The sequence below is a fragment of the Niveispirillum sp. FG148 genome (genome assembly GCF_057809655.1).
Map to the genome: position 1 here is coordinate 225471 of NZ_JBMDKJ010000006.1, position 57671 is coordinate 283141.

49 protein-coding genes (1 of these 49 only partly in view) are annotated in these 57671 nt (G+C 66.4%); 23 read left to right on the forward strand and 26 right to left on the reverse strand.

What is annotated here, in order from left to right; genetic code table 11:
* Positions 1–20: 20 nt before the first annotated feature.
* From ACODTW_RS09285 to ACODTW_RS09295, 3 genes are read left to right on the forward strand one after another with little or no spacing between them, the layout of a single operon-like run.
* Positions 21–986 (forward strand): PQQ-dependent catabolism-associated beta-propeller protein, encoded by a 966-nt coding sequence (locus ACODTW_RS09285; protein WP_488945693.1) that lies wholly within the window; start codon positions 21–23, stop codon positions 984–986.
* Positions 983–1723 carry an ABC transporter ATP-binding protein gene (locus ACODTW_RS09290; protein WP_488945694.1) on the forward strand — a complete coding sequence of 247 codons (741 nt, stop codon included), beginning with the start codon at positions 983–985 and terminating at the stop codon, positions 1721–1723. Before ACODTW_RS09285 ends, ACODTW_RS09290 begins: the two co-directional genes overlap by 4 nt.
* Positions 1720–2526 (forward strand): ABC transporter permease, encoded by an 807-nt coding sequence (locus ACODTW_RS09295; RefSeq protein ID WP_488945695.1) that lies wholly within the window; start codon positions 1720–1722, stop codon positions 2524–2526. The genes ACODTW_RS09290 and ACODTW_RS09295 overlap by 4 nt, the downstream gene beginning before the upstream one ends.
* A 10-nt stretch (positions 2527–2536) precedes the next feature.
* Here ACODTW_RS09295 and ACODTW_RS09300 read toward each other — a convergent pair whose 3' ends face one another.
* Complete coding sequence (locus ACODTW_RS09300) at positions 2537–4102, reverse strand: alpha-N-arabinofuranosidase (RefSeq protein WP_488945696.1); 1566 nt, start codon at positions 4100–4102, stop codon at positions 2537–2539.
* Positions 4103–4273: 171 nt separating this feature from the next.
* On the opposite strand from ACODTW_RS09300, the gene ACODTW_RS09305 reads away from it, so the two are divergent.
* Positions 4274–6037, forward strand: a complete 1764-nt coding sequence (locus tag ACODTW_RS09305; RefSeq protein WP_488945697.1) for a hypothetical protein — start codon at positions 4274–4276, stop codon at positions 6035–6037.
* A gap of 77 nt (positions 6038–6114) precedes the next feature.
* Here the strand turns inward: ACODTW_RS09305 and ACODTW_RS09310 are convergent, their stop codons facing one another.
* The 5 genes from ACODTW_RS09310 to ACODTW_RS09330 form a co-directional block, all read right to left on the reverse strand.
* On the reverse strand, positions 6115–7938 hold the full coding sequence (locus ACODTW_RS09310; RefSeq protein ID WP_488945698.1) for a PHA/PHB synthase family protein: 1824 nt from the start codon (positions 7936–7938) through the stop codon (positions 6115–6117).
* 97 nt (positions 7939–8035) lie between these two features.
* On the reverse strand, positions 8036–9379 hold the full coding sequence (locus ACODTW_RS09315; RefSeq protein ID WP_488945699.1) for a phytase: 1344 nt from the start codon (positions 9377–9379) through the stop codon (positions 8036–8038).
* 48 nt (positions 9380–9427) lie between these two features.
* Complete coding sequence (locus ACODTW_RS09320) at positions 9428–11950, reverse strand: TonB-dependent receptor domain-containing protein (RefSeq protein ID WP_488945700.1); 2523 nt, start codon at positions 11948–11950, stop codon at positions 9428–9430.
* A 232-nt stretch (positions 11951–12182) separates the two neighbouring features.
* Complete coding sequence (locus ACODTW_RS09325; RefSeq protein ID WP_488945701.1) at positions 12183–13133, reverse strand: FecR family protein; 951 nt, start codon at positions 13131–13133, stop codon at positions 12183–12185.
* Entirely contained in the window at positions 13130–13681 is a 552-nt protein-coding gene (locus tag ACODTW_RS09330) for an RNA polymerase sigma factor (RefSeq protein WP_488945702.1), read from the reverse strand. Before ACODTW_RS09330 ends, ACODTW_RS09325 begins: the two co-directional genes overlap by 4 nt.
* Before the next feature lie 375 nt (positions 13682–14056).
* On the opposite strand from ACODTW_RS09330, the gene ACODTW_RS09335 reads away from it, so the two are divergent.
* Together ACODTW_RS09335 and ACODTW_RS09340 are read left to right on the forward strand one after the other, a co-directional pair.
* Complete coding sequence (locus tag ACODTW_RS09335; protein ID WP_488945703.1) at positions 14057–16066, forward strand: HAMP domain-containing methyl-accepting chemotaxis protein; 2010 nt, start codon at positions 14057–14059, stop codon at positions 16064–16066.
* A gap of 124 nt (positions 16067–16190) precedes the next feature.
* Positions 16191–18884 carry a cation-translocating P-type ATPase gene (locus ACODTW_RS09340; protein WP_488945704.1) on the forward strand — a complete coding sequence of 898 codons (2694 nt, stop codon included), beginning with the start codon at positions 16191–16193 and terminating at the stop codon, positions 18882–18884.
* Positions 18885–18900: 16 nt separating this feature from the next.
* Here the strand turns inward: ACODTW_RS09340 and ACODTW_RS09345 are convergent, their stop codons facing one another.
* The gene (locus ACODTW_RS09345) at positions 18901–20130 is read right to left on the reverse strand and encodes an ABC transporter substrate-binding protein (RefSeq protein ID WP_488945705.1); all 1230 of its coding nucleotides are present in this window, start codon (positions 20128–20130) and stop codon (positions 18901–18903) included.
* A gap of 194 nt (positions 20131–20324) precedes the next feature.
* Between ACODTW_RS09345 and nosP the strand changes: the two genes are divergently transcribed.
* Positions 20325–21473 carry a nitric oxide-sensing protein NosP gene (nosP, locus tag ACODTW_RS09350; protein ID WP_488945706.1) on the forward strand — a complete coding sequence of 383 codons (1149 nt, stop codon included), beginning with the start codon at positions 20325–20327 and terminating at the stop codon, positions 21471–21473.
* The gene (locus ACODTW_RS09355) at positions 21470–23719 is read left to right on the forward strand and encodes a NahK/ErcS family hybrid sensor histidine kinase/response regulator (protein ID WP_488945707.1); all 2250 of its coding nucleotides are present in this window, start codon (positions 21470–21472) and stop codon (positions 23717–23719) included. Before nosP ends, ACODTW_RS09355 begins: the two co-directional genes overlap by 4 nt.
* 67 nt (positions 23720–23786) lie before the next feature.
* Here the strand turns inward: ACODTW_RS09355 and ACODTW_RS09360 are convergent, their stop codons facing one another.
* Positions 23787–24278: a hypothetical protein gene (locus tag ACODTW_RS09360; protein ID WP_488945708.1), complete on the reverse strand. Its 492-nt coding sequence runs from the start codon at positions 24276–24278 to the stop codon at positions 23787–23789.
* A 211-nt stretch (positions 24279–24489) separates the two neighbouring features.
* On the reverse strand, positions 24490–25482 hold the full coding sequence (locus ACODTW_RS09365) for a zinc-dependent alcohol dehydrogenase family protein (RefSeq protein ID WP_488945709.1): 993 nt from the start codon (positions 25480–25482) through the stop codon (positions 24490–24492).
* 121 nt (positions 25483–25603) lie between these two features.
* On the opposite strand from ACODTW_RS09365, the gene ACODTW_RS09370 reads away from it, so the two are divergent.
* A complete protein-coding gene (locus ACODTW_RS09370; RefSeq protein ID WP_488945710.1) occupies positions 25604–26500 on the forward strand; it encodes a LysR substrate-binding domain-containing protein in 897 nt (298 codons plus the stop codon).
* Here the strand turns inward: ACODTW_RS09370 and rraA are convergent, their stop codons facing one another.
* Positions 26501–26977: a ribonuclease E activity regulator RraA gene (gene rraA, locus ACODTW_RS09375; RefSeq protein ID WP_488945711.1), complete on the reverse strand. Its 477-nt coding sequence runs from the start codon at positions 26975–26977 to the stop codon at positions 26501–26503.
* A gap of 193 nt (positions 26978–27170) precedes the next feature.
* Between rraA and ACODTW_RS09380 the strand changes: the two genes are divergently transcribed.
* On the forward strand, positions 27171–28193 hold the full coding sequence (locus ACODTW_RS09380) for an NADP-dependent oxidoreductase (RefSeq protein WP_488945712.1): 1023 nt from the start codon (positions 27171–27173) through the stop codon (positions 28191–28193).
* 202 nt (positions 28194–28395) lie between these two features.
* Here the strand turns inward: ACODTW_RS09380 and maiA are convergent, their stop codons facing one another.
* Complete coding sequence (gene maiA / locus ACODTW_RS09385; RefSeq protein ID WP_488945713.1) at positions 28396–29031, reverse strand: maleylacetoacetate isomerase; 636 nt, start codon at positions 29029–29031, stop codon at positions 28396–28398.
* Positions 29032–29076: 45 nt separating this feature from the next.
* Between maiA and ACODTW_RS09390 the strand changes: the two genes are divergently transcribed.
* The gene (locus ACODTW_RS09390; protein ID WP_488945714.1) at positions 29077–29835 is read left to right on the forward strand and encodes an SDR family oxidoreductase; all 759 of its coding nucleotides are present in this window, start codon (positions 29077–29079) and stop codon (positions 29833–29835) included.
* Between the two features lie 244 nt (positions 29836–30079).
* Here ACODTW_RS09390 and ACODTW_RS09395 read toward each other — a convergent pair whose 3' ends face one another.
* A complete protein-coding gene (locus tag ACODTW_RS09395; protein WP_488945715.1) occupies positions 30080–31096 on the reverse strand; it encodes a fumarylacetoacetate hydrolase family protein in 1017 nt (338 codons plus the stop codon).
* A 178-nt stretch (positions 31097–31274) separates the two neighbouring features.
* The gene (locus ACODTW_RS09400; protein ID WP_488945716.1) at positions 31275–32417 is read right to left on the reverse strand and encodes a homogentisate 1,2-dioxygenase; all 1143 of its coding nucleotides are present in this window, start codon (positions 32415–32417) and stop codon (positions 31275–31277) included.
* Between the two features lie 102 nt (positions 32418–32519).
* On the opposite strand from ACODTW_RS09400, the gene ACODTW_RS09405 reads away from it, so the two are divergent.
* The 7 genes from ACODTW_RS09405 (at position 32520) to ACODTW_RS09435 (ending at position 37869) form a co-directional block, all read left to right on the forward strand.
* Positions 32520–32966: a MarR family winged helix-turn-helix transcriptional regulator gene (locus ACODTW_RS09405; protein WP_488945717.1), complete on the forward strand. Its 447-nt coding sequence runs from the start codon at positions 32520–32522 to the stop codon at positions 32964–32966.
* A 298-nt stretch (positions 32967–33264) separates the two neighbouring features.
* Positions 33265–34290, forward strand: a complete 1026-nt coding sequence (locus ACODTW_RS09410) for an amino acid ABC transporter substrate-binding protein (protein ID WP_488945718.1) — start codon at positions 33265–33267, stop codon at positions 34288–34290.
* A gap of 25 nt (positions 34291–34315) precedes the next feature.
* Complete coding sequence (locus ACODTW_RS09415; RefSeq protein ID WP_488945719.1) at positions 34316–35524, forward strand: amino acid ABC transporter permease; 1209 nt, start codon at positions 34316–34318, stop codon at positions 35522–35524.
* Position 35525: 1 nt separating this feature from the next.
* On the forward strand, positions 35526–36623 hold the full coding sequence (locus ACODTW_RS09420) for an amino acid ABC transporter permease (RefSeq protein WP_488945720.1): 1098 nt from the start codon (positions 35526–35528) through the stop codon (positions 36621–36623).
* A 43-nt stretch (positions 36624–36666) separates the two neighbouring features.
* Entirely contained in the window at positions 36667–36849 is a 183-nt protein-coding gene (locus ACODTW_RS09425) for a hypothetical protein (RefSeq protein ID WP_488945721.1), read from the forward strand.
* Positions 36836–37129 carry a type II toxin-antitoxin system RelE/ParE family toxin gene (locus ACODTW_RS09430; protein ID WP_488945722.1) on the forward strand — a complete coding sequence of 98 codons (294 nt, stop codon included), beginning with the start codon at positions 36836–36838 and terminating at the stop codon, positions 37127–37129. The genes ACODTW_RS09425 and ACODTW_RS09430 overlap by 14 nt, the downstream gene beginning before the upstream one ends.
* A complete protein-coding gene (locus ACODTW_RS09435; protein WP_488945723.1) occupies positions 37126–37869 on the forward strand; it encodes an amino acid ABC transporter ATP-binding protein in 744 nt (247 codons plus the stop codon). Before ACODTW_RS09430 ends, ACODTW_RS09435 begins: the two co-directional genes overlap by 4 nt.
* Positions 37870–37892: 23 nt before the next feature.
* On the opposite strand, the gene ACODTW_RS09440 is transcribed toward ACODTW_RS09435, so the two are convergent.
* A complete protein-coding gene (locus ACODTW_RS09440) occupies positions 37893–38327 on the reverse strand; it encodes an NUDIX hydrolase (RefSeq protein WP_488945724.1) in 435 nt (144 codons plus the stop codon).
* Positions 38328–38396: 69 nt separating this feature from the next.
* Between ACODTW_RS09440 and ACODTW_RS09445 the strand changes: the two genes are divergently transcribed.
* Positions 38397–39026: an NAD(P)H-dependent oxidoreductase gene (locus ACODTW_RS09445; RefSeq protein ID WP_488945725.1), complete on the forward strand. Its 630-nt coding sequence runs from the start codon at positions 38397–38399 to the stop codon at positions 39024–39026.
* 67 nt (positions 39027–39093) lie between these two features.
* Here ACODTW_RS09445 and phbB read toward each other — a convergent pair whose 3' ends face one another.
* From phbB to ACODTW_RS09475, 6 genes are all read right to left on the reverse strand, one after another.
* On the reverse strand, positions 39094–39816 hold the full coding sequence (gene phbB / locus ACODTW_RS09450; RefSeq protein ID WP_488945726.1) for an acetoacetyl-CoA reductase: 723 nt from the start codon (positions 39814–39816) through the stop codon (positions 39094–39096).
* A 91-nt stretch (positions 39817–39907) separates the two neighbouring features.
* Entirely contained in the window at positions 39908–41083 is a 1176-nt protein-coding gene (locus ACODTW_RS09455) for an acetyl-CoA C-acetyltransferase (protein WP_488945727.1), read from the reverse strand.
* A gap of 125 nt (positions 41084–41208) precedes the next feature.
* On the reverse strand, positions 41209–42732 hold the full coding sequence (locus tag ACODTW_RS09460) for a sensor histidine kinase (RefSeq protein ID WP_488945728.1): 1524 nt from the start codon (positions 42730–42732) through the stop codon (positions 41209–41211).
* Positions 42733–42886: 154 nt separating this feature from the next.
* Entirely contained in the window at positions 42887–44809 is a 1923-nt protein-coding gene (locus ACODTW_RS09465) for an adenylate/guanylate cyclase domain-containing protein (RefSeq protein ID WP_488945729.1), read from the reverse strand.
* Positions 44810–44861: 52 nt separating this feature from the next.
* Positions 44862–46316, reverse strand: a complete 1455-nt coding sequence (locus tag ACODTW_RS09470) for a M48 family metalloprotease (RefSeq protein ID WP_488945730.1) — start codon at positions 46314–46316, stop codon at positions 44862–44864.
* A gap of 106 nt (positions 46317–46422) precedes the next feature.
* The gene (locus ACODTW_RS09475) at positions 46423–46872 is read right to left on the reverse strand and encodes a cyclic nucleotide-binding domain-containing protein (protein WP_488945731.1); all 450 of its coding nucleotides are present in this window, start codon (positions 46870–46872) and stop codon (positions 46423–46425) included.
* Between the two features lie 117 nt (positions 46873–46989).
* On the opposite strand from ACODTW_RS09475, the gene ACODTW_RS09480 reads away from it, so the two are divergent.
* Positions 46990–47517: a hypothetical protein gene (locus ACODTW_RS09480; RefSeq protein WP_488945732.1), complete on the forward strand. Its 528-nt coding sequence runs from the start codon at positions 46990–46992 to the stop codon at positions 47515–47517.
* Here ACODTW_RS09480 and glgA read toward each other — a convergent pair.
* Positions 47466–48977 (reverse strand): glycogen synthase GlgA, encoded by a 1512-nt coding sequence (gene glgA, locus ACODTW_RS09485; RefSeq protein ID WP_488945733.1) that lies wholly within the window; start codon positions 48975–48977, stop codon positions 47466–47468. The two genes, ACODTW_RS09480 and glgA, sit on opposite strands and share 52 nt — an antisense overlap.
* Positions 48978–49019: 42 nt before the next feature.
* Positions 49020–49961: a LysR family transcriptional regulator gene (locus tag ACODTW_RS09490; protein ID WP_488945734.1), complete on the reverse strand. Its 942-nt coding sequence runs from the start codon at positions 49959–49961 to the stop codon at positions 49020–49022.
* A 115-nt stretch (positions 49962–50076) separates the two neighbouring features.
* Here ACODTW_RS09490 and ACODTW_RS09495 point away from each other — a divergent pair, with 115 nt between their 5' ends.
* The gene (locus tag ACODTW_RS09495; protein WP_488945735.1) at positions 50077–51534 is read left to right on the forward strand and encodes an MFS transporter; all 1458 of its coding nucleotides are present in this window, start codon (positions 50077–50079) and stop codon (positions 51532–51534) included.
* On the opposite strand, the gene map is transcribed toward ACODTW_RS09495, so the two are convergent.
* Entirely contained in the window at positions 51491–52315 is an 825-nt protein-coding gene (map, locus tag ACODTW_RS09500) for a type I methionyl aminopeptidase (protein ID WP_488945736.1), read from the reverse strand. The two genes, ACODTW_RS09495 and map, sit on opposite strands and share 44 nt — an antisense overlap.
* 163 nt (positions 52316–52478) lie before the next feature.
* Positions 52479–53768 (reverse strand): glucose-1-phosphate adenylyltransferase, encoded by a 1290-nt coding sequence (gene glgC / locus ACODTW_RS09505; protein WP_488945737.1) that lies wholly within the window; start codon positions 53766–53768, stop codon positions 52479–52481.
* Between the two features lie 505 nt (positions 53769–54273).
* On the opposite strand from glgC, the gene ACODTW_RS09510 reads away from it, so the two are divergent.
* Entirely contained in the window at positions 54274–55578 is a 1305-nt protein-coding gene (locus ACODTW_RS09510) for an ammonium transporter (RefSeq protein WP_488945738.1), read from the forward strand.
* Between the two features lie 144 nt (positions 55579–55722).
* Here ACODTW_RS09510 and ACODTW_RS09515 read toward each other — a convergent pair whose 3' ends face one another.
* Complete coding sequence (locus ACODTW_RS09515; RefSeq protein WP_488945739.1) at positions 55723–56700, reverse strand: NADPH:quinone oxidoreductase family protein; 978 nt, start codon at positions 56698–56700, stop codon at positions 55723–55725.
* A gap of 85 nt (positions 56701–56785) precedes the next feature.
* Complete coding sequence (locus ACODTW_RS09520) at positions 56786–56998, reverse strand: hypothetical protein (RefSeq protein WP_488945740.1); 213 nt, start codon at positions 56996–56998, stop codon at positions 56786–56788.
* Between the two features lie 538 nt (positions 56999–57536).
* On the opposite strand from ACODTW_RS09520, the gene ACODTW_RS09525 reads away from it, so the two are divergent.
* Positions 57537–57671: the start of a Re/Si-specific NAD(P)(+) transhydrogenase subunit alpha gene (locus ACODTW_RS09525; protein WP_488945741.1), read on the forward strand. 1023 nt of this gene lie beyond the right edge of the window; 135 of the gene's 1158 nt are visible here — the first part of the coding sequence; it begins with the start codon at positions 57537–57539; its stop codon lies beyond the right edge, outside the window.

Sequence of the window (57671 nt, forward strand, 5' to 3'; positions counted from 1 at the left end):
CCGCAGGGAAGGAATATGGGATGCGTGCGCGATGGCTTTTGCCCACCCTGGGTCTGCTGGCCGCTGCACCGGAGGTGCCGGCCGGCACGCTCTATGTCACCAACGAGCGGGATAACAGCCTGTCCGTCATCGATACCGACACGCTGACGGTCAAGCAGACCCTCAAGGTCGGCGCCCGGCCACGCGGCATCACGCTGAGCCGGGATGGCAAGCAGCTTTACATCTGCGCCAGCGATGATGACACGGTGCAGGTGCTGGACATTGCCAGCGGCAAGGTCATCCACAATCTGCCGTCGGGCGACGATCCCGAACAATTCGCCCTGGCGCCCGACGGCACGCACCTGTTCATCGCCAATGAAGACAATAATGTCGTGACCGTGGTGGATGTGCCCAGCCGCACCGTCGCCTATCAGATCGATGTGGGCGTGGAGCCGGAGGGCATGGCCGTCAGCCCCGATGGCAAATGGGCCGTCAACACATCCGAAACCACCAGCATGGTGCATTGGATCGATACGGCCACACGGCAGTTGGTCGACAGCACCTTGGTTGACGCCAGGCCGCGCCATGCCGAATTCACGGCCGATGGCAAGGCACTGTGGGTATCGTCGGAAATTGGCGGCACGGTGAAAATCATCGATGTCGCCAGCCGGCAGGTGACGCGCACCATTCCGTTTGCCATCAAGGGCGTGCAGGCCGACAAGATCCAGCCCGTGGGCATCAGGCTGTCGCGCGACGGCGCGCTGGCCTTTGTGGCGCTGGGCCCGGCCAACCATGTCGCCGTCATCGACACGGCCAGTTTCACGGTGAAGGCCTATCTGCTGGTCGGCCGCCGGGTCTGGCACATGGCCCTGTCGCCCGATGGCAAGACCCTGTTCACCACCAACGGGGTCAGCAACGATGTCTCCGTCATCGATGTGGAGGGGCTGAAGGTGGTGAAATCCATCCCGGTCGGGCGCTATCCCTGGGGCGCGGTGGTGGTGCCGTGACGGGGCCGGCGCTGGCGGTTGAGGGGCTGAGCTTCGCCTATGGCAAGGGTGGCTTCGCCCTGGACGGGGTGGGCTTTACCGTGGCGCCCGGCCGCTTCACGGCGCTGCTGGGCGCCAACGGGGCCGGCAAATCCACGCTGATGGGTCTGCTGACCCGGCTGTTCACCCCGGCATCGGGGGATATCCGGATCTGCGGCCATGATCTGCGCCGCCACCCTCGCGCCGGCCTGGCCGCCATGGGCGTGGTGTTCCAGCAGCCGACCCTGGATCTGGACCTGTCCGTGCGCCAGAACCTGACCTATGCCGCCGGACTGCGCGGGCTGTCGCGCGCCGAAACGGCCCCGCGCATCGCCGCCCTGCTGGAAAGGTTCGGCCTGTCGGCGCGGGCCGGCGACAAGGTGCGGCTGCTGAATGGCGGGCACCGGCGGCGGGTGGAACTGGCCCGCGCCCTGCTGCACCGGCCGCGCCTGCTGATCCTGGATGAACCGACCGTGGGGTTGGACGCGCCGTCGCGCCGCGATCTGGTGGAGCATGTGCATCGCCTGTGCGCGCAGGATGGGGTGGCCGTGCTGTGGGCCACGCATCTGTTCGACGAGGTGCGCGACGGCGACGATGTCGTGCTGCTGCACCGGGGTATCGTGCGGGCCACGGGGGGCGTGCCCGATCTGCTGGCCCGTACGGGGGCGGACAATCTGGCCGATGCCTTCCAGGCGCTGACGCAAGGGGGCGGGTCATGATGATCTATCTGCGCGCCCTGTCGGCCATCATCGGGCGGGAAATGCTGCGCTTCCTGCATCAGCGGGAACGGTTCATCTCCGCCCTGGTGCGGCCCCTGGTCTGGCTGTTCATTTTTGCGGCCGGGTTCCGGGCGGCGCTGGGCATCTCCGTGCAGCCGCCCTATGACACCTACATCACGTACGAGACCTATGTGCTGCCGGGGCTGGCCGCCATGGTGCTGCTGTTCAACGGCATGCAGAGCAGCCTGTCCATGGTCTATGACCGGGAGATGGGCAGCATGCGGCTGCTGCTGACCAGCCCGCTGCCGCGCGAATTCCTGCTGACGGCCAAGCTGCTGGCCGGGGCCGTGGTCGGGCTGGCGCAAGCGGCGGCGTTCCTGGGCATCGCGGCGATTGCCGGGCTGACGGTGCCGCCGCTGGGCTATCTGACCGTGCTGCCGGCGCTGCTGCTGGCGGGGTTGATGCTGGGGGCGGTGGGCATGCTGCTGTCCAGCACCATCCGGCAGCTGGAGAATTTCGCCGGGGTGATGAATTTCGTCATCTTCCCGGCCTTCTTCCTGTCATCGGCCCTCTATCCCCTGTGGAAGATGCGGGAGGGCAGCGAGCTTCTCTATCAGCTTGCCCGCTACAACCCCTTCACCCATGCCGTGGAGATGATCCGCTTCGCCCTTTACGGACAGGTGGCGTGGGCGGCGGCGGCCTGGGTGGCGGGGGCGACATTGCTGTTCCTGGGTCTGTCCTTCTGGGCCTACAACCCCGCCCGCGGGCTGATGCCGCGCAAGGCCGCGGGCGGAGAGGGGTAGGCGGGTAATATCACTCCACCGTCAGCACCGTGACCGAATGCGCGGGCAGGGTGGCCGACAGGGTACCGCCCGACAGCTTGGCGCCATTGAACGAAACCGGCTTGACCGCGTCGGGCTGGTCGAAGCTGTTATGGCTGTTCAGTGCCGGGGCCGTCAGGATGCGACCCGACACCCGCTTTGCCTTCACCCCATCCAGGCGGATGTCGGCCGGCAGCGCCCGGTCGGGATGGACATTGACCAGGGCCACCAGCAGCTTGCCATCCTTGGTCCTGGCCGCCGACACGCTGACCCCCGGCACGCGCCGGTCGCCCTGCACGTAATCAGGCGCCAGCACGGCGACGGGGAAGGACGTCGCCCCCTGGAAGCCCTGATACATGTCGAAGACATGATATGTCGGGGTCAGGATCATCTTCGGACCCTGGGTCAGGATCATGGCCTGCAGCACATTGATCATCTGGGCGATGTTGGCCATGCGCACGCGGTCGGCATGGTGGTGGAAGATGTTCAGGTTGATGGCGGCCGTTACGGCATCGCGCAGGGTGTTCTGCTGTTCCAGGAATCCCGGATTGGTGCCCGGTTCCGGATCGTGCCAGTTGCCCCATTCATCCACGGCCAGGGCCACGCGCTTCTGCGGATCATACTTGTTCATCACCGCAGCATGGCGGGTGATCAGATCATCCATCTTGTAGGCGCCGACCAGGCTGGCGAACCATTCCGGTTCCCCGAACTGGGTGGCCGATCCCTTCTTCTCCCAGGTGCCGGCCGGGATCATGTAGGCCGAGGTGACGTCGTAGAAATGCAGGCTGTAGGCGTCGATCATGTCGCCTGCCCCGGACATCACGGCTTCGGTCCATTTCACGTCGCCGGCATTGGCGCCGCTGGCCAGGATCTTGGTCGGCTGGCCCGGGGCCGGCTTCACGAAGGTGCGGATCTGACGCAATTGGTCTGTGTAATATTCGGGCCGCATATTGCCGCCGCAGCCCCAGGTCTCGTTTCCGATGGCAAACCAGTCCAGCGTCCAGGGCTTGTCCCGGCCATTGGTCCGGCGCATCTGGGCGAGCGTGGAGCGGGTGGTGCCGGTCATGTATTCGACCCATTCCGCCATCTCGCGCGCGGAGCCTGTGCCGATATTGCCGTTCACATAGGTCTTGGCGCCCACCAGCTCGCTGAACTCCATGAATTCATGGGTGCCGAATTCGTTGGTCTCATTCACCCCGCCCCAACTGGTATTGACCGTCACCGCGCGCTGATCGCGCGGGCCGATGCCGTCACGCCACTTATATTCATCGGCGAAACAGCCGCCGGGCCAGCGGATCAGCGGCACATGGATGGCCTTCAAGGCGTTCAGCACATCGGTGCGATAGCCCTTCACATTGGGGATGGGGGACCCTTCACCGACCCAGATCCCTTCATAGATCAGCCTTCCCAGATGTTCGGCGAACTGGCCCTGGATCTCCGGCGCGATCACGGCCCCCGGCCGGTCCGCACCCACGGTGACGACGGCGTCCTGTGCCGCTGCCGGTGCGGCGGTCAACAGGCCCAGGCAGATCAGCAGGTGGCGAAAATGTCCCTTCATACGCGCGCACTCCCCCATTTTGTGACCGGAAACGGTTGGGTCAGGAAATATCCGGCCGGTGGCCGAACCATACTTGGCATCGTCGCAATATTGTAGGAGTATACGATATTCTTTTTGGAGGGAAGGCCCCCAGGCCCCACCCGCCTGAAACGACGAACAGGAGGATATGCAGTGGTTCCCGCCCTTTCCCGGCGTGGCTTCGTCGCCGGCACCGCCGCCGGCGTGGCGCTGGCCGTGCCCGCCGCCGCGACCCTGGCCCAGACGGTCGCGTCCGCCGATCTGGTGCCCCTGACCTCGCGCACGGGTGTCTATACCCCGCCGCGCGGCGACGCCGTGATGCAGTTCAGCTTCGATTTTCCCGAAGCGTCGGTGAAGGTGGGGCCGCTGCTGGTGGGTTTCCGCGTCCTGACGTTCGAGAATACCTACGCCATCGACCCGGCCGCGACCCAGGTGCTGCGCGACGGGGACAAGGTGCGGCTGGTCTGTTCGGGCCTGCTGGGGGCCGGCGGTCAGGAAAAGGCCGCGGGCACCCTGTCGGCGGAATTCAGCATCGGTGCCGATGGCGTTGTGCAATGGCGGGCCACGGCCACCGCCCCGCAGAAGGTGAAGGCCATCACCAGCATCGTGCGCGGCCTGCCGCGTGGCGAACTGTCCATCTCCTGCGGGGCGTTCAGCGATCCCAAGGATGATGAGAAGCTGTACGAATATCCCCAGCTTTTCGGCGGCATGAGCACGCCGTTCGCCATGCTGAAGGCGGCCGACGGCCAGTTGTATGAGCTGTCGGCGCGTCAGCAGACGGTGCTGCCCGCCCGCTTCTTCTTCCAGCCGGGGCCCGATGGCTACCGGGTGGAACTGGTGCATGAGGCGCCGGGCTGGGACCGGCAGGAAAGCGTGACCACGGCCCTGTGGCGGGTGGGACCAGCCGCCAGTTACGCGGCGGCGGCCGGCGCACATTTCGCGCATCTGGAAAAGACCTATTCCATCCCACCCTTCGCCAGCCGGGTGGATGCGCCGCGCTGGATGCAGGATGTGGATCTGGTCCTGTCCATTCATGGGGCGCACTGGACGGGCTATATCTTCAACGATTACCGCCGCATGCTGGATATCCTGATGTGGGCGGCCAAGCGCATCGATCCCAAGCGGGTGATGGTGTTCCTGCCGGCCTGGGACGGGCGCTATTACTGGAACTATCCGCTGTATCAGCCCGACCCGCGCATGGGCGGTGCTGCCGGCTTCCAGAAGCTGGTCACATCGGCGCAGAAGCTGGGCTATCGCATGGTGCCCATGTTCGGCACCAATTCCGCCAATGCGACCCTGGCCGAATTCAAGCAGTTCGCCGATGCCACCACAGAACATGTCGACGGTGACCATTTCGACCTGAACTGGGTCGACTGGGACAATGACCGGGCCAATGATGGCTGGATGCCCTTCATGAATCTGGGCGTGGAAAGCTGGCGCAAATTCCTGACCGAACGCATCTCCGCCACGGTGAAGCAGTTCGGCGTCGACGGCTATTTCCTGGATATTGCCGGTGGCTGGGCCAACAATCAGAAGGCCGACATGAATGTCGGGACAAGGCTGATGGTGGAGGAACTGCGCCGCCGCCATCCCGGCATCCCGCCCGTGGGCGAGATGCTGTATGATGCGCAGATGGCCTATATCCCCCTGTCGCAGGTCACGCGCTATGCCCTGCACCCGGCCGGCCATGACCGCTATGTCCGCTCATATGAGCATCTGAGCCGGCCGGCCCCCGGACGCGGCAGCACCGGCGTGCATGAGGCCGGCTTCGGCCATTACAAGCCGGAGATTGCCGCCGATCAGCGCGCCATCCCCACCATCACCATCGTCGATGACACGTTCGACAAGGAACAGGCGACGATGGAAAGCTACATCGCCCAGGCCAAGGCCTGGGGCGATCGTCGGCGCAAGGGATAGCGATCGACCGCAACCGGACCGTCGCCCTTCCCTATCCGTCTGCGTCCGCATCCGGGTGGGGAAGGGTGGCGTCCGTCCTACTTCAGATGCACATACCGCCCCGGTGCCGGTTCCAGCGGGGGCAGGCCCGCCTTGGCGTTGCCCAGGGCGGGCGGCGGGACCGGCGCACCGGAATGCCGGTCCAGCCAGTCCACCCAGGACAGCCACCAGGAACCGGGACGCGGTTCATTGGCCGTGAACCAGCCTTCGGCATCCGTGAACGGCTCGTCGATGCCGATGGTGGCGATGCGGTGGCGGCGGTGGGGATGGTCGGCCTGGCTGACGATGCCGGCATTATGGCCGCCATTGGTCAGGCAGAAGGTCATCTCCGTATCCAGCAGCAGGCGCACGCGATAGACCGACCGCCAGGGGGCGACATGGTCCGTTTCCGTGCCCACGGCGAAGACGGGAACACGGATGTCCGACATGGCGACGGACCGGCCTTCCACGCGATAGCGGCCGGCCGCCAGTTCATTATGCTGGAACAGGCGGCGCAGATATTCGGAATGCATGCGATAGGGCATGCGCGTGGGATCGGCGTTCCAGGCCATCAGGTCGGACATGGCCTCGCGCTGGCCCATCAGATATTCGCGCACCATGCGCGACCAGATCAGGTCGTTGGAGCGCAGCAACTGGAAAGCGCCGGCCATCTGGGTCGTGTCCAGATAGCCCTGGCTCCACATCCCGTCCTCCAGAAAGCTCAGCTGGCTTTCATCAATGAACAGGGTCAGTTCACCTGCCTCGGTGAAATCGGTCTGGGCGGCCAGCAGGGTCAGGCTGGCCAGCCGGTCCTCCCCGTCGCGCGCCAGCGTGGCGGCGGCGATGGACAGCAGGGTGCCGCCCAGGCAATAGCCGACCGCATGCGCCTTGGCCCCCGGCACGATGGCGCCCACGGCGCGCAGCGCGTCCATGATGCCCAGGCGCTGGTAATCCTCCATCGACAGGTCGCGGTCTTCGGCGTCCGGGTTCTTCCAGGAGATGCAGAAGACCGTGTAGCCGCGTGAGACCAGATAACGGACCATGGAATTGTGCGGCGACAGGTCCAGGATATAATATTTCATGATCCAGGCGGGCACGATCAGCACCGGTTCGGGCTTCACCTCCCCCGTCGTCGGCGCATACTGGATCAGTTCGATCAGCCGGTTGCGGAAGACGACGCGGCCCGGCGTGATGGCCACATCCTCGCCAACCTTGAAATCCTCCACCCCCGCCGGGCCCTTGCCGCCCGTCTGGCGGCGCATGTCCTCCATCCAGTTGCGCCAGCCGCGCACCAGATTGGCGCCGGATTCGCTGACCGTCTGGCGCAGCAGTTCGGGATTGGTGAACAGGAAATTGGTGGGCGACACCATGTCCAGCAACTGGCGGGCGACGAAGGTCACCGCCTTTTCATGCCCCTGTTCCACGCCGCGCACGCCCGTGGTGGCGTTGTGCCACCATTGCTGCTGCAACAGGAACGCCTGATGGATCATGTTGAACGGCGGCAGACGCCAATCCGCGTGGTCGAACCGGTGATCCTGGGGCAATGGTTCGATGCAGCGGGGCGCGTCAGGCTGGTTGCCGCAGGTGGCGGCATATTCGGCCATGCGCGCCGTCTTGCGCAGGGCCTTGTTCACCAGTTCCACCTGCTTGCCCGGGGCAGCCGACAGATGGATGGCCCAGTCGGCCCAGGCCAGCGCCAGGGCCGCTGGCGACACCGATCCCGTCAAACGGCCCACGCTGGCATGGACCAGCCGGTCCAGGATGGACAGGGTCGCCGACACCTGCGGCAACGCCTCCGCCTCTTCCGAAAAGGTGAACGGTGCCGGCGGAGGGGGTGGAACCGGGGCGGGCAGGGTCTTGGGCAGGGTGACGATATCGGGCATCAGGGGTCTCCCGGATTGCTGCATTGCGGCAGTGTGCCCAGGAAATCGTGACGGCACCATGACGTGCGTCAAGGGTGCGGTGCGGCAATTGGCCCCCTTACCGCGGGGACCAGCCGCCGGCGGGGACGGCGGCCAGGGCCGGGATGGCGGCGACCACGTCGGCCCAGGATATGTATTTGAAATTGGTGGCCTTGGGCTCGCCCGACAGCCCGTTCAGATCATCATTATAGCCGTCCTGCACCATCAGCAGCCCCTGCGGAAAGCCGGGCAGGGGGATGGAGACCAGTTCGGCGCCATCGCATTCCTGGCCGGCATCGATGGGGCCGTTGGCGGTCAGGCGGAAGCTGCCGATATAGCGGTTCTGGCCGCCGCGTTCGAAAATGGCGAAACTGTCATCCAGGCCGCCATTGTCGGACTGTTTGCCATCATCGCCATGGGCGTCGCCCTGGCTGGAGGCGATCAGGAAGCCGGTGCCGTCCGCCCCGCGATAGAGCGCCAGCCCTTCGACATCGCGGGCGATCCGGCTGTCCTGGTTGTTGAAGGGGCTTTTCACCGATCCCCGCGTTTCATAGAAGGGCTGGTCGTCGGCCTTGCCCGTGCGCAGGTTCACGCGCCACAGGCCCACATCCTCCTGCCCCGCAAACAGGATACCGGCCTCTTCATCCACCACCAGCCCTTCGAACTGCGGCTGCCAGTCCTGTTCGGGGTCATCCTCACTCTCCACCCGCAGATCCTGGCCCTTGTGACTGGTGGGGAAATCCCAATGGCGGGTGCGTTCATGGCCCACGGTGCCATCGGCGCGCACCACCAGCCGTTCTTCGGCCAGGCGTGCTGCCTTGCGCTGGGCGACGACGGCCCGCACCTCCCCCGTCACCTTGTCCTGCCACAGGGTCAGGCCATAGGCGCTGATCTGGTCGTCGACGGGATTGGCGATCTCTTCCTTGCCGTCGGGCGACAGGCGGGTGGGGAAGACCTGGGGCTGGGCCGGGTCGGTAATGTCGGTCAGGGGGGCGTCGACATTGCTGGCGTCGATGGCCCAGACCATCAGCCGGTCGCGCCCCCGGTCGCTGGCCACCGCAATGTCGAGGGTGGAGCCATCGGGACGTTTCAGCCCATAGGCCACGTCGACATTGTTGTAACGCCCGTCGGGCACGGCATCGATGCGCTGCACCAGCCGGCCCGACAGGTCATAGACGCGCAGGCCCGCGCCCTTGGCCACCGTGATCACCAGGCTTTTGCCCGGATCGGACGGGTGCAGCCAGAAGGCGGGATCGTCGGCGTCGCCCTTCACCCCCCCGCCGGGTCCATTGTCGGGCAGGCCGGGGGCCGTTTCCGCCACCGGCTTGACCAGCGGCAGGGCGGCGGCGACCGGCGCGGCCGGTTCCTGGCCACAGGCGGTGAGCAGCAGCAGGGCTGCGGCGAGGGGGATCAGGCGGCGCATGGGGGCTCCGAAATGGCAGGGGGGCTGGACAGGGGAGAGGGTCGGGTATCAGAAGGTGGCGCGCAGGGTGATCTGGAACAGGCGGCCGGACTGTTCGCTTTCGCGCTCGCTCTCGTCCACCTTGCCCTTGGTGTGGTTGGCCTGGATCTCGGCCACGCTGTCGCCGTCGAAGGTGCGGAAATATTCCACCTTCTTGCGGTTCAGCAGGTTGGAGGCCGACAGACGCACCACGAACCGGTCATAAAGGCGCTTTTCGACAAAGGCCTCCAGATCCTTGCCATAGGACAGGTCCACCTCTTCGTCCAGCGACACTTCCTTGGCCTTGGACCGGCCCGACAGGGACGCGCCGACGCTGGCATCCAGGCTTTCCAGTGTCTGGATGAAGCCGACATTGTAGACATGGTGCGGCTGGTTGTTGAACCGGCGCTTGATGCCCAGGGCGGGGTCGCGCACCTCGCTGTCCAGCCAGGTGTAATTGGCGAACAGGCCCGTATCGGGCAGGCCGGCAAAGTCCAGCGGGGTGGAGAAGTCGATCTCCAGGCCCCAGCTCTTGCCCTTGCCGGCGTTGCGCGCCTCATAGACATTGCCGCCGGCCTCGGCCTCCTCGCCGGTATTGTACAGCTCGATCAGGTCGCTGACATCGCGGTAGAAGAAATTGGCGCCGACGATGCCGCGCCGGCCCAGTTGCCGTTCGTACCCGACATCAATGCCCCAGGCGCGTTCATTGGCCAGCAGCGGGTTGCCGATCAGTTCATCCTCGTCCGCCGGCTCCTCCTCCTGCCGATAGGGGGAGACCAGATCGTAATCGGGCCGGCGCACGGTGCGGGCCACCGACAGCAGGAAACGGTCGGCGCTGGTGGCCTGGAACTTCAGATGGGCGGACGGGTTGAAGGCTTCGGCATCGTAATCGGCCTTGCCATCGTCGCTTTCCACGTCGCGGCGCGTGATCTCATACCGCGCGCCGGCATCCAGCGACAGCCGCTCCGTCAGGTCCAGGGAAAAGCGCACATAGGGGTCGAAGCGCTTTTCCTTCAGGGTGAAGACGGCACCGGGGGCCGTCTGTTCCTCCCATTCATCATCGTCCAGTTCGAAGGAACGGTTGGCCGTGTCGCGCTTCTTGAACAGCACGTCGCCGCCGATCTTGGTCTTCACCCCATCGCCGAACTTGTAGAACAGGGTGCCGCTGAATTCATTGTCGGTGGTGTCCAGCGTCTCGCGCTCGGTCAGTTCCGTATCGCCGATATCGTCGCCTTCCTCATTCTCCGTCTTGCTGTCCTCGCGATAGCCGGACCAGCCGGCATCCAGGCCCAGCTCGCCCATCCCCAGCGGATGGGTGAAGGCGCCGGACAGGGCGTAGGTCTGCTGGCTGATGCGTTCACGCTGCACTTCCACCTCGTCCAGTTCCAGCGCCGACGGGTTGTCCCCTTCATAGGTCACGGACAGTTCATCCTCGTCACGGTCGGTGTCGACGATCAGGCCGGTCAGGCGCAGGGCGCCTTCACCAACCCTTGTCACCAGCTCGCCATTGGCGGAGATGTCGACGCCGTCACGGGTGTCATCCTGCAATTCCCGACCTGAATATTCGCTGAACGAACCATCATAGAAATCGGTGACCTTCTTTTTCGGATTGCGGCGGCCCTGATAATTCACCGCCGCCCAGTAGGAGGTCTCCTCCAGGCTGTCGGCATAGGCGGCGGCGAAGGAGGGGCGGACCTTGCCATCCTTGTTGATCAGGGCGCCGGCCTTGGCGAACCCACCCTCGAAGGCCTCGCTTTCCTTGGTGACGACATTCAGGGTGCCGGCCACGCCTTCGCTGGGCTGGTCGGCTCGGGGCGCGCGCACGATCTCCACCCGCTCCACCAGCTCGGCCGGGATGCGGTCGACGAAGAAGGAACGGTCAGCCTCGCCACCGGGCGGGCGGCGGCCATTGATCAGCACCTGGGTGTAGCCCGGCGGCAGGCCGCGCATCTGCACCGCGTCATATTCCAGCACGTCCGCGGCGAAGGTGACGCCCGGCACGCGCTTCATCATCTCGCCCACCGACACCGGTTCGAAGCGCTGGAAATATTCCAGATCGTAGGACAGGACGGGGTTGGGCTCGGCCGTGCGGTTGCGGAAGAAGATCTGGCCGGTGACGATGATCTCCTCGATCTTCACCGGCTCCGGCGCGGGGGCCGTTTCCGCCGGGGCGGCAGAAGCGGGGCGGACCGTCTGCGGGCGCGGCGAGGCCGGGGCGGCGGCGGCCTGACGCGCGACCAGGGTTACCGACCCGTCGGCGCCGATATCGGCCGACAGGCCCGTGCCGGCCAGCATCGCCTTCAACGCCAGATCGAAGCCGGCGGCATCCGCCACAGGGGCCGACCGCTTGCCCGCCACCTGGGCCGGGGTGAACAGCACATTGCGCCCGAAATGCCGGCCGACCGCCACCAGCGCATCGCCCAGATCGCCCGACGGCAGGGTGAATCGGGCCGTAGCCGCCGCGGCAGGCTGGGCCAGGGCGGGGGCGGACAGCGGGGCCAGCGACAGAAGGGCCAGGGCGGAAACGCCAAGGGCCAGGGAACGCAGCATCATGATCGGAACTCTCCCGTGGGCAGCCGTTGCGTGAACGGCATGGTCAGCGGGGTAGACGCAGCGCCCATCCGGTTTCCGGGCAGGATTAAAACTTTCATCCAGGCTTCACGGAACTGTCACGGGCTGTTGTGCCCGTTTGCCTTGAACAGAACCTGATGGTCCTGATCAAGGCCCTCAATTGCCGTCGCCGCCGGACCAGATCCCGATGAGTAGAACTTACCGGGATCTGGTATTACGTCCCCTTGCGTCCCGGCTTCACCGACAGCGCCAAGGCGCCGTCGGGGCTGCTGGTCAGGGACAGGCCGTGCAGTTTCGCGGCCAGGGCCACGAATTTCTCCACATCGCGGGTGCCGAACACGCCGCTGACCTCCAGCCCGGCCGTGCCCTCGCCCAGGCTGACCGGCGGGCCGCCATAGCGGGCAAAGCGGGCCAGGGCGTCGGTCAGGCTGGTGCGGCGGAAGACCAGATGCCCCTGGCGCCAGGCCGTCTCCGCCTCAAGATCGGCGGGGGTGATGCGGGGCGGGTGGATGGCGTCGGCCAGGGCCAGCTGGCCGGGCGTCAGCCGGGCGGTGGCGGCACCACTGGCCGGGTTCCGCAGTTCCACGCCACCTTCAATCAGTACCACGCGCGTGTCGGCCCCGTCCGCCACGATGAATTCTGTGCCGGTGGCGACCACGGTCGCATGGTCGGCAGCCACGGCGAAGGGACGCAGCCGGCTTTTCGCCACCTTGAAGGACGCCTGACCGCGGGTCAGGCGGATGTCACGGCGCAGAGGGCCGAAAGCGACATCAATGCCGGTACCGCTGTCCAGCCGCACCTCGCTGCCATCCTCCAGCAGGACCAGCCGCGTCTCCCCCACGGCGGTGTCGTAATGGGCGCGCGTCCAGACCAGCCAGTCGGGCGGGGTGGCGACCAGCAGCAGCAGACAGGCGGCCAGGGCCGCCAGACCAGCGACCACAGGCCGGCGCACCGGCGCCGGCAGGCGCAGCGGCGGGCGGCGGGTGGGGCCCGTGCCGTCCCAGACCTGCGCCACCCGGTCCATGGCATCGGCATGGGCGGGATCGGCCTGCAGCCAGCGACGGAAGGCGGCGCGGGTGGCGGCATCCTGGCCGGCGCTCAACCGCGCCATCCAGGCGGCGGCCCGCTCCTCCAACACCTGCCGGTCGGGGTCGGGCCGGGTCATGCGGCCCCCCGTCCGCCCATGCGGCGGGTCAGATGGATCAGGGCGCGTTCGACATGGCGGGTGACGGATGCCGTTTCGATGTCCAGCCGGGCGGCGATGTCGCGGTGGGACAGGCCGTCCACGCGGCAGAGCAGGAAGGCCTGACGGCAGATGGGGTCCAGTTCGTCCAGCGCCGTCTGGATATGGGCCAGTTGCTGGCGGGCGGCGACCACCCTTTCCGGCGTAGCCACATCCTGGCTGCCGGCGTCAATCCCGTCTTCCAGGGGGACATGCCGGCCGCCGGCGCGGGCCTGGTCGCGGCGAAAGCGGTCGGTCAGCAGGTTGGCGGCGGCGCGCAGCAGGAAGCCCTGCCAGTTGGCGATGCCGGTACGCGGCGCCGTGGCGGCGATGACGCGGGAATAGACCTCCTGCACATGGTCCTCCGCTTCCTGTGGACAGCGCAGGCGCGACAGGAAATAGGCACGCAGCATGTCGCGGTGGCGCGGCAATGCCGTTTCCAGCAGTTCTGCCCCCGCCGCCAGCGCTCCTTCCGCCTCGCTTCCCGCCATGTCCCTTGCCCGGTCTGTTCCTGGACAGGCCAGGGCTAACACGGGGATCAAGACAGTTTCGTGACGCCGGATCTTGCCGGCCGGGGCGGGTATGCGGTGCCCCTGTGGCAGTTGGCTTGCAAACGGAGATGCAAGTCAACTGCAATTGCAAGGTTTGTCTTTGCAGGTCCTCGGGCCAACCTCCCGGCGTTTGTCTTCATATCTGCAAATATACGTTTGAATACTTGTGGCCGGGTGATGGACATAGGATTGTGTGGAAATGAACGTCGATCGTCGAACGCCCGCCTTCCAGGTAATATCCTGGGGGAACGACCGGTGTTTGCCTGTCGGCCGGGTGGAACGCCCGTTGAGGTGCAGAATAGATAAAGGTGAGGCATGTCGCTGGATAAATTGAAGATCGGTCAACGCATCGCCGCGGGATCGGGCGTTCTGCTTCTGATCCTGGTGATCATGTCTGGCGTCGGAACCTATCTGCTGATGACTATTTCCAGCAACTTCGACGAATATCGGCGCGTCGCCCGTAATTCAAACATGGTCGGCGAAGTGGATATCGGTTTCGCCAAGGCCCGACTGGCGGTGAAGGATTTCCTGGTCCAGGGGGATGAGGCGCAGGTGCAGCGCTTCACCGAAGCGACCACGGAGATCGATGGGCTTCTGAAGCAGGCCGACGCCAATATCAAGCAAGAGCAGCGCCGTGCCTGGCTGGCCGAAGCGACGGCCGCCTATGGCAAGTACCGGGATGCCTTTACGGATGTCGTAAAAGGCTATCGCGAGAATAACCGCATCATGCGCGACGTGCTGGACAAGAACGGCCCCATCTTCGAGCAGGCCCTGGATCGCGTCGTCCGGACGGCCGCTGCCGACAATGATGTCCGGGCGTTCCAGGCCGCCAGCACGGTGCTGCAAGAGATGACGGGCGTCCGCATGCAGATGCAGCGGCTGCAGGCGCGCCGCGACAAGGACAGTGTGCAGAAGGTGGAGGCAGCCCTGGGTGATGTCGATCAGGGTCTGCGCACCCTGGTCCCGGCCATGCAGAACCCTGCCCGCAGGGCGCTGGCGGTGGAGGCCGTGAAGGCGGCGGAAGCCTATGTCGGGGGCGTGAAGCAGGCCGTCGCCGTGGTCGAGGCGGTGCAGGCCACCGTCAATGACCGTCTGAATCCCAGTGGCGCGCAGATCAGTGCGCTGACCGCCCAGATCCGGCAGTCGCAGCGCGCCCAGCAGGATGAGATCGGGCCGCGCGTCGTGGAGGAGATCTGGGAGTCGGAATTGATCTCCGTCGTGCTGGCCGTGGTGGGCCTGGTCATCGGACTGGTATCTTCCTGGATCATCACCCGCTCCATCACCCTGCCTGTGAAGGCCCTGACTGGCACCATGACCGAACTGGCCGCCGGCAACCTGTCGGTGACGGTGCCCATGGCCGCCAACCAGGACGAGATCGGCGACATGGCCCGCGCGGTGGAAGTGTTCAAGACCAATGGTCTGGAACGCCGCCGGCTGGAGGCCGAACAGGCCGCCGAGCAGGAGGTGCGTGATCGCCGCACGGCCAAGCTGGAACAGTTGATGGCCGGCTTCGACAGCGAGGTGCAGGCGCTGGTGTCACAGCTGTCATCGGCCAGCACGCAGATGCGGTCTTCCGCCCAGTCGCTGTCGGCCCTGTCGGAACAGACCAGCCACCAGTCCGTCAGCGTGGCGGGTGCTGCCGAGCAGGCATCGGCCAATGTGCAGGCCGTGGCCACAGCGACGGAGGAGCTTTCCGCCTCGCTGGAGGAAATCACCCGCCGTGTGGCCGAAAGCGCCACTGTCACCCGCCATGCGCATGAGGAGGCGGAGCGCACCAACGTGACCGTTGCCACCCTGGCCGACGCCGCCGACCGGATCGGCACGGTCGTGCAACTGATCCAGGATATTGCCGGGCAGACCAACCTGCTGGCGCTGAACGCCACCATCGAGGCGGCACGGGCCGGGGAAGCCGGCAAGGGCTTCGCCGTGGTGGCGTCGGAGGTGAAGAGCCTGGCCAACCAGACCGCCAAGGCCACGGAGGATATTGCCGGTCAGGTCCAGCAGGTGCAGACGGCCACCCGCGATGCCGTCGCCGCCATCCAGTCCATTACGGCCACCATTGCCAAGGTGAACGAGATTTCCGCCGCCATCGCGGCCGCTGTGGAAGAACAGGGTGCCGCAACGCAGGAGATCGCCCGCAACGTGCAGCAGGCCGCCATGGGCACACAGGATGTCAGCGAGACCATTACCTCCGTCCGCGCCGCCGCCGGGGAGACGGGTACCGCCGCATCCGAGGTTCTGTCCGTGGCATCGGGCGTGCAGTCGCAGTCCGATCGGCTGACCGGTGCCGTGGGCAGCTTCCTTGTCAATGTGAAGGCCGCCTGAGGCCGATACGGGTTGCAGGACAGACTCCTGCAACCCATTCGCCCGCCGAAGCGTTTGACCTGCATCATGGACCTGTCACAGCGACAGGCCATAGATAGGGTGAAACAGCGACCGGCGGGCGGATATGGATGAAGCGGAACGGACGGACTGGCACGGGCTGACGGCTGACGATGCCGTCACCCGGCTGGGCAGCGGGCCGTCGGGCCTGTCGCGGGAAGAGGTGGCGGCGCGGTTGGCCCGATATGGCAGCAACCGGCTGCCGGAACCGGTGGGCCGGTCCGCCCTGCGCCGTTTCATCGACCAGTTCAACAATCTGCTGATCGGGTTGCTGGCGGTGGCCGCCGGCATTGCCGGGGCCATGGGCCACGGGCTGGATGCCGGGGTGATCCTGGGCGTGGTCCTGATCAACGGCATTGTCGGCTTCATCCAGGAAGGGCGGGCCGAGCAGGCGCTGGCCGCCATCCGCACCATGCTGCAACCCACAGCCGCCGTTCTGCGCGGCGGGCACCGGCAGAGCATCGATGCGGCCGATCTGGTGCCGGGCGATCTGGTCCTGCTGGAAGCGGGCGACCGGGTGGGCGCCGACCTGCGCCTGACCCGCAGCCTGGGCCTGCGCATCGATGAAAGCGCCCTGACCGGGGAATCCGTGCCGGTGGAAAAGGACACGGGCGCCCTGCCGGCCGATACGGCCCTGGCCGACCGCACCTGTCTGGCCTTTTCCGGTACGCTGGTCACGGCGGGCCAGGGCTGGGGCGTGGTCACGGCCACGGGCACGGCCAGCGAGCTGGGCCGCATCAGCCGCCTGATCGAAAGCGTGGGCGACCAGCGCAGTCCGCTGCTGCGCCGCATGGATGATTTCGCCCGGCGCCTGTCCTGGGTCATCATCGGCATCTGCGCCCTGCTGCTGCCCTTTGCCCTGCTGGTGCAGAAGATGGAGCCGGCGGAGGGCTTCCTGCTGGTGGTCGGCATCGCCGTGGCCGCCATTCCCGAGGGGCTGCCGGCCGTGCTGACCATCACGCTGGCCATCGGTGTGCGGCGCATGGCGGCGCGCAATGCCATCATCCGCCATCTGGCGGCCGTGGAGACGCTGGGGTCGGTCGATGTCATCTGTTCGGACAAGACCGGCACCCTGACCCGCAACGAAATGATCGTGGATGGTGCCCGCACCGGCGATGGTACCCTCTGGTCCGTGGCCGGCGAGGGCTATGCCCCCCTGGGCGACATTACCGGTCCTGCCGGCCCGGCCTTGGCTGCCGACAATAAGGGGTTGGACGCGCTGGCCCGCGCGGCGCTGCTGTGCAACGACGCCAGCATCCAGCACCAGGACGGGGAATGGCGGCTGGCCGGCGACCCGATGGAAGGCGCGCTGGTGGCCTTTGCCATGAAGGCCGGGCTGGAACCCGCCGCCGAACAGGCGCAATGGCCCCGGCGCGATGCCATCCCCTTTGATGCCGGCCACCGTTTCATGGCCACCCTGCATGACAACCGCCAGGACCAGGCCCTGCTGCTGGTCAAGGGCGCGCCCGAACGGGTGCTGGCCCTGTGCGGGCAGGAAACCGACCGTGCCGCCTGGATCCGGGCCGTGGAGGATTTTGCCGCCAGGGGGCAGCGTGTGCTGGCCCTGGCGCACAAGGACATGCCCTATCCCCCGCCGGCCCTGTCTTTCCCCCTGGTGGAAAAGGGCGATCTGACCCTGCTGGGTCTGGTCGGCCTGATCGATCCGCCGCGGACCGAGGCGACGGAAGCCATCGCCGAATGCCATGCCGCCGGCATTGATGTGAAGATGATCACGGGCGACCATGCCGGCACGGCCGCCGCCATTGCCGCGCAGCTGGGCCTGCGCCGCACCGATCCCGTGGTGACGGGCCGCGACCTGGAAGGCCTGGACGCGGCCGCGCTGCGTGAGCGGGTGGCAGAGAGCGACGTGTTCGCCCGCACCACGCCGGAAGACAAGATGCGCCTGATCGCGGCGCTGCGCGACGATGGCCGCGTCATCGCCATGACCGGCGACGGGGTGAACGACGCCCCGGCCCTGAAATCGGCCGATGTCGGCATCGCCATGGGCAGGCGCGGCACGGAAGCGGCCAAGGAAGCGGCGCGCATGGTGCTGGCCGACGATAATTTCGCCTCCATCGTCGCCGCCGTGCGCGAGGGCCGTACCGTCGGCGACAATATCCGCAAGGTCATCGCCTGGACCCTCCCCACCAACGGGGCGGAGGTGCTGTGCATGATGGTTGCCCTGATGCTGGGCACGGCCCTGCCCATGAGTGCGGTGCAGATCCTTTGGGTCAATATGGTCACCGACATGACCCTGGGCCTGACGCTGGCCTTTGAAGGGACGGAGGACCGGGCCATGCGCCGTCCGCCGGCGGAACGGGGCGGTGCCATCCTGACCCGGTTCCTGGTCTGGCGCAGCGTGCTGACCTCGCTGATCTTCCTGGCGGCGGTGCAGGCATCGCTGCTCTATGTCCAGTATCGGGGCGGCAGCGCGGAGGAGGGGCGAACGCTGGCCGTGAACAGCGTCGTGCTGCTGGAACTGTTCTATCTGTTCTCCATCCGCTGGCTGGGCGTGACCCGCTGGAACGGGCCGGCTCTGCTGGGCGGTCGGGTGCTGTGGCTGGGCGTGGGCACGACGCTGGCGCTGCAGGCTGCTTTCACCTGGGCCGCGCCCTTCAACCATCTGTTCGGCACGGCCCCGCTGCCGCCGTCCGATCTGCTGCTGCCACTGGGCTTTGGGGCGGGGATGCTGCTGCTGTACGAGGGGGAGAAGTGGGTACGGAGACGCTGGCAGTGCCGGAGACAGGTGCGACCCCGGTGAAGGCCGCCGGCCATGGTCAATGTACCGGCCGTCCCCTTGCCGTGCAGCCGCTTTCCCCTTCATCGTCGCCCAGGCTGTCCAGCGGCGTGCGCTGGTGCAGGAAGCCGTCTTGGGGGGAGACGGAAACCAGAAGGCGGGGATTGGCGATCAGGATGGGCTGGCGCAACTGCCCGTCCCAGCCCCGGAAGCTGAGGGCCTGGCCCTTGAAAGCCGCCAGCGTGAAGCCCGGATCGCGCAAGGTGGCCAGCACGGAAGCCGCATCGCCGCCCGGCACCTTCACAGCGGCTTCCGTCACGGCGCGCACGGCGACCCAGGCGGCATAGTCACGTTCATTCATCACGCGGCCTGCCAGGGCCTGGAACCGGTTCTGCAGCTGGGTGCCACCCCATTGTTCAAAGACCCGCGACCAGGATGTGGGCACCAGTTCAGCCGTGCCGGCCACGGGGCGGGGGCGGGCCGTGCGGTGGCTGAGATAATCGCCGAACACCCCTTCCTCATCCGCGACGATCAGCACGTCATGGTCGGCCCCGCGCGTGAAGGTGGCGACGACATCGCGTTCATTGCTGAACCCGTCATCGGTGCGGGCATGGCCGACATCGAAGGTCCAGTCCTTCTCCTCCACGATCTTCGCCCCCAGCCGTTTGGCCGTGCGGCGGATGGCGTCGGCATAGGGCTTGTCGCCGAGCCCGGCGCCGGTGACCAGGAACCAGTCGGTCCAGCGCCGTGTCACCAGATACTGGCCCAGCGCATCGGCCAGCATGCGGCGGCTGGGGATGGTGTGGAACAGGTTGGCCCGGCATTGGGCGTTGCGCAGCCCATCGTCACGCGCCCGCGCGTTCAGCACCACGGCCCCCTGTGCCGCCGCCAGATCGGCCACGCGCAGCAGCGCATCGGCCGGCAGGTCGGCCACGATGACGCGCACACCCTGGGCCAGCAGGCCGGGCACATCCCCCTCCCGCCCTTCCGCCAGGATGAATTCCCGTTTCAGAAAGCGGCCTGTGCTGTTGCCATCCTGCACGCCCAGCCGCGCCCCCTGTCGCCCGCCATCGCGGATGACCGGGTCCAGGAAGGACAGCGGCGTCGCCGGCGGATCGTCGGTGCCGATGAAGCCGATGGTCAGGCGGTTCAGGGCCGGGACCGGCTTGGCGTCGATCCGGTCCGGAGCCTTACCCGGCGGGTCGGCGGCCAGGGCGGGGAAGAGAGGCAGCGACAGGGCGGCGGCCAGGGCAAGCGCGCGGAGCTTCATGGCATCTCCCGCAGGGGCCAAGGGTGCGGATGTGCAGGTCATCGCATAGACCCGCCCTGTGCCCCGCGACATTGCACTATCGTCTAAGCGTCGGGCGGGGCGGCAGGCTTGGCAAGCGGGTATGTGCGGACATACGATTGATATTCTTCAATCCCGGCCCCGGCCGGGGGTCCCGCTGCCGAGGTCCATGGCGAATGTCGCCCTTGCCCGCCCGGCCGCTGGTCCGGGCCTGCACCCATCTGGCGGACCCGGTCGCGGCCATCGATGACCTTCATGATACGCTGATCATGGCCGATCCGGCCCTGGTCGTGCTGTTCTGCTCCTCCCATTACGACCTGTCGGCCGTGGCGGACACCCTGCGCGACCGCTTCGCGGGCATCCCCGTCATCGGCTGCACCACGGCCGGCGAACTGACGCCGTTGGGCTATATGGATGGGGCGATCACGGGTGTGGCCTTCCCGCGCGGCGACTTCGCCACGGCCATCGCGCGCTTCGACAATGTCAGCCGGTTCGAAATCGGTGATGCCAAGCCCACCGTGCGCGATCTGGTGGTGCAGGCCGAGGATGCGGCCCTGGAACTGGGCCCCGACGCCCGCCATGTCGCCCTGTTCCTGGTCGACGGCATGTGCGTGAAGGAGGAGCTGATCATCAGCGCGCTGCATGACGCGCTGGGCGGCATCCCCCTTATCGGCGGGTCGGCCGGCGATGACATGCGCTTTGAAAAGACCTTCGTGCTGCATGATGGAGATTTCCATCATGATGCCGGCGTGCTGCTGATCCTGACCACGACGCGGCCCTTCAAGGTGTTCCGCAACCAGCATTTCGTGCATTCCGACCAGAAGATGGTCGTCACCCAGGCCGACCCCACCCGCCGCATTGTCACCGAGATCAATGCCGAGCCGGCGGCCCGCGAATATGCCCGCATGGTCGGGCTGGAAGGCGAGCCGCTGACGCCCATGATCTTCGCCTCCTACCCCGTCGTGGTGCGGGTGGGCGGGGAATATTATGTCCGCTCCATCCAGAAGGTGAACGAGGATGAAAGCCTGACCTTCTTCTGCGCCATCGATGAGGGCATCGTGCTGACCGTGGCGACGGGCGTCGATATCGTCCGCAATCTGGAGGACCTGTTCGACGGGTTGACGGCGGAACTGGGCAAGCCCGACCTGATCCTGGCCTTTGACTGCGTGTTCCGGTCACTGGAACTGGAACAGAAGCAGTTGAAGCATGCCGCGTCCCGCGTGCTGGCCAGCCAGAATGTCGTCGGCTTCTGCACCTATGGCGAACAGTATAATGCCATGCATGTGAACCAGACCTTCACCGGTCTGGCCATAGGTGCGCGATGAGTGCGCTGCCCGATCCCGCCAACGACCACCCCAGCCCCGAACAGGAACGCATCGCCGCCCTGGAACGGGAGAACTGGAAACTCAAGCGCATCAACAAGGCACTGATGGACCGGGTGGAACGGTCCATGGATTACCATGGCAACGCCTTCTCCCTGTTCCAGACAGCCATCGTCCTGGAAAGCCGGGTGCGGGAGCGGACCCAGCAGCTTCAGGACACGCTGCGCGAACTGGAAGCCTCCAACACCGAACTGGCCCGCGCCAAGGAAGCGGCGGAGACGGCCCAGACGCGGCTGGCGGAAGCCATCGAGAGCGTGAATGAGGGCTTTGCCCTGTTCGACGCCGATGATCGGCTGGTCCTGTGCAACAGGACCTATCTGTCGCTATGGCCGGCCATAGCCGATCTGATCCGCCCCGGCATCAGCTTTGGCGAGATTGCGAAGCTGGCGGCGGCGCGCGGGTCGGTGCTGCCGGACAGTGCCGGGCCCGACCGCTGGGTGCGCGAACGCGTGGCCCAGCATGCCGGTGCCGATGGCACCCATGTCCATGCCCTGGCCGACGGGCGCTGGATCCAGATCAATGAACGGCGCACCCGCGATGGCGGCATTGTCGGCATCTATACCGACATCACCGATGTCAAGGAACGCGACGCCCGCGACGGGCAGGAACGCATCCGCCTGATCACCGATGCCATGCCGGCCCTGATCGCCTATGTCGATGCCGACGAGACCTATCGGTTCGTGAACCGCCGCTATGGGGAGATGTTCCGCCGACCCCGGCATGAGATCGTGGGATCAAGCATGCGCGAACTGCTGGGGGCGGAGGCTTACGCCATCCGCCAGCCCCATATCGGCACGGTCATGGCGGGCCACGAGACGCAGTTCGACCTGGAGTACGAGGGAAGGTCGGGCAAGCGTTATTCCCAGGCCACATACGTTCCGCATTTCGCACCCGATGGCACGGTGCTGGGCTTCTTCTCCCTGATCCAGGACGTGACCGAACGGCGCTGCGCGGCCGAGGCCCTGCGCGAGGCGAATGAGGGGCTGGAGCGTCGCGTGGCCGAGCGCACGGCGGCGCTGAAGCAGGAAATCACCGAACGCCAGCAGATCGAGGAAAAGCTGCGCGAGGCGAAGACGGCGGCCGAACAGGCCAACCTGTCCAAGACCAAGTTCCTGGCCGCCGCCAGCCACGACCTGTTGCAGCCGCTGAACGCCGCCCGCCTGTTCGTTTCCGCCCTGACGGAGACGGAGCATGAGGCCGGTGCCCGCGTGCTAGTGGAAAAGACCGATGCGGCCCTGTTGTCAGTGGAAGATCTGCTGGAAGCGCTGCTGGACATTTCCAAGCTGGATGCGGGCGTGGTGCAGCCGCAGCCCGATGATTTCCCGCTGGCCCTGCTGCTTTCTTCCATGCAGGCCGAATATGCGCCGGTGGCGAAGGAGCGGGGGCTGGATCTGCGCGTCCTGCCCTGCCGGGCCATCGTCCATACCGACATGCGCCTGCTGCGCCGCATCCTGCAGAATTTCGTGTCGAACGCCCTGCGCTATACAAGGACCGGTCGCGTGCTGGTCGGCTGCCGGCGGGTGGGCGACGGGGTGCGGATCGAGGTGCTGGACACCGGCCCCGGCATTCCGCCCGATAAGCTGGACGCCGTGTTCGAGGAATTCCGTCGGCTGGAAGGCGACCGCCCTAATGGCCGCGACCGCGGCATGGGGTTGGGTCTGGCCATCGTGCAGCGGGCGGGGCGCATGCTGAACCACCCGATCGGCCTGCGATCGATCCCGGGCAAGGGCTCCGCCTTCACCGTCACGGTGCCCCTGGGCAGCCGCACCCTGCCCGGGCTGCCGGCCCAGCCGCGGGTGACCCAGCCGGCCAGCCCCCTGACGGGCGCGCGTATCCTGGTCATCGATAATGAACAGGCCATTCTGGACGGGATGGGTGCCCTGCTGCGCGGCTGGGGCTGTCAGGTGCAGGTGGCCCCCAGCGCCGACAGCGCCATGGGCGTGCTGCCGGCGCTGGGCGGCTGGCCCGACGTCATCATCGCCGATTACCATCTGGAAGACGGGGCGCTGGGCATCGACGCCGTCGCCCGCATTATCGACGCGCGCGGCCACGACATCCCGGCCATGGTCATCACTGCCAACCGCACGGCCGACGTGCATGAACGCGTGCAGGCCTGCGGCTATGCCCTGCTGACCAAGCCGGTGAAGCCGGCGCAGTTGCGCGCCCTGGTCACGCAGTTGATGGGGTGAATGAAAAACGCGGAGCCGGTAAGGAACCGGCCCCGCGTTCAAACCTTCTCGTCGAAGATCGAACGGCTTACTTCCCCGGCTGCCCCTGCTGCTGCGGGATCATGGCCAGGCAGTTCTCCACGATGCGATAGCACTGGCCCAGGCGGGCCGACTGGCCGTCGGTGGCGCTGTTATAGACGATGCGCGACACGATGCCGTCCTTCAGGGTGAAGGTGGCCTGACAGTCGCGCGTTTCCGTTTCCGGATAATCGTCAAAACCCATGCCCCAGCCATACCAGGGCGACCAGGGGCGGCCATAGCCATAGGCGGCGGAGAAGCGCGGCGCGCCGGGCGTCGTCACCAGCCGTTCGCTGGTATAGGTGTAATATTCGACATTATCGACCGTGGCGCTGCGCGTCGGCACACCGGCGCAGGACAGCAGGAACTGCTTGGGCATGCCGATGAAGGCCTGCTGCGCATACATTGCCTGATCGGCCTGCGGATTGGCGCAGGCGGCAAGCCCCAGCAGCGCGCCCGCGGCGATCAGGCCCCGGATGGTCGTGGAACGATTGAACTTCATGACCTACGCTCCTTGCTTCGCATTGCCGGCATCCGACCCCGTCGGGGACACCGGCCGCACCGCCCCTTCAAGTTCCACGGTGGCGACGTCCATGTCCTGTCGCTACCTTGTCCTTAAACTGACATTAGAAAATGGCGGATGCTTGGCAAGGATGCAATCGTCAGGTCCCATGCGACGAAATTGCCGCATGGGAAACGCGGACGCATTGGTATCAGCCCACATCGATCACCAGCTTGCCGACCGCCTGTCCCGATTCCAGCCGGCGGTGGGCGTCGGCCACGGTTTCCAGGGTGAATCGGGCGGGGTCGATCAGCGGCCGCAGCTTGCCCGACAACTCGGCCAGCACCCGGCCCTGATGGGCGCGGTCAATGGCAAAGCCGTGGTCGTACAGCATGGGCAGCAGCATGAACACGACATGCAGGCTCAACCCCTTGCCATGCATGGGGGCCAGATCGGCCGTATAGCCGGCGACGATGGTCACCACCTGCCCGTTGAAGCGCGCGGCGGCGAAGCTGGTGCCAATGTCGCTGCCGCCCGTGGCGTCCAGCACGATGTCGAAGCCCTTGCCGCCCGTCAGCCGGGCCACATAGGCCTCCACACTTTCCTGGCGGTAATTGACGATCTCATCCGCGCCGAAATCACGGGCAAGGGCTGCCTTTTGGTCGGACGAGACGGTCGCCGTGACATGGGCGCCCTTCATCTTGGCGATCTGGATGGCGACATGGCCCACGCCGCCGGCCCCGCCATGGATCAGCACCTTGTCGCCCGGTTGCACGCGCGCCCGGTCGACCAAAGCCTCCCACGCCGTCAGACTGACCAGCGGCAGGGCGGCGGCGTCATGCAGCGACAGGGTGGAAGGCGCCGGGGCCAGCAGGCGGGCATCGGCCGCCACATGGTCGGCGTAGGTGCCCTGAAGCCCCGCAACACCGCCGACGCAACCATAGACGGCATCGCCAACCTTGAAGCCCGTTGCCCCATCGCCCAGGGCCACCACCGTGCCGGCCATGTCGCAGCCCAGAATGGCGGGCAGGGCGGGGGCCACACCGCGCCCGGTATTGCGGATCTTCACATCCACCGGGTTCACGCTGGCCGCCGCGATCTTCACCAGTACCTGGCCGGGACCGGCCAAGGGTGTGGGCACCTCTGCCAGGGTCAGGTTGTCGGCAGGACCGAAAGCATGCAGCAGGACGGCCTTCATCATCATCTCCATCATCTTCATTCGGGGGTGGCGCCGCGCGGCGCCCGTTTTCATGAACGGAAGATGGGCTTGACGGGATGATAATGGAAACGAATTATATTGATGGTTAAGATCAAGGATGTTGATGATGTCGCCGCGCACCCTGGACCTGGATATCGACGCGTTGCGGGCCTTTGTCGCCATTGTCGACCATGATGGTTTCACGGCCGCGGCCGATCGTCTGGCCCGCACGCAATCGGCCATCAGCATGAAGATCAAGCGGCTGGAAAGCCAGCTGGGCCGCACCCTGTTCGACCGTACGGGCCGGGCCATGACCTTGACCGCGGACGGGGAATTGCTGCTGGGCTATGCGCGCCGCCTGCTGGCCTTGAATGATGAGACGGTGGCGCATCTGAGCGCGCCGGACACGGCAGGGCTGATCCGCTTCGGCGTGGCCGAATATTTTGCGCCGGAACATCTGCCGGTGCTGCTGGCCCGGTTCCGCCGCGCCCATCCGCGCGTGCGCCTGGAAGTGTCCGTAGGCATGAGCAGCGATATGGTCCGCGATCTGGAGGCGGGCCTGCTGGATGTCGTGGTCGGCAAGCGGGATGAAGGCGGGCCGCAGGGCCGGCTGTTATGGCGGGAACCGTCCTTCTGGGTGGCATCCCATGACTGGATGCCCGATCCCGAAGGCGGGCCGGTGCCGCTGTGCCAGATTCCGGCCCCCTGCATCTATCGCACCCGCGCTGTCACTGCCCTGGACCGGATCGGCCGGCCCTGGCAGACGGTCTATACCAGCGGATCGATCTTCGCCGTGCGCGCCGCCGCCCTGGCCGGGCTGGGGGTGACGACGCTGGGGGCGGGGTCGCTGGTGCCGGGGTTGCGCGTGCTGGGCGCCGACGAGGGCTTCCCCGACCTGGACCCGGTGGAAACGGCCGTGTTCGGGGAGGACCGGGCCAAATCCGGCCCCATTCGCCCCCTGATTGATTTCCTGGTGCGGGAGGTGCAGGCCATCAGCCTGCCACCCCCGCGGGCCGTGGCGTGATCACCCCTCAAACGGCAGGATAACGATCCCGTCTTCGTCGCTATAGACCCAATGGCCGGGCTGGAAGGTGCAGTCACCGAAGCTGACCGCGATGCCGGCATCGCCCGCACCTGTCTTGCCGCTTTTCAGCGGATTGGTGCCCAGCGCTTTGACGCCCAGCGGCAATTCGCCGATGGCGACGCTGTCACGGATGACGCCATTGACGATGATCCCGGCCCAGCCATTCTTCACGGCCAGCCCGGCGATGACATCGCCGACCAGGGCAGAGGCCAGCGAGCCGCCGCCATCCACCACCAGCACGGCGCCGTCGCCCGGTGTGGACAGGATGGATTTCAGCAGCGCATTGTCGCGGTGGCAGCGCACCGTGCGGATCGGCCCCTTGAACCGGGGATGGCCGCCATAATTGCGCAGTTGCAGCCAGCAGCTTGCGATGATGCCTTCATGGGCGTCGACCAGATCGGCGGTGGCGAATGTCATGTGCAGGGGACTCCTTCCAGCGGGAGACAAGGACGCCTAGACTGACCTGCGCCCGCCCGCCTGTCTATCGCGACCAATTTCCGAACGATCGGACTTTTTTTGATTGAGTCGAACGGGCGTTTGAACCATGCTGCGCCCATGATCCAAGGCGGACCGCCTCCGCGGCCGTCCAACCAACCTTACCGGGGGAAACATGTCCGACGCCATCAATCGCCACTGGCTGCTGCTGGACCGTCCCAAGGGCGGCAATTTCAGCGAAGTCCTGTCCCTGCGCGAGGCCCCGGCCCCGGATGCGGGCGAGGGCCAGATTCGTGTGCGCACCATCTATCTGTCGCTGGACCCGACCAACGCGGTGTGGATGCAGTATGACAGCTATCTGCCGGCCGTGCCGCTGAACAGCACCATGCGCGGGCTGGTGCTGGGCGTGGTGGATCAGTCCAACCATGCCAAGTTCAAGGTCGGCGACATCGTCACCGGCATGGGCACCTGGGCCGACTATACGGTCGGCGACGGGTCCAGCTTCGGCCGCGTGCCCAACATTCCGGGCCTGCCGCTGACGGCCTATATGGGACCGCTGGGCATGACGGGGGCCACCGCCTATTTCGGCCTGCTGGATATCGGCCGGCCCAAGGAAGGGGAGACGGTGGTCGTTTCCGCCGCGGCCGGGGCCGTCGGTTCGCTGGTCGGGCAGATCGCCAAGCTGAAGGGCTGCCGCGCCGTGGGCATCGCCGGGTCGGCGGACAAGTGCGCCTGGCTGACGGGCGAGCTGGGCTATGACGCGGCCGTGAACTATAAGGAAAAGGGCTGGCAGAAGGCGTTGAAGAATGCCGTGCCCGACGGCATCGACATCTATTTCGAGAATGTCGGCGGGGAGATTACGGAAGTGGCCCTGAGCCTGCTGAATGTGAAGGGCCGCATTCCCTTCTGCGGCGCCATCAGTCAGTACAATTCCACCGAACCGGCTCCCGGCCCGCGCAACCTGTCCGTCCTGGTCAGCCGCCGCGCCCGCATGGAGGGCTTCCTGGTCCTCGACTATGCCCCCCGCATGGCGGAAATGTATGCCGAGATGGGCCCCTGGCTGGCCGCCGGTCAGATCAAGTGGAAGGTGGAGGTGGACCAGGGCCTGGAAAACACCCTGACCTCCTTCAACAAGCTGTTCACCGGCGGCAATACGGGCAAGCTGGCCGTGCAGGTGGCGGCAGAGCCGGCGCGGTAAGTTTTCGGCTACAGCAGGGCGTGGGGGAGACTGCTGCCCACACCAAACTGCCTCCCCCGCGAAAGCGGGGGTCCAGGGGCCAAGGGCACTGAATCGACGTTCCAAGTGGCCCCTGGATCCCCGCTTTCGCGGGGAAAGCAGCTTAGTTCAAAGGGTTAGCTAAGCCCCCCACTATCGCCACCAACTGGCCGACGTCCTCCCCTTACTCCGCATCCGGCTGGTTGCCCGGCGCCGCTGCCTTGAAGGCGTCCAGCGTCTGGCAATGCGCGTCGATGGCGGACAGCTTCGGGAAGGCGGACAGGTCCACGCCGAAACGCCGCGCGTTGAACATCTGTGGCACCAGGCAGATATCGGCGAAGCTGGGCGCATCGCCCCAGCAGAAACGCCCGCCGTCCGCCACCATTTTTTCCAGCGCCGTGAAGCCCTCAATGATCCAGTGGACGATCCAGGCTTTCACCGCCTCTTCCCCCTGGCCCAGGGTCCCGCGCAGGTAATTCAGCACCCGCAGATTGTTCAGCGGGTGGATGTCGCAGGCCACCGTCAGGGCCATGGCCCGTACCTGCGCGCGTCCCGCCGCATCGGCTGGCAGCAGCGCCGGGCTGGGGTGGGTTTCTTCCAGATATTCCAGAATGGCCAGCGACTGCGGCACCACCGCTTCGCCATCGACCAGAGTGGGGATCAGGCCCAGCGGGTTCAGCGCCTTGTAGGTCGGCGCCCTCTGCTGCCCGCCATCCTTCAGCAGATGCACGAAGGCCGGTTCGTAATCGATGCCCTTCAGCGCCAGGGCGATGCGGGCGCGATAGGCGGCGGACGATCGGTAATAGGTGTGAAGCTGCATGGCTGTGGTATCTCACCGGTCTGGCATGGAAGGGGGAGGTGGGCGATGGCCCGTCCGTTGGAAGGCAGGATAGCACTGGTCACGGGGGCCTCGCGCGGCATCGGGGCGGCGATCGCCGAACGGCTGGCCCGCGACGGGGCGGATGTCGCCCTGCATTACGGGTCGAACCGTGTGTCGGCGGAGGAGCTGGCTGAACGGTGTCGCATCGCCCATGGCGTGCGCGCGGACGTATTCCAGGCCGATCTGGCCGACCTGTCGGATGCGGGTGGGGCCGTTTCCCTGTTCCGGGCTGTGACGGCCGTGCTGGGTGTGCCCGACATCGTCGTCAACAATGCCGGCACGGGCCGGTTCGCGCCCGTCACCGACATCACGGCCGAACAATTGGCCAATCTTCTGGCCGTCAATGCGGCCGCCCCCCTGCTGATGGCGCGCGAAGCGGCCAGGGCCATGAAGCGCGGCGGCCGCATCATCAATATCGGCAGCGTCATCACCGACATGCCCGTGGCACAGCGTGCGGCCTATGCCGCGTCCAAGGGGGCCGTGCATGCCATGACCGGCGTGCTGGCCCAGGAACTGGGGCCGCTGGGGATTAATGTGAACACCATCGCGCCCGGCGTGACGGCCACCGACCGGTTCCGTGCCGGTGACCGGTCGCGCGCGGCGGAGATCGTGTCCCGCACGGCACTCGGCCGCATCGGGGAGCCGGAGGATATCGCCGCCATCGCCGCCTTCCTGGCCGGCCCCGACGCCGCCTGGATCACGGGTGAGGTGATCCGGGCCAGCGGGGGCTTGCGGGGGTTGTGACGGGGCGGAGGCGGCAAAAGGCGTTTCGCCTTTCCGGCCTTCCCCCATAGGCGCCACCTGCGCCCCTTGGAATAAGCTGCCTTCCCCGCGAAAGCGGGGATCCAGGGGCCATTTGGAACGACACTTCAGTGCCCCTGGCCCCTGGACCCCCGCTTTCGCGGGGGAGGCAGGGCACGCGCGATGAACGACGTCAGCACCCCCGCGCCAAAGTCGGGAGGGTGATGTTAGGGGGTAGGAGAAGCCCTCACGCCCCCTCATATTTCCGCACCACCTGATCGATGGCGCCGAAGAGGCTGTTGCCGTCCTTGTCCTGCATTTCGATGCGCACCCGGTCGCCGAAGTGCAGGAAGGGCGTGGTGGGCTTGCCGTCGCGGATGGTTTCGATGGTGCGGATCTCCGCGATGCAGCTATAGCCCAGCCCGCCTTCCGACACGGGCCGGCCGGGACCGCCATCGGGGTCCTTGTTGGACACGGTTCCAGACCCGATGATGGTGCCGGCCGACAAGGGCCTTGTCTTGGCCGCATGCGCGATCAGGGTGGGGAAATCGAAGGTCATGTCCACGCCGGCATCGGGCTTGCCGAAGGGCTGACCATTGATGAAGGACAAGAGCGGCAGATGCAGCCGGCCGCCATCCCAGGCATCGCCCAGGCTGTCGGGCGTGACGGCCACGGGGCTGAAGGCGCTGCTGGGCTTGGACTGGAAGAAGCCGAAGCCCTTGGCCAGCTCGTTCGGGATCAGGCCGCGCAGGCTGACATCGTTGACCAGCATGATCAGGCGGATATGGGCCCTGGCCTGTTCCGGCGTCACGCCCATGGGCACGTCGCCTGTGACCACGGCCACTTCGCCTTCCAGGTCGATGCCATAGGCTTCATCGGCCATCAGGATCGGGTCATGCGGGGACAGGAAACTGTCGGACCCACCCTGATACATCAGCGGATCGGTCCAGAAGCTGGGCGGCATCTCGGCATTGCGCGCCTTCCGCACCAGTTCGACATGATTCACATAGGCCGACCCGTCCGCCCACTGATAGGCGCGCGGCAGGGGGCTGGCGCAGTCGGCCTCCTCAAAGGGCTGGCCGTCGATCTCGTTGCTGTTCAGCTTGGCGGCAACGGCGGCCAGGGCCGGGGCGACGCTGTCCCAATGGTCCAGCGCCTGTTGCAGGGTCAGCGCGATGTCCGGCACGGGCACGCAGCGGGACAGGTCGTCGGACACCACGACCAGACGGCCGTCACGGCCCTGCTGCTGGGAAGCGAGTTTCATGGGGGGACTCCGGAAGACAAGGGTCGTGGATGGGTAGTTCAAGTGCCGCATGCTTACCGTCACCCCGGCGAAGGCCGGGGTCCAGAATCAAAGGCACTTCACTCGACAAATGGACGCTGGTCTGCGTCGGGGTGACGGTGGTGAAGGCGACGCTGACGCCGCCTAAACCGGATGGGCCTTACGGCTTCACCCGCCAGCTGTCGGCATAGGCGGGGTTTTCCACGCCGTCGGGCAGGGATGCCACCTCCAGCGCGTCACGCGTATCCACCATCACGGCATATTCATCCGTGGCTGGCTTGTTCTGCACCAGCATGCGCGACAGGGCCTTGGGGTGCGGGCCATGGGTGAAGCCCGACGGGTGGAAGGTCATCATCCCGGCCTTGATATTGTCGCGGCTGAAGAAATCGCCGGCATGGTAGAACAGCACCTCGTCATAATCGTCGTTATTGTGGAAGAACGGGATCTTGATCGCGCCCTCGTCCGTTTCGAACGGGCGCGGGGCGAAGGTGCAGATGACGAATCGGTTGGCGACGAAGGTGGTGTGGGCGCTGGGCGGCAGGTGATAGCGGTGGCTCATCAGCGGCCGCACATCTTTCACATTCAGGCGCACGGGCGCCAGATCGCCCTTCCAGCCTACGGCATCCAGCGGGTTGAAGGGATATGTCACCGTGCTGATCGCACCGCGCCGCTTCACCAGCACGCGCCAGGACCCGTCCGGCCCCTTGTCCGACTGCTGGGACAGGAATGCCTCGTCAATGGCCGGCACGTCCAGGATGGCCGGATCGAACACGGCATGCGGGCCGATCATGCCCCGGTCGGGCAATTGATAGATCGATCCCGTCGCTTCGATCAGCAGGGCGGTGACGGGCTGGGTCGGCGACAGGCGCCACATGGTCCCGCGCGGCAGCACGACATAGTCGCCCGCCGTGATGGTCAGGTGACCATAGTCGCAGTAAAGCTCGCCCTCACCCTCATGCACGAAGATCAGGTCATCGCCGTCGCCATTGCGGGCCAGATGGTCCATGGGCCGGTCACAGCGCCACATGCGCATGCGGCAATGGGCGTTGAACAGCACCTCCTTCGCGGCCCAGGGCCCGTCCGACAGCCCCTCCACCAACTGGTTCAGGTCGAAGGCGCGCGGGCGCAGCGGGCCTTCCCAACTGGTCCAGCCTGTGGGCGCGTTGCGGTGATACATGTGCGTGGCGGGCCCGAAGAAGCCTTCGCGACCCAATTCCCGTTCGAACGTGCCGGGCGGCAGGTCGGCATGGGCCTGACGGGACGTCGTCCCCTCAATCCGGGGGAAGGAAATATACTGGCGCATGGACGCTCTCCCGCACGGTGTCGAATATCGTTTCACATGAAACGAATATGGCGGATCAAGACGGGCCTTGCAAGTCCGCTTTGCTCACGCCACCCTTGCGGCATGCTCGACCTTGACGATTTCCTGCCCTATCGCCTGAACGTCCTGGCCAAGCGCGTCAGCCGCGAGCTGGCGCGCCGGTATGAGGCGCAATTCGGCATCACCATCCCCGAATGGCGCGTCATGGCCATCCTGGGGCGCGAACAGCCTTTGTCTTCCAATGACATTGTTGAACGCTCGGCCATGGACAAGGCCAAGGTCAGCCGGGCCGTCACTTCCCTGGTGGAGGCGGGGTGGCTGTCACGCGACACGCATCCGTCGGATCAGCGGCTGCTGCGCCTGTCCTTCACCCCGGCCGGCAAGGCGCTTTACGAGCGTATCGCGCCCTTGGCCCTGGAATGGCAGCGGCGCTGGCTGTCCTGCCTGGATGATGGCGAACTGGACCAGTTCAAGGCCTTGTCCGCCAAGCTGGAGGAGCGGCTGGAACAGCTGGCGCGTGACGTGTCATAATCTCAATCTTACCTCAGGCGCCGCTTGCGGCCATCCGGCGGCTTGGCTCACGCCGCATGTGCGGCGGGCCGGCGGTCGCCGGCCTCCCAGCCACCAGGGTACATGCCCTTGGTGGCTGGGGTTAAGGCAAGCCCGCGTGCAGATGCCTATTCTTGCCGCACCGTGAAATCGGGCATAAAAATTGTCGCGATTGTGCCCCTTGCGGGGTTGTTTCAGCGCGGTAATGAATGCTTAACTGCTTGACATGCAAGGGGCCGGAAAACGGACATCCGGAACCGTTGAACAGGGGACTGAAAAGATGAGCCTTCGCCTTCGGGGTGCGGCCGCCATTGCCGCGGCTTGCGTTGCCTTCGTCGCCGGGCCCGCCATGGCCGGGCCGACGCTTGACGCGGTCAAGAGCAAGGGGCAGTTGGCCTGTGGCGTGAATTCCGGCCTGCCGGGCTTCAGCAATCCTGACAGCCAGGGCAAGTGGACGGGCCTGGATGTCGATATCTGCAAGGCCGTGGCCGCCGCCATCCTGAACGACACGACCAAGATCCGGTATACCCCCCTGTCGGCGCAGCAGCGCCTGACCGCCTTGCAATCGGGCGAGATCGACATTCTGACCCGCAATACCACCTGGTCGCTGACCCGTGATGCCCAGGGCCTGGATTTCGCGCCCGTCGTCTATTATGACGGCCAGGGCCTGATGGTGCCGAAAAGCCTGGGGGTGACCAGCGCCAAGCAACTGGACGGCGCCACCGTCTGCGTGCAGCCGGGCACCACCACCGAACTGAATCTGGCCGACTGGTTCCGCGCCCACAACCTGTCCTTCAAGCCCGTGGTGATCGAGGCGCTGGACGAGGTGAATGCCGCCTTCTTCGCGGGCCGCTGTGACGTGCTGACCACCGACATTTCCGGTCTGGCCGGTGTGCGCGCCTCTGTGGCGCCCAAGCCCGACGATTTCATCATCCTGCCGGAAATCATGTCGAAGGAGCCGCTGGCCCCCGTGGTGCGCCATGGTGACAACCAGTGGCGCGACATTGTCAGCTGGACCGTCTACGCCCTGATCGAGGCGGAGGAGAAGGGCATCACCCAGGCCAATGTCGATGCCAAGCTGAAGGACACGGATCCGTCGGTGCAGCGCCTGCTGGGCGTGCAGGGCGACCTGGGCAACGGGCTGGGTCTGGACAAGTCCTGGGCCTATCGCGCCATCAAGGCCGTGGGCAATTATGGTGAGATCTTCGAGCGCAATGTCGGCAAGGCGACGCCGCTGAAGCTGGACCGCGGCCTGAACGCGCTGTGGACCAATGGCGGGCTGATGTACGCCCCGCCCGTGCGCTGATCCCGGACCGGATATTCAGACCCCGATGACGGATCGCCCGGCGTCCACCCAGACCAAGGCAGCCCCCCCGCCCGGGAGCGCTGCCTTTCACCTGTCCATCAACAATCCCGTCGTGCGCGCCGTGCTGTGGCAGGTGGCGGCGGCGCTGGCCGTGGTGCTGATCGCCTGGTATCTGGTGGACAATACCATGTCCAACCTGGCCCGGCTGTCCATCGCCTCGGGTTTCGGCTTTCTGGATCGGGAAGCCGGGTTTCAGATCGGTGAGGGGCTGATCGAATCGGGCCCCCAGGACAGCTATGCCCATGCCTTCCTGGTCGGCCTGCTGAACACGCTGAAAGTGTCCGCGATCGGCATTGTGCTGGCCACGGTGCTGGGCGTGGTGCTGGGCATTGCGCGGCTGTCATCCAACTGGCTGGTGGCGCGCATCGCCGCCTTCTATGTGGAGACGGTGCGCAATGTGCCGCTGCTGTTGCAGCTTTTCCTCTGGTACGGGCTGCTGACCGAAGGGTTGCCGGGACCGCGGCAGGCGTTGCAGCCCCTGCCGGGCGTGTTCCTGTCCAACCGCGGGCTGAAACTGCCGGCCCCGGCCGACGACCCTATCTGGTCCTGGATTGCCGTGCTGTTCGCGCTGGGCATCCTGGCCACGCTGGCCGCGTCCGCCTGGAACCGCAAGCGGCAGATGGAAACAGGCAAACGCCTGCCCATGCTGCCCGTCGGGCTGGGCCTGATCGTCGGGCTGCCGGCCTTGGTGCTTCTGGCAGGTGGTGGCGGGGCCATCGATGTGCCGGTGCTGCAAGGCTTCAATTTCAAGGGCGGCATGACGCTGACCCCGGAATTCGCGGCCCTGCTGTTCGGTCTGGTCGTCTATACCGCGACCTTCATCGGCGAGATCGTGCGCAGCGGCATTCTGGCTGTGCCCAAGGGGCAGACGGAGGCGGCGACGGCGCTGGGCCTGACGCGTGGGCAGTTGCTGCGGCTGGTGGTGCTGCCGCAGGCGCTGCGCGTCATCATCCCGCCCACGACCAGCCAATATCTGAACCTGACCAAGAACAGCTCGCTGGCGGTCGCCATCGGCTTCCCGGACTTCGTCTCCATCGCCAATACCACCATCAACCAGACGGGCCAGGCGGTGGAGGGCGTGTTGTCGATCATGGCGGCCTATCTGCTGATCAGCCTCAGCCTGTCCTTCTTCATGAACTGGTATAATCGCCGCGTGGCGCTGGTGGAGCGGTGAGATGACGGCGACCGATACCCAAGGCACGGCACGCACCGCCCCCATCCGCCCCAACCAGGGGCCGGTGGCCTGGATGCGCGCCAACCTGTTTTCCACCTGGTACAACAGCCTGCTGACCGCCCTGATCTTCTATCTGCTGGTCCGGATGATCCCCGGCATCATCGACTGGGCGCTGGTCAAGGCCAGCTGGTCGGGTGATGCCGCTGCCTGCCGTACGGCGGGCGGCGCCTGCTGGGCCTTCCTGGCGGAGAAATGGCGCTTCATCCTGTTCGGCACCTTCCCGGACGATCAGCATTGGCGGCCGACGCTGGCCATGCTGGCCATCATCGCCATGCTGGTCGTGTCCGCCGACCGGCGTTTCTGGAGCCGGGCGCTGCTCTATATCTGGGGGGCGGGGCTGGGCTTTGCCGCCCTGATGATGTTCGGCGGCATCCTGGGCCTGGATTTCGTGCCCACAGGTTTGTGGGGCGGCCTGCCGCTGACCTTGGCCTTGTCCGTCGTGGGGCTGGTGGCCAGCTTCCCGCTGGGCGTGCTGCTGGCGCTGGGCCGCACGTCGGAACTGCCGGTGATGCGCTCCCTCTCGGTTGTCTATATCGAGCTGGTGCGCGGCGTGCCGCTGATTTCCATCCTGTTCATGGCCTCGGTCATGCTGCCGCTGTTCCTGCCGGCGGATGTGTCCATTGACAAGCTGCTGCGTGCCCAGATCGGCATCATCCTGTTCTCCGCCGCCTATGTGGCAGAGGTGGTGCGCGCCGGCCTGCAGGCCATCCCCAAGGGGCAGGTGGAGGCGGCCAAGGCCCTGGGTCTGGGTTACTGGCAGCGCCAGCGCCTGATCATCCTGCCCCAGGCTCTGGCCCTGGTGATCCCGCCGCTGGTGAATTCCTTCATCTCCACCTTCAAGGATACCAGTCTGGTCATCGTCATCGGCCTGCTGGACCTGCTGTCCACGGCCAAGTCGGCCCTGACCGATCCGGCGTGGCGCGGCTTCTACAAGGAAGCCTATCTGTTCGTGGGCGTGATCTATCTGGTCTTCTGCTACGCGCTGTCCCGCTACAGCCGCTATCTGGAGACCGTCCTTGGGCAGGGGAGGCGGCGGTGATAGGCTGTAAGCCCCCATCTGCTTCACGCCCTGGAGGGACGCCATGACCCGGCCAGTCGAAACCTTGACGGACGAAGAGCGCACAGAGGCGGCACGCCGCCGCCAGGAAAAGCTGGAAGCCCTGCGCCGGGATATCCAGAAGGGCATCGACAGCGGCAGCGTCGGGCACATCCCTTTGGAGAAAATGCTGGCGGACGCCCGAAAGCGGCTTTATGGCGAATTATGAGTTCAGTGCGCTTGCCGAGGCCGATGCGCTGGACATCTGGTGCCATATCGCGGCCGACCGCCCCCTTGCCGCTGACAGGATGCTCGCCCGTATCCATCAGGCAGCTGCCCGTTGCGTTGGCTTTCCGGGGCTTGGGCGCCGGCGGCGGGAATTGGGGGAAGAGACCCGCGTCCTGCCCGTTGACGCTTATCTCCTGATCTACCGCCCCATCCCCACCGGCATCATCATCGACCGTATTCTTCACGCCGCGCGCGATATCGACACGGAGTTTAGCGAATGACCACGGAACCCATTATCGAACTGCGTGGCGTCAATAAATGGTATGGCGCCTTCCATGTGCTGCGCGATGTGAACCTGTCTGTGAAGAAGGGGGAGCGGATCGTCATCTGCGGCCCGTCGGGTTCGGGCAAGTCCACCACGATCCGCTGCATCAACCGGCTGGAGGAGCATCAGGCGGGGGAGATCATCGTCAAGGGTGTGCCGCTGGACGATGACGTTCACCATGTGGAAGCCATCCGCCGCGATGTCGGCATGGTGTTCCAGCAGTTCAATCTGTTCCCGCACCTGACCGTGCTGGAAAACTGCATCCTGGCACCCATGTGGGTGAAGAAGCAGCCGCGCGCGGAAGCCGAAGCCAAGGCCCGCCAGCTGCTGGAACGCGTACGCATTCCCGATCAGGCGCTGAAATATCCGGGCCAGCTTTCGGGTGGGCAGCAGCAGCGCGTGGCCATTGCCCGCGCGCTGTGCATGGACCCGTCCATCATGCTGTTTGACGAGCCGACCAGCGCCCTGGACCCCGAGATGGTCAAGGAAGTGCTGGACGTGATGACCGATCTGGCGGCGTCGGGCATGACCATGCTGGTGGTGACGCATGAGATGGGCTTTGCCCGCCGAATGGCCGACCGCGTTGTGTTCATGGACAAGGGCGAGGTGGTGGAGATGGCCCCGCCCGACCAGTTCTTCGACAACCCGCAGAATGAACGCACCCGCGCCTTCCTAGGGCAGGTGCTGAGCCATTGAGGCTGTGGCGGGCGCGGGGTTGTTCACCCCGCCCGTTGCTTGTCGAAGGCCATCCGCAGCACCTGTTTCAGCGGGGCCCAGGCCACCAGCGCCTCGGCCTCCCCCTGCGTGGCCCAGCGTGCGTCGAGCGCGTCGTCGCCGGGCATCGGCTCACCGGACACCCAATCCGCCTCCACATCCACGATCGTGTAGTGGAACAGCAAGCTACCGTCGGCATCGCGGGTGATGCCGTCCACGGCCGTCAGCACGGAGCGGGCCCGTGCCGTGACGCCCGTTTCTTCCCGCACCTCCCGCTCCGCCGCCTCAAACAGCGTCTCCCCCAGCTCCTGGGACCCGCCGGGTAGGGACCATTCGCCAAGGCCCGGCGGCTTGCCCCGCCGGATCAGCAGCACCTGATCGCCTTTCCAGACCAGACAGCCGACGCCGACGCGGGGATGGGTCAGGGGGACAGGGGGCATGGTGTTTCCGGCCAAAGGGGAGGATGATGAAAGCCGCCGGTTGACCCGCATCAAGGAAGCCGGCGCTGCGTGATCCTATCCTGGGACCATCTGGGGACGGAGGGGATTTCCAACATGGCGACCATCACCCTGATCCACGGCCATCCCGACGCGGGCAATGGCCATCTTCTGGACGATCTGGCCGACGCCTATCTGGATGGGGCGGCGGCGGGCGGGCACAATGCCGAACTGCTGCGGCTGAACGCGCTCAATTTCACCCTGATCCGCTCCAAGAAGCAGTGGGAGGAGGAGGAGCCGCCGCCCGACATCCAGGCCGCCCAGGCCGCCATCGAAAGCGCCAGCCATCTGGTCTTCCTGTTTCCGCTCTGGCTGGGCGATGTGCCGGCGCTGATGAAGGGATTCCTGGAACAGGTGGCGCGGCCATCCTTCCTGCTGACCGATCCGGCCAGGGGCTTTGCCAGCCCCCGCCGGCTGGCCGGGCGCAGCACGCGCTGCATCGTCACCATGGGCATGCCGGCCATCATGTACCGGCTGTTCTACTTCTCCCACGGGGTGCGCGCCTTCAAGCGCAACGTCCTGGGTTTCGCCGGCCTGGGCCCCAATGCCGACACGCTGATCGGCATGGTGGAGAACATGCCGGCAGACCGGCGCGATCGGCTGCTGAAGCGGATGGAGGAATTGGGGAAGGCGGGGGCGTAGGGCCCGATAAAGCAAAGGGCGGGCGCCGTTGTCGGCGCCCGCCCCAGCATGTCCGCACAGGTGCGGATCAATACATGTGCTGACCGCCATTGATGGACAGGGTCGAACCGGTGATGAAGCCGGCTTCGTCACCCACCAGGAACAGCACGCCGCGCGCGATCTCGCTGGCCTTGCCCAAACGGCCGACCGGCACCTTGGCGACGATCTTTTCCAGCACGTTGGGCGGCACGGCGCGGACCATGTCCGTGTCGATATAGCCGGGCGCGATGGCGTTCACGGTGATGCCCTTGGCGGCCCCTTCCTGGGCCAGGGCCTTGGTGAAGCCATGGATGCCCGACTTGGCGGCGGCATAGTTCACCTGGCCATACTGGCCGGCCTGACCATTGATCGAGCCGATATTGACGATGCGGCCGAAATTGCGCTCCCGCATGCTGTCGATGACGGCACGGCAGGTGTTGAAGCAGCTGGCCAGGTTGGTCTGGATGACGGCGTTCCACTGTTCGAAATTCATGCGGTGCATGACGCCGTCACGGGTGATGCCGGCATTGTTGACCAGCACTTCAATCGGGCCCAGATCGGCCGTGATCTGGGCGACGGCCGCCTTCACCGCCTCGAAGTCCGACACGTCGAACTTGTAGGCCTTGATGCCCGTGCGTTCGGTGAATTCGCGGGCGGCTTCGTCATTGCCACCGTAATTGGCGGCGACGATATAGCCGGCATCCTTCAGCGCGACGGAAATCGCCTCGCCGATGCCGCGGGTGCCACCAGTGACCAATGCAACGCGTGCCATAGTTTCCCCCATTGTTGCGGCCATAGGGCCTTTGAAATACATGCGTAAAATGCGAACGGGGGTGACTGGCACCCCCGTTCGGTCTTCGGCGTCAGTCGCGTTCGACGCAGAGAGCGACGCCCATGCCGCCGCCGATGCACAGCGTCGCCAGACCCTTCTTGGCGTCGCGGCGCACCATTTCGTGCAGCAGGGTGACCAGCACGCGCGCACCCGACGCGCCGATCGGATGGCCCAGCGCGATGGCGCCGCCATTGACATTGACCTTGGCCGTGTCCCAGCCCAGATCGCGGTTGACGGCGATGGCCTGGGCGGCGAAGGCCTCGTTGGCTTCGATCAGGTCCAGCTGGTCGATGGACCAGCCGGCCTTGCGCAGCGCTTCGCGCGTGGCCGGGATCGGGCCGGAGCCCATGATGGCCGGATCGACGCCGGCCGTCGCCCAGGCGGCGATGCGGGCCAGCGGGGCCACGCCGCGCTTGGCGGCATTGTCGGCGGACATCAGGACCAGGGCGGCGGCACCATCATTGATACCCGACGCATTGCCGGCCGTGACCGTGCCATCCTTCTTGAAGGCTGGGCGCAGCTTGGCCAGGGTGTCGATGGTGGTGCCATGCTTGGGATATTCGTCGGTGTCGACGATGACGTCACCCTTGCGGCCGGCCACGGTGACGGCGGCGATCTCCGCGGCGAACCGGCCTTCCTTCTGGGCGGCTTCGGCCTTGTTCTGCGAACCGGCGGCGAACGCGTCCTGCTCCTCGCGGGTGATACCCCACTTGGCGGCCACATTCTCGGCCGTCTGGCCCATATGGTAGTTGTTGAAGGCGTCCCAGAGACCGTCCTTGATCATGGTGTCGATCATGGCGGCATCGCCCATCTTCGTGCCGCCACGCAGATACATGGCGTGGGACGACAGGCTCATGCTTTCCTGGCCGCCGGCGACGATGATGTCGGCATCGCCCAGCTTGATGCCCTGATAGCCCAGGGCCACGGCGCGCAGGCCCGAACCGCAGATCTGATTGATGGAATAGGCGGTGCGGCCGGCGGGGATGCCGGCATTGACGGCGGCCTGACGGGCCGGGCCCTGGCCCTGCGCGGCGGCCAGCACATGGCCCAGCACCACCTCGTTCACTTCGGCCGCGTCGGTCTTGGCGCGTTCCAGCGCGGCGCGGATGGCGACCTCACCCAGCTTGTGGGCGGGCACGCTGCCCAACGCGCCGTTGAAGGCGCCGATGGGGGTGCGGGCCGCACCGGCAATTACCACTTCGACCATGCTTCCTCTCCTCAAACGTGCTGCCCGGCACTCTTCTCCGGACTATGGCGTTCCGACATAGAGATTAGGCGGAACGGATGGCGGGGCGCAAGCAACGGGTCTATGACAGCCGCCGCATCCCGGTATTATTGCCCTGCGTCAATATCGCCCGTGCCGTCATCGGCCGGGCCATCGGGTTCGCGCACGCGCGCGGGGCTGACGCGCGGGAACTCCAGGACGAACTGGGCCCCGCCCCCGTCCGCGGCAGCAACCCGCACTGTCCCCCCCATGCGTACGGTGACGATATTGTAGAGAAGATGCAGCCCCAGCCCCGATCCGCCCATCCCTCTTTTGGTCGTGAAGAACGGTTCGAAGATGCGGGGCCATAGCGCGCGGGGGATGCCAGCGCCATCGTCGCTGTAGGTCATCTCCACCCGGTCTCCCGGCAGCAGCCGGACCGACAGGCGCAGGGTGCCATGACGGTCGTCGGGATAGCCATGCATGATGGAATTGATGATCAGGTTGGTGACAACCTGGGCCATGGCCCCTGGATAGCCATCCACCTCGACCCTGTCGGGGATGTCCAGTTCCACCTTGTGTCCGGCATGGCGGATTCGGGGCGACAGGCTGGACACAATCTCCGCGACATAGGGGCCCAGTTCGAAGGGGCGACGGGCGTCGGAGGACTGGTCGACGGCCACTTCCTTGAAGGACTGGATCAACTGGGCGGCGCGCGTGGCGTTCTTTTCGATCAGCGTCGCCAGTTCGTCCACCAGCGTCAGATAATCGTCAAAGGTGCTGCGCCGCAGCCGGCCGGCCGCAGCGTCTGCCAGAACCTGCGCCGTCTCTGTCCGCAACTGCGAGGCGCCGGTGACAGTCAGCCCCACGGGGGTCGCCACCTCATGCGCGACGCCGGCCACCAAGCTGCCCAGGCTGGCCATCTTTTCCTGCAAGATCATCTGGGCCTGCGCCTCGCGCAGGTCGACCAGCGCCTTCTCCGCCGCGGCCTGCGCCTGTTCGGCCCGGCGCTGGCCGTCAATGGCGGCATCGCGCGCCTTTTGCAGCATGCGGCGTGTCTTGCTGCGGGCCGACTGCGCCGACAGATTGGCCAGCACCAGCAACAGCAGGGCCGTCAGCAGGAAGCCGAATCGGCTGTGGATGTCGGGGCCATGGTCACCGGTATAGATCTGCCAGGCATAGGTGGAACCGACCACGCCCAGAAAGCCGGAAAAGAAGATCAGGATGGCCTTGTTGCCACCGAAATTCCCCGTCGTGGCCAGCCCGGTGAAGAACAGCACCAGCAGGGGAGAGGCGATGCCGCCGGTATAATGCAGCAGGGTGCCGATCATCAGCAGCCCGCCCAGATTGTTGGCGATCGTCACCTCATGGAACCGGCCGGTCTGGCGCACCAGCAGCAGATTGCCCGTCATCAGCGCCGCATAGGCGGCCCAGGCCAGGCTGGGCGGAGCGAAGGGACCGTGATCGATGCTCCAGATGACATAAAGGACCAGGATGCCGGCCAGAATCAGTTCGGTGATGCGGATGAAGGCGCGGGCGCGCAGCAATTCCTTCTCGTCCACGCCGGGCTGGCGCAGCGATGCCGGCAGGAACAGGTCGATGACCGTCCGCAAAGCCTCTGCCGGCCATAACCGCCAGCCCCCAGCGCCCATGCGCCACCCTCCGCAGCCGGTTCACACACCGGAAGGCTGGATGAATTTGCGCTAAAACTCAATGGCTTAAGCGGCACCTGCCACAGAATTTACACGTTTGTCATGTGCGGGCCGAAACCGGTTCGGCGCCCCCCATCCGGTCACGCCCGCCCGGTCATCCGGGGATGACCAGCCGCCAGACATCCACCAGTGACACCCGGCCGCGCAGGGAGAAGGCGCCGATTTCCGTCAGCGGCATGTCGACGGTGCAGGAACCAGCGGCCCTCACGGTATCGTCGCTGACCAGCACGACATAGCATTCATCGCCCATCAACTCGCCACCCAGCGCTTCCAGCCGGGCGGCCGTGTTCACGGTGTCGCCGACGATGGTGTAGTTGATGCGGTTGGTGGCGCCGATATTGCCGACAATGACGGGGCCGGAATGCACGCCGACGCGCAGGCAGACGGGCGGCAGACCGGCGGCCTTGGCCTCGTCCGCCTCCTCCTGCACGACGCTGGCGATGGCGTGGGCGGCGCGCAGAGCGCGGGCGGCATGGTCGGGCTGTTCGTCGGGCGCGCCCCAGAAGGCCATGACGGCATCGCCGATGAACTTGTCCACTGTGCCGCCTTCCGCCTCGATACAGGCAGCGATGCGGGTGAAATGGCGGTTCAGCCATTCGGCCGTGTCCTGTGGCGACATCTTCTCCGCCATGGCGGAGAAACCCTTGATGTCGGTGAACAGGACGGTGACTTCGCGTTCCTCCGACGGGATCTCTGCCTGGGCGCCGTCGCGGCGGATCAGGCGCAGGACCAGGGATTTCGGCACATAGGTTTCGAACCAGCGCAGGCCGCTGACCATGGCGTTGAAGGCGGCGGCGGCGTCCGCCACCTCCCGGAACCGGCTGTCGGGCAGGCGGGGGACGTTCTGGAAGTCCAGATCGCGCAGGGCCACGGCGGCGCCTGACAGCAGGCGGATGCGCCGGCTGATCATCTTGCCCAGCCCCATGGCGATCAGAACCGACACGACCAGGATACCGAATCCGACGACCAGCAGATGCTGGAACCGTTCGATCTCACGGTCCACATCTTCCGTCCGCATGGCGACGACCAGGGTGAAGGGATGCTGGCCATAGTCGCTGATGCTGCGCAGCAGATAGAAATAGCTGACGCCACCGACCGTGGCCTCGCGGATCTGCACATCGCTGCGCCGTTCGTTCAGGCGGCTGTCGACCTGCTTGCCGGCGTTCCATTTCGCCAGGGGCGTGCCCACCCCGTCGGGGCCGACCATGGACCAGATGGATGCGGCGACGGGATCGCCCACCTCCTCCAGCGTCGGCAGGGGCGGGCGTCCCTTCACCTTGGAGAAGTCGAACTTGCGTTCCGCCAGATCCGGATGGGCCAGGACGTAATGATCGTCGAACAGGATGAAGCTCAACAGCTCCGTATCCTTGTCCGCATCGCGCAGGAAGCGGGACAGGCCGTTGAAGCCCACGGCCGACATGACGGCGCCTAAGAACTTGCCATCCGCCCGGCGCAACGGCGCCTGCACCGGCATGATCGTGGTTTCGATCTCGTCCGCCCAGATCGGGTCCATCCAATGGGCCGACCCGCTTTTCAGCACATCGTCCAGAATCTGGCCGGCGTCCTTCACCCTGTCCATGGCGAAGGCCGATTCCATGTCGCCGACCCGGGCGGAACCCAGCAGGCGGCCGTCATCGGCGCGCAGAAAACCCACGCCCGCCACCTGTGGCGTGGCGGCCAAGGTGCCGCGCAGCAGCGATTCCAGCCGGTTGGCATCATGGATGTCGTAATCCCCGCCGGACAGGATGCCGGTCAGATATTCGACCTGGTTGCGGGCGGGGTCCAGCTGCGCGCGAACCTTCGCCTCCGCCAGGTTCATGGCCAGCTCGGCCTTGTCGGTCAGCAGGTTGTAGGTGTTCTTGCCCGATGTCTGCACACCCAGCCAGAAGACAGACGCGACCGCAACCAGCATCAGCCCGCCGAATCCGGCAGTCATCACCACCGTGATCGGCAGGCGCCAGCGGCCCTTGCGCGCCGTGGTCTCCTCGCATTGGGGCAGGGTCAGCAATGTCTTCATGATGGGGAACCGTACAGGAGAGACGAGGATGGCGGCAACAATCGGACCCGCCCTATCCTTCCTGAATGGTCTTCACCCAGATGCCGGGCCGGGGTTCCGTCCCGGGCGGGATGTTGTTCAGCACGCGGAACCGCTCCTCCGCGTGATCCTTCAACGGCATGGCGGCCACGAAGTCGGCCACCTTCTGGCCGGGCTTCACCTGCACCACCTTCAGGCGATAGGGCTTCAGGCCTGCCTTTTCCTCCGGCTTCAGGCGGCGGAAGCCCTGGGCTGTGGCCTGGAAGCCCGCCATGTACCGGTCGGCGGTGGAAAGCGGGCAGAGGAACAGCAGGCGGTGATACCGTCCCGGCCCCGACACGATGGCGACCAGACGGGCAAAGACAGGGCCGTCCTTCCCGGACAGGCGGGTCACCGCCGTCGCCGCCGGCAGGCCATCGATGGTCAATGGCCGCAGATCGGTGAGTGCTGTGCCATTGGCCCAGACATTGGCGATATAGTCGGCCGCACTGAAGGCGCCTTGGGCCTGCCCCTGCGAATAGACGATCTGGGCGTCGTCGGGGCCCAGGGCGATGACAGCCTGTTCCCCGTTCAGCAGCCGGAAGCCGTCGGGCACCTCGAACCGGATGCCCAGGCCCGGATGGGCAAAGACCCGGCCGCGCACCAGGCCATGATCGGGACTGTCGCCATAGATCATGCCGTCGATGGCCTTCAGATACGCATCCTGATTGACCAGGAAATGGGCCGACGGCATCTGTGATGCCACCGCCGCCGCGCGTTCGGCCCGGTCGCCCGTGGGCGGATGGGTCTGAAGATAGGAGAACTGGTCGGCCTTACCCGGCTGCCCGGCCAGAAGCGCCTCCAGCTGCGCATGCCGGCCCATGCTGGCCAGGAAACCCGCCATTTCGCGCGGATCGTAATTGGCGGCCGTCATGTAGCGGATGCCCAGATTGTCGGCCTGCAGCTCCTGCCCGCGGGAAAAGCTGGCCAAAGCCGCCTCTGCCCCCTTCTGCGCGATCTGGCCCGCACCCTGTCCCAGAAAGATGCCGGCGATGGCGGCCCCACCCTGGGCCAGCACGCCGCGGCCATAGCGGTCGGCGGCATGGCGGGCTGTGACATGGCCGATCTCGTGCCCCACGACGCCGGCCAGTTCCGCCTCGCTGCTGGCCAGCGCCATCAGGCCGCGGCTGACATAGACATAGCCGCCGGGCAGGGCGAAGGCGTTGACGATGGGGCTGTCCAGGACGGTGAAGGTGTAGCGGGTGCCCGGCACCTCCGTCCTGGCGGCCAGTGTCTGGCCCAGCCGGTCGACATAGGCCTGCAGCTTCGCATCCTCATACCGGCCACCGAATTCGCGCAGCATCTCCGGATGCTGCTGGGCGCCGATCGCGGCTTCCTTTTCAGGGGGCATCAGCCCCGTCAATTGCCGGTCGCCGGTGACGGGGTTGGTGGAACAGGCAGCCAGGAACAGGGGCAGGGCCAGCGGCAGCAGGCGGATCAGACGGGCCATGGGGTGTTTCCCGATCTTGAATCATGTTCATTCCGCCTTATGCCAAAGAATTGTGGCGGCAGGAAGCCCTCCGCACGGCATAGCGGCCCTTGTCACCGATGCGCGTTCAGCTTCTGGCGCGGGCCAGTTCCCGGGTGGTGAAGTCCAGGCGCATGGCGACATCCCGCAGGATGCAGACGGCCATCTGCGGGAATTCGTCGATCAGCCGGAAGAAGGCGTCACGGTTGATGCGCAGCGTCACCACGTCGCCGACCGCCCGCGCCGTGGCCATGCGCGGCCGGTCACATAGCACGCCGACCTCACCCACGATGCCGGAACCGTTCAGGCTGCTCAGCGGCATCGTTCCGCCGGCCGTGGCGATTTCCACGTCGATGCGGCCCGACAACAGGACGAAGGCGGCGACCGACGGCTCCTCCTGCGCGAAAAGCGCTTGGCCATCGGCAAAGCGCACCACCTCGCTGGTGAAGGCCAGCAGTTTCAGTTTCGACAATTCAATGGCGGCAAACAGGGGGAGGCGGCGCAATGCCTCTACCTGCGTGGTCAGATCGGCGCTCAATCCACCCTCCCTGCGGTACCTGTTCTTTTGTGGTACCTTGTGGTCATAGTGGACCCCAACCATTCCCGTCTGTCCAGCCCTGCCATCTGTCCTATCACCGGCCTGCGACCATTGTCCGTGACCTGCTACCCCCACGCCATCCTGTTCCGCGCACAGCCGATGCGGCCTGATCAGGGGGCGGCGCGGCTGGAACTGGCCGCCCGGCTGGCGGCGGCGGGGCAGCAGATGGGGGGACAGGGTGTGCTGCTGGCCTGGGGTGGTCTGCCGCCGCCGGGTGCCGTGCCCGACGGGGTCACGCTGGTGCCGCTGCCGCCGGCCTGGGTGCGGGATGATGCGCCGGAGGTCATGCTGGACGCCGATGGCCATCGTGCCGACTGGTCCTGGAAGAAGCGGCGGGCGGCCGCACTCCTGGCGCTGTTCGCGGGCATGCGGCCGCGGCTGATCGTGCTGGACGGGGCCCCGTCCCTGTTCCGGTTTGAATTGCGGCCGCTGCTGGAAATGGCCCGGCGCCGGCCGGACCCGCCCCGGATCGGCCTGTGGCCTTCGGGGGCGGTGGTGGGCCCGGAACTGGCGCCGCTGCTGACGGATGCCGTTCAGCTGGACGGGGTGCCCGACGGGTCCGCGGCGGCCATGGCCGCCCTGTAGGTATCGACATAATGGCGGGCGGACGCGGCCCAGGATACGTCGCGCGCCATGGCCGATTTCTGCACGTGGCGCCAGCGGTCGGTCTGCGGATGCAGCGCCAGCGCCCGGTCGATGGCGTTCAGCAGGGCCGGCACCGTGACGGGGCCGAAAGTGAAGCCCGTGGCCGTGCCGTCGGTCAGGGCATCGTCGGTGCAATCGGTCACGGTATCGGCCAGCCCGCCCACGCGGCTGACCAGCGGCAGGGTACCGTAGCGCAGGGCATACATCTGGGTCAGGCCGCAGGGCTCGAAGCGCGACGGGACCATCAGCACATCCACGCCCGCCTGCAACCGGTGGGACAAGGCCTCGTCATAGCCCAGCACCAGCCCGACGCGACCGGGATAATGCCGCGCCGCCCCGGCCAGCGCCTGTTCCAGCGACGCCGTGCCCGTGCCCAGCACGGCCAGCTGTGCGCCCCGCGCCATCAGATGCGGGATGGCCTGGACCACAAGGTCGATGCCCTTCTGGTCGGTCAGGCGGCTGACAATCCCGAACAAGGGCGCGTGGATATCGGGTGACAGGCCGAAGGCGCGTTGCAGGTCGGCCTTGTTGGCTTCCTTGGCGGGCAGGCTGCCCGCATCGTAATGGGCACTGATCTGCGGGTCGCCGGCCGGGTCCCAGGCCTTCGTGTCGATGCCGTTCAGAATGCCGTCCAGCACGTCGGCGCGGGCGCGCAGCAGCCCATCCATGCCGAAGCCGAAAATCTCCCCCTGGATTTCGGTGGCATAGGTGGGGCTGACCGTGGTCAGCCGGTCCGAATAGACCAGCCCCGCCTTCAGGAAGGAAAGCTGGCTGTAGAATTCGAAGCCCTGCGGCGTGAACCCGTCCCAGGGCAGGCCCAGGGTCGGCACGGTGTCGGCCGGGAACAGGCCCTGGAAGGCCAGATTGTGGATGGTGAAGACCGTGCCCGGTCGCTTGGCCCCAGCCAGCGGCCAGAGCGGGAAATGCAGATGGGCCGCCGCCAGGCCCGCCTGCCAGTCATGGCCGTGCAGCACGTCGGGCTTCCAGGCGGCCCGCCCCGTCCCGCCATCGCCGGCCAGCCCGATCAGGGCCGCCACCCGGCCCAGGGCCGCGAAGCGCAGATGGTTGTCGGACCAGTCCTTCCCATCCGGCCCCAGATAGGGATTGCCCTTGCGGCCGAAGAAGCTGGGAATGTCCAGCGCATAGACGGTGCCGCCATCCACCCCGCGTCCCGACACCAGCCGGGCTGGAGAGGCCGAAGGCAGGCCCGGCAGGCCGCGCAGATCGCGCAGCACCTTGGTATTTTCCAGCCGTTCCAGCACGCCCGGATAGCCCGGCAGCAGCATGCGCACATCCACGCCCACTTCCCGCAGGGCCGCGGGCAGCGCGCCGGCGACATCGCCCAGCCCCCCGGTCTTCACATAGGGCAGGCATTCCGACGTGACGAAAAGAACGCGCATGATGGGGTCCGGGATGGTTGATCGGGGGTGACGGGCCGCACTCTATGAGTGAACGTATCCGCCGCTTTCAGCAAGGGGGTCGTCGCCCCAGATATCGCCGGCGCAGACGGCGCGCACCAGCCCCCGCAGCCAGCGATGGGCGGGATCGGCATCCAGACGCGGATGCCACAGCAGCGAGACGCTGACCGACGGGATAGGGATGGGCAGATCGAACGTGGCCATGCCGGCCCGCAGCGCGGCCGTGTGCCGGTCGGATACGGTTGCCACCAGGTCGCTGCCGCGCGCAACGGCCAGGGCGCCTGCATAGCCGGCCACATAGGCCGCTACCCGGCGTTCCAGTCCCAAGGCCAGCAACGCCTGGTCGACCGGGCCTGGGTCCGGCCGCGCCCGTGTTACGGCGACATGGGGCGCCGCCGCATAAGCCGTCGCCGTCACCGGCCCTTCCAGCAACGGGTGACCGGCGCGGACCACGCCGATGAAATGGTCGCGGAACAGGGACTGCACCCGCAGTTCGGGGCCCGTGTCCGACCCCACCACGCCGGTTTCCAGATCGACCGTACCGTCGCGCAACTGGGCGCTGTCCCGTTCCGGCTTGGCCATGAAGCGCAGGCGTACACCGGGGGCCAGGGCCGCCACGCGCGTGATCAGCGGCGCACCGAACGTTTCCACGAAACCTTCGCTGGCCCGCAGGGTGAAGATGCGGTCCAGGCGGGACAGGTCCAGCGTGGCAGCCGGGCGCAGGGCGGCACGCGCCTGATCGACGATGGCGCCCACCTGTTCGCGCAGCTCCAGCGCGCGCGGCGTGGGGACCAGGCCGCGGCCTGCCCGCACCAGCAACGGGTCGCCCGTCGCCTCGCGCAGTCGGGCCAGGGCCCGGCTCATGGCCGACGGGCTGAGCCGAAGGCGGCGGGCGGCCCTGGCCACGCTGCCTTCCGCCAGCAACACGTCCAGGGTGACCAGCAGGTTCAGGTCAGGCGGATTCATGGGGCCCGGCATATATGGCGTTTCATGCACGAATATAGTGTGACTGCTGCGCCTTCCGCCACATCAGACCGCCCCGTAGCGTCATCACGTCGAAGAACCAGCAGCGGAGCGGACAATGGCGGGTCAAGGTGAACAAGTGGAAGTGTCGGGTAATCCGGGCGGACGGTGGGTCCTGCCCGCCCTGTCGCTGTCCATCCTGCTGTCATCGCTGGGTACCAGTATCGCCAATGTCGGGCTGCCGACCCTGGCGCAGGCCTTCGCGGTGCCGTTCGCCCAGGTGCAATGGGTGGTGCTGGCCTATCTCCTGGCCACCACCACCCTGATCGTCAGCGCGGGCCGCCTGGGCGACCGGATTGGCCGGCGCCGCCTGCTGCTGACGGGCATCGGGCTTTTCACCCTGGCATCGGCCCTGTGCGGGCTGGCGCCGTCGCTGACGGCGCTGATCGCGGCGCGGGCGCTGCAGGGGTTGGGGGCGGCCATGATGATGTCCATGTCCATGGCCCTGGTGGGCGACACGGTGGACAAGGCCCGCACCGGCCGGGCCATGGGCATGCTGGGCAGCATGTCGGCCGTGGGTACGGCACTGGGCCCGTCGCTGGGCGGCGTCACCATCGCGCTGGCCGGCTGGCCCGGCCTGTTCCTGGTCAATGTGCCCTTGGGCCTGGCAGCGCTGGCGCTGGTCCGGACCCAGGTGCCGGCACCTGGCCGCAGCACGGCCGGTCAGGCGGGCGGTGACCTGCTCGGCACCCTGCTGCTGGCGGCGACCCTGGCCGCCTATGCCCTGTCCATGACCATCGGACAGCGTGCGGACGGGACCGGTCCGGTGCTGCTGACGGCGACGCTGCTGCTGGCCGGTCTGTTCATCCTGCGGCAGGTCAGCGCGGCCAGCCCGATGCTGCAGCTTTCCCTGTTCCGGGATGGGGGCCTGTGCGGGGGGCTGTTCGCCAATATCCTGATCTCCACCATCATGATGGCGACGCTGGTGCTGGGCCCTTTCTACCTGACGCGGGTCCTGGGGTTGAACCCGGCGATGACGGGGCTGGTGCTGGCGACGGGGCCCTGCATCTCCGCCCTGGCCGGGATGCCGGCGGGCCGGGCCGTGGACCGGTTCGGCCCCGACCGGATGACCCTGGCCGGCATGGCCGGTGTTGGTCTTGGCTGCCTGCTGCTGTTCGCGTCGCGGGTGGAATGGGGTGTCGCGGGCTATATGGGCCCCATCGCCGTGATGACCAGCGGCTACGCCCTGTTCCAGGCGGCCAACAATACCGGCGTGATGGGCGGGCAGCCGGCGGACCGGCGCGGGCTGATCTCCGGCCTGTTGAACCTGTCGCGCAATCTGGGCCTGATTACCGGGGCCGCCTGTCTGGGCGCCGTCTTTGCCCTGACTGTGGGTACATCCGATCTTGCCGCTGCCTCCCCCGGTCAGGTGGCGGACGGGATGCACAGGGGCTTTCTGGCGGCGGGCCTGCTGGTCGCTGCCGTGCTGTGCCTGCTCCGGTTCGGCCGCCTGGTCGCCACCCGTCGCGTGGTCAGGCCGGTACCGGGCAATGCAGTCCCGCCGGGGAAAGGGTGAAGATCTCCACCCCATCTTCCGTCACGCCAACCGTATGTTCGAACTGCGCCGACAGCGACAGGTCACGGGTGATGGTGGTCCAGCCATCGGGCAGGGTGCGCACGCCGGGGCCACCCTGGTTGAACATCGGCTCCACGGTAAAGACCATGCCCGGTACCAGCTTCATGCCCTTGCCGGGCTTGCCGAAATGCAGCACGTCGGGCGCGTCGTGGAAAACGCGCCCGATGCCATGGCCGACATAGTCGCGGACCGTGGAATAGCCCACCGCCTTGGCCGTGCGCTCCACAGCATGGCCGACATCGCCCAGATGTTTACCCGGCGCCACCTGACTGATGCCGGCCATCATCCCGTCATAGGTGGTGCGGACCAGATGCGCGGCCTTGGGCGTCACAGTGCCCACCAGATACATGCGGCTGGTATCGCCATACCAGCCATCGACGATGGCGGTGACATCGATATTGACGATGTCACCATCCTTCAGCCGCGTCTGCGCCGACGGGATGCCGTGATTGACGACGTGGTTGGGGGAGATGCAGCAGGATTTGGGATAGCCGTGATAACCCAGCGTGGCCGGGATGGCGCCGTGGGCCCGCAGGAATGCCTCCACCCGGTCATCCAGCTCGCCCGTGCTGACGCCCGGCACGACGAAGGGGGCCAGATGGTCCAGGCAGGCGGCCGCGACCCCACCCGCCCGGTGCAGGGCGGCGAAGGCCGTGGCCCCGTGCAGGACGACCCGCCGGCCCAGCGGGTCCAGCACGAAATTGCCCGGATAGGTCTTCATCCTGTTTTCCCTTGTTCGCTTGCGCCCTCACGCGCCGGGCGCCGCCATCCGGCGGCTTGGCTTGCGCCGCACGCGCGGCGGGGCGGCGGTCGCCGGCCTTGTTTCTGGCGCCCGCAGCCGCCGGCCTGTGAGTCGGTGCCTCACTTGCCGGCGTGCCCTGGTATCAGCCCTCCAGCTTGTCCAGCATCTCCTGCGTGATCAGGACGACGCCACCTTCGGACCGGTAGAAGCGGCGGGCATCCTCCTCCGGGTTCTCACCTACCACCAGACCGGCGGGGATCACGCAGCCGCGGTCGATGACCACCTTGGTCAGCCTTGCGTTACGGTTGATCTCCACCTCCGGCAGGACGACGGCGTCCGTCAGTTCGCAATAGGAATGGATACGCACCTTGTTGAACAGCAGCGACCGGCGCACGATGGAACCTGAGGTGATGCAGCCGGCCGACACCATGCTGTCCACGGCCATGCCGCGCCGTCCATCATCGTCGAAGACGAACTTCGCCGGGGGCAGCTGTTCCTGATAGGTGAAGATCGGCCATTCCCGGTCATAGAGATCCAGGTCGGGCGAGACCTTGCACAGGTCCAGATTGGCTTCCCAATAGGCATCGACGGTGCCCACGTCACGCCAGTAGGCGACACCCGGCATGGCGCGGTTGCGCACGCAGCTGTCGCTGAAATGGTGGGCCATGACCTTGGAAGTCTGCACCAGATAGGGGATCAGGTCCTTGCCGAAATCGCGCGAGGAGGTCTGGTCGGCGGCATCGCGTTCCAGATGCGCGTACAGGAAATCGGCATTGAAGATGTAGATGCCCATGGAAGCCAGGGCCATGTCGGGCTTGCCCGGCATGGCGGGCGGGTCGGCCGGCTTTTCCAGGAAGCTGACGATGCGGTTGTCATCATCCACATGCATGACGCCGAAGCCCGTCGCCTCCATGCGCGGCACCTCAATGCAGCCCACGGTCACATCCGCGCCGGTGCGGATGTGGCTGGCCAGCATGTTGGCGTAATCCATCTTGTAGATATGGTCGCCGGCCAGGATCAGCACGAACTCCGCCTTGTGGGAGCGCAGGATGTCCAGGTTCTGGTAAACGGCGTCGGCCGTGCCCTGATACCAGCTGGTCTCGTTGATGCGCTGCTGGGCGGGCAGCAGATCAATGAATTCGCCGATCTCACCACGCAGGAAGTTCCAGCCGCGCTGCAAGTGCCGCAGCAGGGAATGCGACTTGTACTGCGTGATGACGGAGATTCGGCGGAAGCCGGAATTGATGCAATTGGACAGCGCGAAATCGATGATGCGGAACTTGCCGCCGAAATGCACCGCCGGCTTGGCGCGCCGGTCGGTCAGCTGCTTCAGCCGGCTGCCACGGCCGCCGGCCAGCACCAGGGCCAGGGCATGGCGCGGCGCCTGCCGCAGATCGCGGTCCAGACGCGGTTCGGACTGACTGGTCACCAATTCCCGATCCTCCCATCCATTGATGCTATGCGCCGCCGCTTCGCGTGGCGGCTGTATCGATGGCGTGATGCTCGCACAGGCCGCCCCTTCCGGTCATCCCCGGATACGTATGCACCGCCGCTTTTCCAGGCAGGGCAGGCAGCGAAATGGCGAAGACAGGGGGCTCCGGCCCCCGGTCCCCAGCGCGTGCATTGCCCTCAATCGATCTGCCTATTTTTTAGCCTGTCACATTTTTGACCGCTGATTCCTGTCCGACGGGGTGGGGGATTTTGGGGTAATACTTTGAAATAAATGAATATTGCTGGTTTTTATCCCATTTGGAATCGCCTAAAATTTATGCATTTTACCCTGTTCGGAGGGGGTTTGATGGGTGCGTGCGTGGATTCCGGTCACAGGCAGGCTGAGGGATTCCGCCGCTTTGCGCTGCGGCACGGACTTTGAATAAGGGAACATCGGCGTGTGCGGTGGCCCGGTCGGCCCCGTGCCCACAAGAATGGGGAGCCACATGAATCGTATGTTGAAGACCCTTATCGCGGCGTGCTTGGCGTTGGCCCCGAGTGTGGCGCTGGCTCAGGACGCGGCACCGACCCCGACCCTGGACACCGGCAACACCGCGTGGATGCTGACCTCGACAGCCCTGGTGCTGTTCATGACCATTCCCGGTCTGGCGCTGTTCTATGGCGGCATGGTCCGCAAGCCCAACGTCCTGACCATGGTGATGCAGTCCTTCGCCATCACCGCGCTGGTCACGGTGCTGTGGGTGGTCGCCGGCTTCAGCCTGGCCTTCGGGGCGGGCAATGCCTATATCGGCGATCTGTCCAAGGCCTTCCTGTCGGGAATGGAGGTCGGTTCGCTCTGGCCGGCCACGACGATCCCGGAATCGGTGTTCGTCACCTTCCAGATGACCTTCGCCATCATCACCCCGGCCCTGATCACGGGCGCCTTCGCAGACCGCATGAAGTTCTCGGCCCTGCTGCTGTTCATGGGCCTGTGGTCGCTGCTGGTCTACAGCCCGGTCTGTCACTGGGTCTGGGGCGGCGGCTTCCTGGGCGGTGACGGCGTGCTGGATTATGCCGGCGGTACGGTCGTGCATATCAATGCCGGCGTGGCCGGTCTGGTCACGGCCATCTTCCTTGGTAAGCGCAAGGGCTATGGCACGTCGGACATGAAGCCGCACAACCTGGTCCTGTCGCTGATCGGCGCGTCCATGCTGTGGGTTGGCTGGTTCGGCTTCAATGCCGGTTCCGCCGTGGCCGCCGACGGCCGTGCGGGCTTCGCCATGCTGGTGACGCAGGTCGCCACCGGTACGGCCGCTCTCGCTTGGCTGTTCGTCGAATGGGGCGTGAAGGGCAAGCCGTCGGTCCTGGGTGCCATCTCCGGCGCCGTGGCCGGTCTGGTCGCCATCACCCCGGCCTCGGGCTTCGTCGGTGTCGACGGCGCCCTGGCCATCGGTGTCGCCGCTGGCGTCATCTGCTACTTCGCCTCCACCACGCTGAAGCATGCCCTGAAGTATGACGACAGCCTGGACGTCTGGGGCGTGCATGGTGTGGGCGGTATTGTCGGCGCCATCCTGACGGGTGTCTTCGCCAAGGCCTCCATCACCGGTGCCTCCAGCCCGCTGGGTGCCCTGGAAGGCAATGTCGGTCAGATCTGGACCCAGATCTACGGCATCGGCGCCACGGTCATCTGGTCGGCCGTCGTCACGACGATCATCCTGTTCATCGTGAAGGCCATCGTCGGTGTCCGCGTCGACGAGGAAGCCGAGCGTGACGGTCTGGACATCGCCCTGCACGGCGAATCGATCCAGTAAGTCTTCGGGCATCAGCCTGAAATGGAACCGCCGCATCGGGCAACCGGTGCGGCGGTTTTGTTTTTGGGGTGTTGGGTGTTTGGGATGCCCTCGCCCTTCCACAGGTTGGAGCCAATGGGAGGGAGAGGGCGCGACCTCACCCGATCACTCCACCGTCAACACGACCTTGCCCGTGGCCTGCCGGCCCGACAGCAGGCGCAGGGCCTTGGCATAGTCGGCCAGCGGCAGCGCGTGGGAGACATGGGGGCGCAGCTTGCCCTGACCCCAAAGGGCCAGCAGTTCCAGCAGGCTTTGGCCCAGGCGCTGCGGGTTATGCTTGCGGTAATTGCCCCAGAACAGGCCCAGCACGGCACAGTTCTTCACCAGCAGAATGTTGGCCGGCACCTGCGGGATGCGGCCCGCCGCGTAGCCGATGGTGATGATGCGCCCGCACCAGGCGATGTTGCGCAGGGCCGCGTCGAAATAATCACCGCCGACGGGGTCGAACACGACATCCACGCCCTTGGGCGCCAGTTCCTTCAGCCGGGTCTTCAGATCCTCGGCCGTGTAATCGATCACCTCATCGGCACCATGGTCCCGCGCCACCGCCAGCTTTTCCGGCGATGACGCGGCGGCGATGACCCGGGCGCCCATGGCCTTGCCGATCTCCACCGCCGTCAGGCCGACGCCGCCCGACGCGCCCAGCACCAGCAGCGTCTCCCCCGCTTGCAGCTGCGCCCGGTCGGTCAGGGCCAGATGCGAGGTGCCATAGGCGACGGGGAAACTGGCGGCAATGGTGAAGTCCATGGCATCGGGAATGGGCAGGACGGCACCGGCCTCCACCACCGTTTCGCTGCGGAAGGCGCCCTTGGCCGACAGGGCCATGACCCGCTGCCCCAGCTTCAGGTGACGCACGCCGTCGCCCACTTCCGTCACGATGCCGGCGCATTCCATGCCGGGGGTGAAGGGGAAGGGCGGCTTTTCCTGGTACTTGCCCTCGATGATCAGGGTGTCGGCGAAATTCAGGGCGGCGGCCTTGATGGCAATCCGCACCTCACCGGCCGCCAGCGGCAGGGAAGGCACCTCGGCCAGCGACAGCTTCTCCGGCGGGCCGAACTCGGTGCATTGCAAGGCGACAGGCATTGTTTCCTCCCCATGGTTCGTTCAAACAATTGTTTGAAGGGTGCGGGGGAGGGAAGCCGCGGTCAAGTGTTTAGCGCTGATGCGCCTATCGCTTGATGCCCTCGTCCGTCAGCACCGTGACGGGATAGCCCCGATATTCGGCCGGGGCGCCATGGTCGGGGCCGGCGACGCGCAGATAAATGCGCCCCTCGCCAATGCCGGTGCCCACGACGGGGCGGCCCGCGTCGGTCAGTTCCTTGAACAGGGTGCGGGCGGCATCGGCCAGCGGGTGCTTTTCGGGGATCTGGGGCTCGGTCATGGGTCCGGACAATGTGGAAATCGACTGGTGCCACTGTGCGACGGAAGCGCGTGGCGGGTCCAGTCCGTCCTTTGCACGCAAGGGCTGGGCGCAAGGGGCCCCCCAGGCTTTCGCATGGCAAATCCGGCCTGCCGTTGGGAGTCTGCCGCGAATCCTGGCAAGCCGGACCTTGGTCGCAAGGGTGAGAATGTAGTTCCACTACAAAATCCGTCCGGCGCGCAGCCTGAAATTCCAGTCCTTGCAAAGGGTGGCCCGTGTTTCGGCATCTTCTGCATGTGAAACGGCGTTAGCAAACAAGGCTCCCCCGGCCCGTCGCGACCGCCAACGGAATTATCTGTCCGTGATCCCGGCACCGCCATTCCGCCTGATGGTCGGTCACTTCAACTTCATGACAAGGCAGCCCCGGAAAGCTTCACAAAGATTACCGGATGCGTCATCGTGCAGATGCAAAATGAACGGCCGGCATAATCCTTAAAGGAACCCCGGCCACCTGGGTCGCCTTACGGGCACGAGGACTTAAGAGGGGGAATCGGATCGCATGAAAATCGCCATTCCGAAAGAACGCCGGGCGCATGAAATGCGCGTCGCGGCGACACCGGACACGGTACGCAAATATATCGGCCTGGGATTCGAGGTGACCGTCGAGTCGGGCGCCGGCCTGGGCTCTGCCATC

Bases quoted from the DNA above. Each gene is read 5' to 3' on its own strand.
- ACODTW_RS09320 (WP_488945700.1), bottom strand. From the start codon at position 11,950: ATGATGCTGCGTTCCCTGGCCCTTGGCGTTTCCGCCCTGGCCCTTCTG.
- ACODTW_RS09515 (WP_488945739.1), bottom strand. From the start codon at position 56,700: ATGCCTGTCGCCTTGCAATGCACCGAGTTCGGCCCGCCGGAGAAGCTG.
- ACODTW_RS09300 (WP_488945696.1), bottom strand. From the start codon at position 4,102: ATGAAGGGACATTTTCGCCACCTGCTGATCTGCCTGGGCCTGTTGACC.
- ACODTW_RS09410 (WP_488945718.1), top strand. From the start codon at position 33,265: ATGAGCCTTCGCCTTCGGGGTGCGGCCGCCATTGCCGCGGCTTGCGTT.
- ACODTW_RS09510 (WP_488945738.1), top strand. From the start codon at position 54,274: ATGAATCGTATGTTGAAGACCCTTATCGCGGCGTGCTTGGCGTTGGCC.
- ACODTW_RS09400 (WP_488945716.1), bottom strand. From the start codon at position 32,417: ATGCGCCAGTATATTTCCTTCCCCCGGATTGAGGGGACGACGTCCCGT.
- ACODTW_RS09310 (WP_488945698.1), bottom strand. From the start codon at position 7,938: ATGCCCGATATCGTCACCCTGCCCAAGACCCTGCCCGCCCCGGTTCCA.
- ACODTW_RS09395 (WP_488945715.1), bottom strand. From the start codon at position 31,096: ATGAAACTCGCTTCCCAGCAGCAGGGCCGTGACGGCCGTCTGGTCGTG.
- ACODTW_RS09370 (WP_488945710.1), top strand. From the start codon at position 25,604: ATGTCGCCGCGCACCCTGGACCTGGATATCGACGCGTTGCGGGCCTTT.
- ACODTW_RS09460 (WP_488945728.1), bottom strand. From the start codon at position 42,732: ATGGGCGCTGGGGGCTGGCGGTTATGGCCGGCAGAGGCTTTGCGGACG.
- ACODTW_RS09455 (WP_488945727.1), bottom strand. From the start codon at position 41,083: ATGGTCGAAGTGGTAATTGCCGGTGCGGCCCGCACCCCCATCGGCGCC.
- ACODTW_RS09435 (WP_488945723.1), top strand. From the start codon at position 37,126: ATGACCACGGAACCCATTATCGAACTGCGTGGCGTCAATAAATGGTAT.
- ACODTW_RS09345 (WP_488945705.1), bottom strand. From the start codon at position 20,130: ATGAAGCTCCGCGCGCTTGCCCTGGCCGCCGCCCTGTCGCTGCCTCTC.
- ACODTW_RS09470 (WP_488945730.1), bottom strand. From the start codon at position 46,316: ATGGCCCGTCTGATCCGCCTGCTGCCGCTGGCCCTGCCCCTGTTCCTG.
- ACODTW_RS09340 (WP_488945704.1), top strand. From the start codon at position 16,191: ATGGATGAAGCGGAACGGACGGACTGGCACGGGCTGACGGCTGACGAT.
- ACODTW_RS09285 (WP_488945693.1), top strand. From the start codon at position 21: ATGCGTGCGCGATGGCTTTTGCCCACCCTGGGTCTGCTGGCCGCTGCA.
- ACODTW_RS09315 (WP_488945699.1), bottom strand. From the start codon at position 9,379: ATGCGCCGCCTGATCCCCCTCGCCGCAGCCCTGCTGCTGCTCACCGCC.
- map (WP_488945736.1), bottom strand. From the start codon at position 52,315: ATGAAGACCTATCCGGGCAATTTCGTGCTGGACCCGCTGGGCCGGCGG.
- ACODTW_RS09335 (WP_488945703.1), top strand. From the start codon at position 14,057: ATGTCGCTGGATAAATTGAAGATCGGTCAACGCATCGCCGCGGGATCG.
- phbB (WP_488945726.1), bottom strand. From the start codon at position 39,816: ATGGCACGCGTTGCATTGGTCACTGGTGGCACCCGCGGCATCGGCGAG.
- rraA (WP_488945711.1), bottom strand. From the start codon at position 26,977: ATGACATTCGCCACCGCCGATCTGGTCGACGCCCATGAAGGCATCATC.
- ACODTW_RS09430 (WP_488945722.1), top strand. From the start codon at position 36,836: ATGGCGAATTATGAGTTCAGTGCGCTTGCCGAGGCCGATGCGCTGGAC.
- ACODTW_RS09325 (WP_488945701.1), bottom strand. From the start codon at position 13,133: ATGACCCGGCCCGACCCCGACCGGCAGGTGTTGGAGGAGCGGGCCGCC.
- ACODTW_RS09365 (WP_488945709.1), bottom strand. From the start codon at position 25,482: ATGATGATGAAGGCCGTCCTGCTGCATGCTTTCGGTCCTGCCGACAAC.
- ACODTW_RS09360 (WP_488945708.1), bottom strand. From the start codon at position 24,278: ATGAAGTTCAATCGTTCCACGACCATCCGGGGCCTGATCGCCGCGGGC.
- ACODTW_RS09380 (WP_488945712.1), top strand. From the start codon at position 27,171: ATGTCCGACGCCATCAATCGCCACTGGCTGCTGCTGGACCGTCCCAAG.
- ACODTW_RS09465 (WP_488945729.1), bottom strand. From the start codon at position 44,809: ATGAAGACATTGCTGACCCTGCCCCAATGCGAGGAGACCACGGCGCGC.
- ACODTW_RS09330 (WP_488945702.1), bottom strand. From the start codon at position 13,681: ATGGCGGGAAGCGAGGCGGAAGGAGCGCTGGCGGCGGGGGCAGAACTG.
- ACODTW_RS09490 (WP_488945734.1), bottom strand. From the start codon at position 49,961: ATGAATCCGCCTGACCTGAACCTGCTGGTCACCCTGGACGTGTTGCTG.
- glgA (WP_488945733.1), bottom strand. From the start codon at position 48,977: ATGCGCGTTCTTTTCGTCACGTCGGAATGCCTGCCCTATGTGAAGACC.
- ACODTW_RS09405 (WP_488945717.1), top strand. From the start codon at position 32,520: ATGCTCGACCTTGACGATTTCCTGCCCTATCGCCTGAACGTCCTGGCC.
- ACODTW_RS09520 (WP_488945740.1), bottom strand. From the start codon at position 56,998: ATGACCGAGCCCCAGATCCCCGAAAAGCACCCGCTGGCCGATGCCGCC.
- ACODTW_RS09390 (WP_488945714.1), top strand. From the start codon at position 29,077: ATGGCCCGTCCGTTGGAAGGCAGGATAGCACTGGTCACGGGGGCCTCG.
- ACODTW_RS09355 (WP_488945707.1), top strand. From the start codon at position 21,470: ATGAGTGCGCTGCCCGATCCCGCCAACGACCACCCCAGCCCCGAACAG.
- ACODTW_RS09420 (WP_488945720.1), top strand. From the start codon at position 35,526: ATGACGGCGACCGATACCCAAGGCACGGCACGCACCGCCCCCATCCGC.
- ACODTW_RS09495 (WP_488945735.1), top strand. From the start codon at position 50,077: ATGGCGGGTCAAGGTGAACAAGTGGAAGTGTCGGGTAATCCGGGCGGA.
- nosP (WP_488945706.1), top strand. From the start codon at position 20,325: ATGTCGCCCTTGCCCGCCCGGCCGCTGGTCCGGGCCTGCACCCATCTG.
- ACODTW_RS09295 (WP_488945695.1), top strand. From the start codon at position 1,720: ATGATGATCTATCTGCGCGCCCTGTCGGCCATCATCGGGCGGGAAATG.
- ACODTW_RS09415 (WP_488945719.1), top strand. From the start codon at position 34,316: ATGACGGATCGCCCGGCGTCCACCCAGACCAAGGCAGCCCCCCCGCCC.
- ACODTW_RS09425 (WP_488945721.1), top strand. From the start codon at position 36,667: ATGACCCGGCCAGTCGAAACCTTGACGGACGAAGAGCGCACAGAGGCG.
- maiA (WP_488945713.1), bottom strand. From the start codon at position 29,031: ATGCAGCTTCACACCTATTACCGATCGTCCGCCGCCTATCGCGCCCGC.
- ACODTW_RS09440 (WP_488945724.1), bottom strand. From the start codon at position 38,327: ATGCCCCCTGTCCCCCTGACCCATCCCCGCGTCGGCGTCGGCTGTCTG.